The sequence below is a fragment of the Amycolatopsis sp. NPDC026612 genome, from assembly GCF_040638285.1.
Lineage (GTDB): Bacteria > Actinomycetota > Actinomycetes > Mycobacteriales > Pseudonocardiaceae > Amycolatopsis.
Genome location: NZ_JBEZYB010000016.1, coordinates 1 through 54606, shown reverse-complemented (window position 1 = coordinate 54606; position 54606 = coordinate 1). Strand labels below are relative to the sequence as shown.

General features: G+C 71.3%; 60 protein-coding genes. 28 read left to right on the top strand and 32 right to left on the bottom strand.

The annotated features are described in order from the left end of the window. Window positions 1-16 precede the first annotated feature (16 nt). Complete coding sequence (locus tag AB0F15_RS17380; protein ID WP_003095467.1) at window positions 17-577, bottom strand: PH domain-containing protein; 561 nt, start codon at window positions 575-577, stop codon at window positions 17-19. A 20-nt stretch (window positions 578-597) separates the two neighbouring features. Next, the gene (locus tag AB0F15_RS17375) at window positions 598-762 is read right to left on the bottom strand and encodes a hypothetical protein (protein ID WP_162472554.1); all 165 of its coding nucleotides are present in this window, start codon (window positions 760-762) and stop codon (window positions 598-600) included. A gap of 196 nt (window positions 763-958) precedes the next feature. On the opposite strand from AB0F15_RS17375, the gene AB0F15_RS17370 reads away from it, so the two are divergent. Next, the gene (locus tag AB0F15_RS17370) at window positions 959-1372 is read left to right on the top strand and encodes an NUDIX domain-containing protein (protein WP_360270997.1); all 414 of its coding nucleotides are present in this window, start codon (window positions 959-961) and stop codon (window positions 1370-1372) included. 368 nt (window positions 1373-1740) lie between these two features. On the opposite strand, the gene AB0F15_RS17365 is transcribed toward AB0F15_RS17370, so the two are convergent. Together AB0F15_RS17365 and AB0F15_RS17360 are read right to left on the bottom strand one after the other, a co-directional pair. After that, window positions 1741-2835, bottom strand: coding sequence for a DUF2332 domain-containing protein (locus tag AB0F15_RS17365; RefSeq protein ID WP_360270995.1), 1095 nt, complete (start codon window positions 2833-2835; stop codon window positions 1741-1743). Window positions 2836-2842: 7 nt separating this feature from the next. Then, complete coding sequence (locus AB0F15_RS17360; protein ID WP_360270994.1) at window positions 2843-3421, bottom strand: MaoC family dehydratase; 579 nt, start codon at window positions 3419-3421, stop codon at window positions 2843-2845. Between the two features lie 243 nt (window positions 3422-3664). Between AB0F15_RS17360 and corA the strand changes: the two genes are divergently transcribed. From corA to AB0F15_RS17345, 3 genes are all read left to right on the top strand, one after another. Next, window positions 3665-4747 (top strand): magnesium/cobalt transporter CorA, encoded by a 1083-nt coding sequence (gene corA, locus AB0F15_RS17355; RefSeq protein WP_360270992.1) that lies wholly within the window; start codon window positions 3665-3667, stop codon window positions 4745-4747. 180 nt (window positions 4748-4927) lie between these two features. Continuing rightward, window positions 4928-5578, top strand: coding sequence for a metallophosphoesterase (locus AB0F15_RS17350; RefSeq protein WP_360270990.1), 651 nt, complete (start codon window positions 4928-4930; stop codon window positions 5576-5578). Next, window positions 5575-6414: a chromosome partitioning protein ParB gene (locus tag AB0F15_RS17345; protein ID WP_360270988.1), complete on the top strand. Its 840-nt coding sequence runs from the start codon at window positions 5575-5577 to the stop codon at window positions 6412-6414. Before AB0F15_RS17350 ends, AB0F15_RS17345 begins: the two co-directional genes overlap by 4 nt. Here AB0F15_RS17345 and AB0F15_RS17340 read toward each other — a convergent pair. Both AB0F15_RS17340 and AB0F15_RS17335 read right to left on the bottom strand, forming a co-directional pair. Then, complete coding sequence (locus AB0F15_RS17340) at window positions 6411-7154, bottom strand: hypothetical protein (RefSeq protein ID WP_360270987.1); 744 nt, start codon at window positions 7152-7154, stop codon at window positions 6411-6413. The genes AB0F15_RS17345 and AB0F15_RS17340 overlap by 4 nt on opposite strands. Further along, window positions 7154-7642, bottom strand: a complete 489-nt coding sequence (locus AB0F15_RS17335; protein WP_360270985.1) for a SigE family RNA polymerase sigma factor — start codon at window positions 7640-7642, stop codon at window positions 7154-7156. The genes AB0F15_RS17340 and AB0F15_RS17335 overlap by 1 nt, the downstream gene beginning before the upstream one ends. 170 nt (window positions 7643-7812) lie before the next feature. Here AB0F15_RS17335 and AB0F15_RS17330 point away from each other — a divergent pair, with 170 nt between their 5' ends. The 3 genes from AB0F15_RS17330 to AB0F15_RS17320 are packed head-to-tail and all read left to right on the top strand — an operon-like array spanning window position 7813 to window position 10444. Further along, entirely contained in the window at window positions 7813-8646 is an 834-nt protein-coding gene (locus AB0F15_RS17330) for a type II CAAX endopeptidase family protein (RefSeq protein WP_360270983.1), read from the top strand. Beyond that, window positions 8643-9788, top strand: a complete 1146-nt coding sequence (locus tag AB0F15_RS17325) for a histidine kinase (RefSeq protein ID WP_360270981.1) — start codon at window positions 8643-8645, stop codon at window positions 9786-9788. The genes AB0F15_RS17330 and AB0F15_RS17325 overlap by 4 nt, the downstream gene beginning before the upstream one ends. Further along, on the top strand, window positions 9785-10444 hold the full coding sequence (locus AB0F15_RS17320) for a response regulator transcription factor (RefSeq protein WP_360270979.1): 660 nt from the start codon (window positions 9785-9787) through the stop codon (window positions 10442-10444). Before AB0F15_RS17325 ends, AB0F15_RS17320 begins: the two co-directional genes overlap by 4 nt. Window positions 10445-10484: 40 nt before the next feature. Here AB0F15_RS17320 and AB0F15_RS17315 read toward each other — a convergent pair whose 3' ends face one another. Beyond that, the gene (locus tag AB0F15_RS17315; RefSeq protein ID WP_360270978.1) at window positions 10485-11984 is read right to left on the bottom strand and encodes an MFS transporter; all 1500 of its coding nucleotides are present in this window, start codon (window positions 11982-11984) and stop codon (window positions 10485-10487) included. A gap of 118 nt (window positions 11985-12102) precedes the next feature. On the opposite strand from AB0F15_RS17315, the gene AB0F15_RS17310 reads away from it, so the two are divergent. Next, complete coding sequence (locus AB0F15_RS17310) at window positions 12103-12768, top strand: TetR/AcrR family transcriptional regulator (RefSeq protein WP_360270976.1); 666 nt, start codon at window positions 12103-12105, stop codon at window positions 12766-12768. Between the two features lie 74 nt (window positions 12769-12842). Here the strand turns inward: AB0F15_RS17310 and AB0F15_RS17305 are convergent, their stop codons facing one another. Continuing rightward, window positions 12843-13037 (bottom strand): PspC domain-containing protein, encoded by a 195-nt coding sequence (locus AB0F15_RS17305; protein WP_360270975.1) that lies wholly within the window; start codon window positions 13035-13037, stop codon window positions 12843-12845. Between the two features lie 252 nt (window positions 13038-13289). Between AB0F15_RS17305 and AB0F15_RS17300 the strand changes: the two genes are divergently transcribed. Then, complete coding sequence (locus AB0F15_RS17300) at window positions 13290-14189, top strand: hypothetical protein (protein ID WP_360270973.1); 900 nt, start codon at window positions 13290-13292, stop codon at window positions 14187-14189. Between the two features lie 51 nt (window positions 14190-14240). On the opposite strand, the gene ugpC is transcribed toward AB0F15_RS17300, so the two are convergent. The 6 genes from ugpC to AB0F15_RS17270 form a co-directional block, all read right to left on the bottom strand. Next, window positions 14241-15422, bottom strand: a complete 1182-nt coding sequence (gene ugpC, locus AB0F15_RS17295) for a sn-glycerol-3-phosphate ABC transporter ATP-binding protein UgpC (protein ID WP_360270972.1) — start codon at window positions 15420-15422, stop codon at window positions 14241-14243. Between the two features lie 4 nt (window positions 15423-15426). Then, the gene (locus tag AB0F15_RS17290; protein WP_360270970.1) at window positions 15427-16266 is read right to left on the bottom strand and encodes a carbohydrate ABC transporter permease; all 840 of its coding nucleotides are present in this window, start codon (window positions 16264-16266) and stop codon (window positions 15427-15429) included. Next, window positions 16266-17237 (bottom strand): sugar ABC transporter permease, encoded by a 972-nt coding sequence (locus tag AB0F15_RS17285; protein ID WP_360270968.1) that lies wholly within the window; start codon window positions 17235-17237, stop codon window positions 16266-16268. The genes AB0F15_RS17290 and AB0F15_RS17285 overlap by 1 nt, the downstream gene beginning before the upstream one ends. Beyond that, entirely contained in the window at window positions 17234-18556 is a 1323-nt protein-coding gene (locus AB0F15_RS17280; RefSeq protein ID WP_360270967.1) for an ABC transporter substrate-binding protein, read from the bottom strand. Before AB0F15_RS17280 ends, AB0F15_RS17285 begins: the two co-directional genes overlap by 4 nt. Window positions 18557-18800: 244 nt before the next feature. Beyond that, window positions 18801-19325, bottom strand: a complete 525-nt coding sequence (locus AB0F15_RS17275; RefSeq protein WP_360271125.1) for a general stress protein — start codon at window positions 19323-19325, stop codon at window positions 18801-18803. A gap of 137 nt (window positions 19326-19462) precedes the next feature. Further along, window positions 19463-20665: an acyl-CoA dehydrogenase family protein gene (locus AB0F15_RS17270; RefSeq protein ID WP_360270966.1), complete on the bottom strand. Its 1203-nt coding sequence runs from the start codon at window positions 20663-20665 to the stop codon at window positions 19463-19465. Between the two features lie 141 nt (window positions 20666-20806). On the opposite strand from AB0F15_RS17270, the gene AB0F15_RS17265 reads away from it, so the two are divergent. Both AB0F15_RS17265 and AB0F15_RS17260 read left to right on the top strand, forming a co-directional pair. Beyond that, on the top strand, window positions 20807-21259 hold the full coding sequence (locus tag AB0F15_RS17265) for a DUF4190 domain-containing protein (RefSeq protein ID WP_360270964.1): 453 nt from the start codon (window positions 20807-20809) through the stop codon (window positions 21257-21259). A gap of 46 nt (window positions 21260-21305) precedes the next feature. After that, window positions 21306-22031 (top strand): DUF4190 domain-containing protein, encoded by a 726-nt coding sequence (locus AB0F15_RS17260; RefSeq protein ID WP_360270962.1) that lies wholly within the window; start codon window positions 21306-21308, stop codon window positions 22029-22031. Here AB0F15_RS17260 and AB0F15_RS17255 read toward each other — a convergent pair. Then, window positions 22028-22912: an SPFH domain-containing protein gene (locus tag AB0F15_RS17255; protein WP_360270960.1), complete on the bottom strand. Its 885-nt coding sequence runs from the start codon at window positions 22910-22912 to the stop codon at window positions 22028-22030. The two genes, AB0F15_RS17260 and AB0F15_RS17255, sit on opposite strands and share 4 nt — an antisense overlap. Before the next feature lie 96 nt (window positions 22913-23008). On the opposite strand from AB0F15_RS17255, the gene AB0F15_RS17250 reads away from it, so the two are divergent. The 5 genes from AB0F15_RS17250 (at window position 23009) to AB0F15_RS17230 (ending at window position 27599) form a co-directional block, all read left to right on the top strand. Next, complete coding sequence (locus tag AB0F15_RS17250) at window positions 23009-23980, top strand: aminoglycoside phosphotransferase family protein (RefSeq protein ID WP_360270959.1); 972 nt, start codon at window positions 23009-23011, stop codon at window positions 23978-23980. Between the two features lie 10 nt (window positions 23981-23990). Beyond that, entirely contained in the window at window positions 23991-25268 is a 1278-nt protein-coding gene (locus AB0F15_RS17245) for a CBS domain-containing protein (RefSeq protein WP_360270957.1), read from the top strand. Then, window positions 25261-25770 (top strand): DUF1003 domain-containing protein, encoded by a 510-nt coding sequence (locus AB0F15_RS17240; RefSeq protein ID WP_360270956.1) that lies wholly within the window; start codon window positions 25261-25263, stop codon window positions 25768-25770. Before AB0F15_RS17245 ends, AB0F15_RS17240 begins: the two co-directional genes overlap by 8 nt. Before the next feature lie 10 nt (window positions 25771-25780). Continuing rightward, on the top strand, window positions 25781-26926 hold the full coding sequence (locus AB0F15_RS17235) for an Mrp/NBP35 family ATP-binding protein (protein ID WP_360270954.1): 1146 nt from the start codon (window positions 25781-25783) through the stop codon (window positions 26924-26926). An 85-nt stretch (window positions 26927-27011) separates the two neighbouring features. Beyond that, the gene (locus AB0F15_RS17230) at window positions 27012-27599 is read left to right on the top strand and encodes a dihydrofolate reductase family protein (RefSeq protein ID WP_360270952.1); all 588 of its coding nucleotides are present in this window, start codon (window positions 27012-27014) and stop codon (window positions 27597-27599) included. A gap of 97 nt (window positions 27600-27696) precedes the next feature. On the opposite strand, the gene tatB is transcribed toward AB0F15_RS17230, so the two are convergent. From tatB to sigE, 4 genes are all read right to left on the bottom strand, one after another. Then, window positions 27697-28119, bottom strand: coding sequence for a Sec-independent protein translocase protein TatB (tatB, locus tag AB0F15_RS17225; protein ID WP_360270950.1), 423 nt, complete (start codon window positions 28117-28119; stop codon window positions 27697-27699). Window positions 28120-28196: 77 nt separating this feature from the next. Then, window positions 28197-29714 (bottom strand): trypsin-like peptidase domain-containing protein, encoded by a 1518-nt coding sequence (locus AB0F15_RS17220; RefSeq protein ID WP_360270948.1) that lies wholly within the window; start codon window positions 29712-29714, stop codon window positions 28197-28199. A 176-nt stretch (window positions 29715-29890) separates the two neighbouring features. Then, window positions 29891-30541: a hypothetical protein gene (locus AB0F15_RS17215; RefSeq protein ID WP_360270946.1), complete on the bottom strand. Its 651-nt coding sequence runs from the start codon at window positions 30539-30541 to the stop codon at window positions 29891-29893. Then, a complete protein-coding gene (sigE, locus tag AB0F15_RS17210; RefSeq protein WP_360271123.1) occupies window positions 30538-31128 on the bottom strand; it encodes an RNA polymerase sigma factor SigE in 591 nt (196 codons plus the stop codon). The genes AB0F15_RS17215 and sigE overlap by 4 nt, the downstream gene beginning before the upstream one ends. Window positions 31129-31339: 211 nt before the next feature. Between sigE and AB0F15_RS17205 the strand changes: the two genes are divergently transcribed. Then, window positions 31340-31984 (top strand): O-methyltransferase, encoded by a 645-nt coding sequence (locus AB0F15_RS17205; RefSeq protein WP_360270944.1) that lies wholly within the window; start codon window positions 31340-31342, stop codon window positions 31982-31984. 16 nt (window positions 31985-32000) lie between these two features. Here the strand turns inward: AB0F15_RS17205 and AB0F15_RS17200 are convergent, their stop codons facing one another. Further along, window positions 32001-33257 (bottom strand): MFS transporter, encoded by a 1257-nt coding sequence (locus AB0F15_RS17200; protein WP_360270942.1) that lies wholly within the window; start codon window positions 33255-33257, stop codon window positions 32001-32003. A 62-nt stretch (window positions 33258-33319) separates the two neighbouring features. On the opposite strand from AB0F15_RS17200, the gene AB0F15_RS17195 reads away from it, so the two are divergent. Further along, entirely contained in the window at window positions 33320-34231 is a 912-nt protein-coding gene (locus AB0F15_RS17195) for a LysR family transcriptional regulator (protein WP_360270940.1), read from the top strand. 11 nt (window positions 34232-34242) lie between these two features. On the opposite strand, the gene AB0F15_RS17190 is transcribed toward AB0F15_RS17195, so the two are convergent. Then, window positions 34243-34584, bottom strand: coding sequence for a helix-turn-helix domain-containing protein (locus tag AB0F15_RS17190; RefSeq protein WP_360270938.1), 342 nt, complete (start codon window positions 34582-34584; stop codon window positions 34243-34245). 119 nt (window positions 34585-34703) lie between these two features. On the opposite strand from AB0F15_RS17190, the gene AB0F15_RS17185 reads away from it, so the two are divergent. Next, on the top strand, window positions 34704-35510 hold the full coding sequence (locus AB0F15_RS17185) for an alpha/beta hydrolase family protein (protein WP_360270936.1): 807 nt from the start codon (window positions 34704-34706) through the stop codon (window positions 35508-35510). On the opposite strand, the gene AB0F15_RS17180 is transcribed toward AB0F15_RS17185, so the two are convergent. After that, entirely contained in the window at window positions 35435-36886 is a 1452-nt protein-coding gene (locus AB0F15_RS17180) for a M17 family metallopeptidase (protein ID WP_360270934.1), read from the bottom strand. The two genes, AB0F15_RS17185 and AB0F15_RS17180, sit on opposite strands and share 76 nt — an antisense overlap. A gap of 90 nt (window positions 36887-36976) precedes the next feature. Continuing rightward, window positions 36977-37144 (bottom strand): DUF3117 domain-containing protein, encoded by a 168-nt coding sequence (locus AB0F15_RS17175; protein ID WP_013222969.1) that lies wholly within the window; start codon window positions 37142-37144, stop codon window positions 36977-36979. Between the two features lie 198 nt (window positions 37145-37342). On the opposite strand from AB0F15_RS17175, the gene AB0F15_RS17170 reads away from it, so the two are divergent. Then, window positions 37343-38137, top strand: coding sequence for an enoyl-CoA hydratase-related protein (locus AB0F15_RS17170; RefSeq protein WP_360270932.1), 795 nt, complete (start codon window positions 37343-37345; stop codon window positions 38135-38137). A 21-nt stretch (window positions 38138-38158) separates the two neighbouring features. Here the strand turns inward: AB0F15_RS17170 and AB0F15_RS17165 are convergent, their stop codons facing one another. The 5 genes from AB0F15_RS17165 to AB0F15_RS17145 are packed head-to-tail and all read right to left on the bottom strand — an operon-like array spanning window position 38159 to window position 40472. Then, window positions 38159-38722 carry a DNA-3-methyladenine glycosylase I gene (locus AB0F15_RS17165; RefSeq protein WP_360270930.1) on the bottom strand — a complete coding sequence of 188 codons (564 nt, stop codon included), beginning with the start codon at window positions 38720-38722 and terminating at the stop codon, window positions 38159-38161. Beyond that, window positions 38715-39173 (bottom strand): SRPBCC family protein, encoded by a 459-nt coding sequence (locus AB0F15_RS17160; RefSeq protein WP_360270928.1) that lies wholly within the window; start codon window positions 39171-39173, stop codon window positions 38715-38717. Before AB0F15_RS17160 ends, AB0F15_RS17165 begins: the two co-directional genes overlap by 8 nt. After that, window positions 39170-39493 (bottom strand): DivIVA domain-containing protein, encoded by a 324-nt coding sequence (locus AB0F15_RS17155; RefSeq protein WP_360270926.1) that lies wholly within the window; start codon window positions 39491-39493, stop codon window positions 39170-39172. The genes AB0F15_RS17160 and AB0F15_RS17155 overlap by 4 nt, the downstream gene beginning before the upstream one ends. After that, entirely contained in the window at window positions 39490-40158 is a 669-nt protein-coding gene (locus AB0F15_RS17150) for a permease prefix domain 1-containing protein (protein WP_360270924.1), read from the bottom strand. The genes AB0F15_RS17155 and AB0F15_RS17150 overlap by 4 nt, the downstream gene beginning before the upstream one ends. Continuing rightward, window positions 40155-40472, bottom strand: a complete 318-nt coding sequence (locus tag AB0F15_RS17145; protein ID WP_360270922.1) for a helix-turn-helix transcriptional regulator — start codon at window positions 40470-40472, stop codon at window positions 40155-40157. Before AB0F15_RS17145 ends, AB0F15_RS17150 begins: the two co-directional genes overlap by 4 nt. Before the next feature lie 60 nt (window positions 40473-40532). On the opposite strand from AB0F15_RS17145, the gene AB0F15_RS17140 reads away from it, so the two are divergent. The 4 genes from AB0F15_RS17140 (at window position 40533) to cydC (ending at window position 46149) form a co-directional block, all read left to right on the top strand. Beyond that, on the top strand, window positions 40533-41693 hold the full coding sequence (locus AB0F15_RS17140; RefSeq protein WP_360270921.1) for a cytochrome ubiquinol oxidase subunit I: 1161 nt from the start codon (window positions 40533-40535) through the stop codon (window positions 41691-41693). A gap of 3 nt (window positions 41694-41696) precedes the next feature. Further along, on the top strand, window positions 41697-42677 hold the full coding sequence (locus AB0F15_RS17135) for a cytochrome d ubiquinol oxidase subunit II (protein ID WP_360270919.1): 981 nt from the start codon (window positions 41697-41699) through the stop codon (window positions 42675-42677). Window positions 42678-42686: 9 nt separating this feature from the next. After that, a complete protein-coding gene (gene cydD, locus AB0F15_RS17130) occupies window positions 42687-44243 on the top strand; it encodes a thiol reductant ABC exporter subunit CydD (protein WP_360270917.1) in 1557 nt (518 codons plus the stop codon). A 283-nt stretch (window positions 44244-44526) separates the two neighbouring features. After that, on the top strand, window positions 44527-46149 hold the full coding sequence (cydC, locus tag AB0F15_RS17125) for a thiol reductant ABC exporter subunit CydC (RefSeq protein WP_360270915.1): 1623 nt from the start codon (window positions 44527-44529) through the stop codon (window positions 46147-46149). On the opposite strand, the gene AB0F15_RS17120 is transcribed toward cydC, so the two are convergent. Next, window positions 46085-46990: a glucosyl-3-phosphoglycerate synthase gene (locus tag AB0F15_RS17120; protein ID WP_360270913.1), complete on the bottom strand. Its 906-nt coding sequence runs from the start codon at window positions 46988-46990 to the stop codon at window positions 46085-46087. The genes cydC and AB0F15_RS17120 overlap by 65 nt on opposite strands. Before the next feature lie 51 nt (window positions 46991-47041). On the opposite strand from AB0F15_RS17120, the gene AB0F15_RS17115 reads away from it, so the two are divergent. Further along, window positions 47042-47716, top strand: a complete 675-nt coding sequence (locus AB0F15_RS17115; protein ID WP_360270911.1) for a lysophospholipid acyltransferase family protein — start codon at window positions 47042-47044, stop codon at window positions 47714-47716. Window position 47717: 1 nt separating this feature from the next. Here AB0F15_RS17115 and AB0F15_RS17110 read toward each other — a convergent pair whose 3' ends face one another. After that, on the bottom strand, window positions 47718-48440 hold the full coding sequence (locus AB0F15_RS17110) for an SDR family oxidoreductase (RefSeq protein ID WP_360270909.1): 723 nt from the start codon (window positions 48438-48440) through the stop codon (window positions 47718-47720). 70 nt (window positions 48441-48510) lie between these two features. Here AB0F15_RS17110 and AB0F15_RS17105 point away from each other — a divergent pair, with 70 nt between their 5' ends. After that, a complete protein-coding gene (locus AB0F15_RS17105; RefSeq protein ID WP_360270908.1) occupies window positions 48511-49344 on the top strand; it encodes a LysR family transcriptional regulator in 834 nt (277 codons plus the stop codon). Here AB0F15_RS17105 and AB0F15_RS17100 read toward each other — a convergent pair. Then, window positions 49322-49906: a TIGR00730 family Rossman fold protein gene (locus AB0F15_RS17100; RefSeq protein ID WP_360270906.1), complete on the bottom strand. Its 585-nt coding sequence runs from the start codon at window positions 49904-49906 to the stop codon at window positions 49322-49324. The genes AB0F15_RS17105 and AB0F15_RS17100 overlap by 23 nt on opposite strands. Then, entirely contained in the window at window positions 49906-50691 is a 786-nt protein-coding gene (locus tag AB0F15_RS17095; protein ID WP_285482659.1) for a TIGR00730 family Rossman fold protein, read from the bottom strand. Before AB0F15_RS17095 ends, AB0F15_RS17100 begins: the two co-directional genes overlap by 1 nt. A 233-nt stretch (window positions 50692-50924) precedes the next feature. Here AB0F15_RS17095 and AB0F15_RS17090 point away from each other — a divergent pair, with 233 nt between their 5' ends. Beyond that, window positions 50925-52199 (top strand): helix-turn-helix domain-containing protein, encoded by a 1275-nt coding sequence (locus AB0F15_RS17090; protein WP_360270904.1) that lies wholly within the window; start codon window positions 50925-50927, stop codon window positions 52197-52199. 273 nt (window positions 52200-52472) lie between these two features. Continuing rightward, a complete protein-coding gene (locus tag AB0F15_RS17085; protein WP_360270903.1) occupies window positions 52473-54491 on the top strand; it encodes a M4 family metallopeptidase in 2019 nt (672 codons plus the stop codon). Window positions 54492-54606: the final 115 nt, after the last annotated feature.

Below are 54606 nucleotides of genomic sequence, written 5' to 3'. Positions count from 1 at the left end.
GACACCCCGGCGCGCGTCACCCGACCGGCTTCTTGCCCCGGGCGGCCCGCTGGGCCTTGATCATCGAGAAGCGTTCGGCCTGCTTCTGCTTGTCGCCGAAGACCAGCTCCGAGATCGTGTCGTAGAACTCTTCGGGCCGCGGCAGGAAGTCGATCTTGTTGAGCGCCTGGATCTGACCGGCCGACTCGACCACCATCGTGCCGTAGCCCATCATGCGGCCGGTCGCCGTGCGGACGTAGCTGAGGTCGGTGACCTTGCTGATGGGCATCATCAGCACCTTGGTGGTGAACACCCCGGTGGTCATGACGAACCGCTTGTCGGTGACCACCAGGCGCTCGACCCACCACTCCATCACCACGTAGGCGAACCGCAGGACGACCAGCAGCGCTACGTACCAGAGGATGTTCTGGCCGATGTACAGCGCCGGCGGCAGCAGGTAGGACACCAGGACGCAGACGGCCAGCAGTGCGGCCGCCTCGAAGGTGTCCCAGAGGAGCACCGCCCAGTGGCGGCGGATCCTGATGACCCGCCGCTCGGTGTCGAGGAGGTACTCGTCGGGGTCGCGTGGCGCGAACATGGTTCGAGGGTAACCCCCGATCAGCCCTTGAACACGCTGCTGACGAAGGTGATCACCGATTCGGCCGAGCTGCGGAGGAAGTCGATGATGTTGCCGACGAGGCCGGCAGCCTGCCCAGGCTGGGCGATGACGAAGAACAGCACCAACGCGATACCGGCGAGGCCCGCAATCTTCTTCACGTTCACCGCGATCAAATCCCGTCTCTTACGGTGACACCGGACAACAGCAGAGAACTTGACTTTTTACGTTGTACCGCACTGGACAGGCGCAGGGGAGGAAAGTCCCGCGCTTGGGTCAGCACGCCGTCCGAAGTGTACCGTATGGCTACTCTCCGTGTACAGGACATCGGTTTTCAGGTCGGTCACGTCTACCCTTCGGGACATGGAGGGCCTCACCAGCACCACAATCCGCTGCGTCGGCGGGATCGCGTTCGACGACCGCGGCCGCCTGCTCCTCATCCGGCGCGTCAACGACCCCGGTTCGGGGCAGTGGTCGCTGCCGGGCGGTCGAGTCGAACCGGGCGAATCAGACGAAACGGCCGTAGCACGGGAGCTTTCCGAGGAAACCGGCCTCGAGGTGATTCCGGGCACGCTCATCGGGACGGTGACGCGCGGACCGTACGAGATCCACGACTACGCCTGCGCGGTCGTGGGCGGGATTCTGACGGCCGGTGACGACGCGTCGGAGGCCCGTTGGTCCGATGCGGCAGACCTTGCCGCCTTGGAGCAGGCCGGAGAGCTGGTGGATCTCCTTTACGTGACCCTGCGTGAGTGGGACGCCTTGCCGCGCGCCTGAGGCTGCCGAAGAACACCCCCACCCTCTCCGGGGGGTATCGGAGAGCCGTGCCCCGCTGTGGCACTGGTCGCGTCGGGTGCTCGATTCGATTCCCGCTTGGCCCGGCATGCCCCACGGCGTGGCTGGCGACTTCACACCGTCGCGTCCGGCCAACTCACCGCCCGGACCGGCCAACTCACCGACGTTCCCGGTGAGTTGGCGGTTGCGGGCAGTGAGTTGGCGGTTGCGGGCGCCGAGTTGGCGGTTGCGGGCGCCGAGTTGGTGCCATCGGGCGACCGGCAAGTGGCGCGGACTCGTCGGCTTGCGACGATCCCGGCCCCGCGCGGCAGGTTGTCCACAGCTGAGCCGGGCTGTGGACAACCACCCGGCTACAGCGGCAGCCAGGTCATCCGCTGCCCGTGCGGCGCCGTCCGGGCCAAGGCGTGCGCCGCCGGCTTCCCGTCCTCCCAGCGGACCACGCCCAGAGTCGCCAAGCCGTCGGAACCGGCCAGGTCCGAACGGCCCGGCAGCGCCGTCTCGAGCCCGGCGCCGTAGAACTCCTCCGACACCCACCACAGCGGCCGTGCCTCCGCCAGCTCGGCCAGCGCCGAGACGAACGCGGAGCGCCGGGCCGGCGTGAAGTACCCCAGCACGTGGCTCGTCACCACCACGAGCGGCCCGTCCAGGGACGCCGCCGCCGACGCGAGGTCGTCGACCCCGTCCCCGGTGATCAGCCGCGGGCGGTGCTTGGCCTGTTCGGCCGCCGCCGTCCGCAGCAACCGGATGCGGTCCGGCTGGTCGGCCCAGACGCAGGCCTCGAGCCAGGCCAGCTCGTCCTCGTCCGACAGGTCGACCGGGGCCCGGTCCAGCCCCGCCCGCGCCGTCACCACGAGCTTCTTGGGCAGCTTGGGCACCACCGCACCGGGCGCCAGGTCCAGCGCGCAGTGCAGCCCGACGGCGGCCTTCGCCGGGCCCGCCGTCAGCTGCTCGCCGCCGTCGCACTGGTAGCGGTAGCCGAAGCGGTCGAGCCCCAGCAACAGGCCCGCGCTGCAGCCGACCTCCAGCAAGGCGACCTTCCCGCCCGCTTCCTTCGCCGCCCGCGCCACGCCGGGGTACAGCAGCGCCGCCCGCCGGACCTCGTTCGTCTGCGTATAACGCGACGAAACGAGCGCCCGTGCCTTGTCGGCCCGCTCCAGCAGGAACGACCGGAACAGCGGCCAGGTCTCGGAGTCGACGCCGTCGAACCCGCCCAGCGAGGGGTAGTAACGCGAAAGGGGGTGGATCGGATCGGCCTGCACCAGCCGGTGCGCGACCGCCATCAGCAGGGTTCCCCGCACCTCGCCGTCGCGGGCCGGCGCGAGCAGCCCGGCGACGTCGTCGTCCGCGGCGGCCTGCAGCGCCAGGTGTTCGTACAGCGGCGAGACCCCGCGCGCCTCGACTTCCGCGAACGTGCGGAGTATTTCCTTGATCCCGTCCAGGTCCATCAGAGCCTCATTCGTGCGGCACCGGCCGGCCCGGCTGCTCCCCGCCCCGAGTCTCCCCGTAGGAGCGCTTCGGCACCATCACCTTCCGCCGGAAGGTGCACACGATCAGGCCGTCCTGCTTGTACCCGCGCGTCTCGACGTACACGACGCCGCGGTCGTCCTTGGACTTCGACGGCGTCTTGTCGAGCACCTCGGTCTCGCCGTAGATCGTGTCGCCGTGAAAAGTCGGCTTGACGTGCTTGAGGGACTCGACCTCGAGGTTCGCGATGGCCTTGCCGGAGACGTCGGGCACGGACATCCCGAGCAGCAGCGAATAGACGTAGTTGCCGACGACGACGTTCTTGCCGAAGTCGGTCGTCTCCTCCGCGTAGTGCGCGTCCAGGTGCAACGGGTGGTGGTTCATGGTGATCAGGCAGAACAGGTGGTCGTCGTATTCGGTGACCGTTTTGCCCGGCCAGTGCTTGTAGACCGCACCGACCTCGAACTCCTCGTAGTACCGACCGAACTGCACTCGTCTTCTCCTGTCGCGTAACACCGCGTGAGCCTGGTACGACACGCATCCGTAGTGAGGAGTACCCTCAACCATCGGTGTTCGTGCGTCAACGCGAGCCCCACCACTGTTGCACCCGGCCCGAAGGAGGTGAGGAACCCGATGAGTAGTGGCGATAGTCCGCTCCCTAGTAGTCCCAGCGTTCCCACCTCACTCGCCGGCCGGCTCATCTCCTGGTAGGCCTTCTCCCCCCGGGAACGCTGGTGTGTCGCCGGGCGGACGCATTTCCGCCCCTGGTCAGTCGTCTCGCACGACCACGCACGACGCCCAGGAGATCCCATGCCTGCCATTCCCTCGCTCGGCGGCCTTCGGGGCCGCGGCAACAAGGGCGCCGTCCCCGTCCGCCCCATCCCGGTACCGCTGTCCGCGTACGTCGTCGACTGCGCGGTGTACGTCGCCGGTGAACGCCTGCCCGGCCGCTGGACGCACTCCGAGGCGATCAAAGAAGTCCGGAAGCGGCACGAAGGGTTCGTCTGGATCGGGCTGCACGAGCCGGACGCCCAGCAGATCCAGGGCGTCGCGGACACGTTCGGGTTGCACGAGCTGGCGGTGGAAGACGCGCTCGAAGCACACCAGCGGCCCAAGCTGGAGCGCTACGACGACACGCTGTTCCTGGTGGTCAAGACCGTCCGGTACGTCGAACACGAGTCGCCGACGACGGCGAACGAGATCGTCGAAACCGGCGAGCTGATGGTGTTCCTCGGCCGCGACTTCGTGATCACGGTGCGGCACGGGAACCACTCGGGGCTGGCGCGGCTGCGCCGTGAGCTCGACGAGGACCCGGAGCGGCTGCAGCTGGGCCCGTCCGCGGTCGTGCACGCGATCACCGACCACGTCGTCGACCACTACCTCGACGTCACGGGCCGGATCGAGAACGACATCGACGTGATGGAGGCGCAGGTCTTCGCGCCCCGCTCCCAGGTCAGCGCCGAGCAGATCTACCTCATGAAGCGGGAGGTCCTCGAGCTGCGCCGGGCGGTGATGCCGCTGGCGACGCCGATCCAGCGCCTGGCCGAGGGCTACACGCGGCTGGTCCCGGACGACGTCCGCTCCTACTTCCGCGACGTCGCCGACCACCTCACCACCGTGTCGGAACGGGTCGCGGCGTTCGACGAACTGCTGTCCACCCTGGTCGACGCGACCGTCGCGAAGATTTCCCTGCAGCAGAACACCGATATGCGCAAAATCACGTCGTGGGCGGCGATCATCACCGTGCCGACGATGATCGCGGGCATCTACGGGATGAACTTCGACTACCTGCCCGAGCTGCACTGGAAGTTCGGGTACCCGCTGGTGATCACGGTGATCCTGGCGATCTGCCTGTTGCTGTACCGAATATTCCGGAAGAACGGCTGGCTCTAGGTCCCCTTTCTTTTTCCCACCGGATTCGGAGAATTCGTGATGCCTCGCCTGCTGTCCAACTTGAAGTTCTGGGCCCTCGCGCTCAGCCTCGTGTGGATCTTCGTCATCACTTTCGTCATCGTCGCCGACCCGGGGTTCGCGCACGGGATGAAGTAACGCCCGGCGTCGTACCCTGGGTCCATGCCGAAAGCGCTGGTGGTCTCCGACGAGGTCGACGAGCGGTTGTGGACCGAGGCGGTCCGCAGCCACTCCGTCGACCTCGTCATCGGCGCCGGCGACCTCCCCTACGACTACCTCGCGTTCCTGGCCAGTGCGCTCGACGTGCCGTGCGTGTTCGTGCCCGGGAACCACGACCCGGACCTGAGCGGCTACACCCGCTACGGCGGACTGTCCATGAAGGACGGTTTCCCCACGGCCTGGCCCGGCCCGGCCGGCGGCATCAACGCCGACGGCCGGGTCGTCGACGTCGCCGGGCTCCGGTTCGCCGGGCTCGGCGGCTCGATCCGCTACAACGACGGGCCGAACCAGTGGACGCAGCGCCAGCAGGCGCGGCGGGCCCGCGCCCTGGTGCGGCGGGCGAAGTGGCGGCGGTGGCGCGACGGCCGCGGCGTCGACGTCGTGCTGACGCACTCGCCGCCGCTGGACCTGGGCGACCGGGCGGACCCGCCGCACCGCGGGTTCGCGTGCCTGCACTCCACGATCGCGGCGCTGCGCCCGAAGTGGCTGCTGCACGGGCACATCCACCCGCACGGCGAGCCGGTGCCGGACCGGGTCGTCGGCGAAACCCGCATCCGCAACGTGGTCGGTCACCGGATCATGGAGTTCTCATGAAAGAGACGGGATTCCCCCGCGCCGACGCGGAGAACGACTTCCTCCGCGCCCGCCGGGGCCAGGTGCTCTCGCGGCTTTCGACGTGGCTGCGGCGCGAGCCCGACGACGTCAACATCATGCTGCCGTTCCACGAGGTCGTGGAGGCGCTCGGCTACCTCGGCGAGCACCGGATCGGGCTGCGGGTGATCAAACTGGATTCGATCGCCGGCACGGTGGACCGCAGCCGCGACTTCGACCGCCGCTTCCGCCCGACGTCCGCCCGCGTCCGCGAGCGCTGGGAACGCCTGGCGCTGGCCGCCCGCCGCGGCGAGGAGATCCCGCCGATCGAGGTCTACCGCGTCGGCGAACTGCACTTCATCATCGACGGCCACCACCGCGTCTCGGTGGCGATCGCCCAGGGACTGTCCACAATAGAGGCTTCGGTGACGGTCGTCCGGACCAAGCTGGACCCGAGCGGCATCCGCCACCGCGGCGACCTGATCGTCAAGGACTACCGGCGGCTGTTCCTGGAGCGCGTCCCGCTGACCGGCCACGCGCGGGCGTCGGTGCTCGTGCCGGACCCGTGGGACTACGCGAGGCTGGGCGAGCACGTGGAGGCGTGGGGCTTCCGCCTGATGCAGGACGAAGGCAAGTTCTGCGACCGGGCGAGCGTGGCGCAGCGCTGGTTCGACGAGGAGTTCGTCCCGGTGGTGGCGATGCTGCGGCAGGCGGGCCTGATCGGCGACCGGACGGACGCCGAGGCGTACATGTGGGTGGCGGCGGAGCGGTACCGGCTGATCCGGACCCACCGCTGGGACGACGACGTGATCGAGAAGCTGCGGTCGCGACAGCACTAGAAGCCCAGCCCCGGCGTCAGCGCCAGCTGCCGCACCTGGGCGAGCGTCAACGTCGGCTCCGGGCGCTGCTTCGGCAACCCGACGCCCGCGCGCTCCAGCACTCCGCTGTTGTTCGACGAGAACTGCAGGACCGCGTCCGGGGTGGCCAGTGCCACGCGGTGGGTCAAGAGCTCACCGGAGCGCAACGTCGACAGCCACAGCACGCCCCGCGGTGTCGGTTCCGTGCGGCAGAGGATCTCCCCGGCTTCGTTGCACGGCGGGCCACCCGAGTTGGCGCTGGGCACGATCAGGACGTACACCGACCCGGAACCCCGGGCGTCGGTCACCCGCACCCCCAGGTGGAACAACGCGTCGCGGGGCGCGTCCCCGGCCGGGTCGGCGATCAGGTGGAACGGGTCCGCGGGCGGGGTCTCCCCCGGGATCGTCAACCGCGTGACCTGCGCGTCCGACAGCAGCAGCGAGCGCACCGCGCGGCCCACCAAGCAGCTCAGCCGATCGACCAGGGCCGCGCGCGTGTCCGAAGCCGTCGGGCAGGACGCGTTCGCGACCTCGCTCCGGTGCGGCAGCACCACCACCGCCAACCCCAGCGCCAGCGCGACCACCACCACCGCGACCACACCGGTGAGCAGGTGACGGCGGCGCGACAGGCGGGCCGCCGAAAGCACCGCCTCCCCGGACAGGCCGATCGGCGGCTCGTCCTCGGTCACGTAAGCCGTCAGCAACGACCGGACCTCTTCCATCACCACTCCTCGCCGGTCCGCGACGGCAGGGCCGCACGCAACGCTTCGACCCCGCGGGCCGTCTGGGACTTGACCGTGCCCTCGGCGACGCCGAGCAGCGAAGCGACCTCGCTCACCGGGAGGTCTTCGAGGAACCGCAGCACCACCATCGCGCGCTGCCGGGGCGTCAACCCGGCCAGCGCCCGCTCCACGTCGAGCCGCAAGGGCGTGTCCCGGCCCGGTGGCGACTCCCCCTCCGGCACCGAAGACGTCACGTACTCCCGCCCGAAAGCCCGCCGCCCGGCCAGGAACAGGTTCAGCAGGATGCGGCGCGCGTAGGCGTCCACGGTGTCCGGCCGCACCCGCCGCCAGCGCCGGTACAACTGGACGAACATGGCCTGGACCAGGTCTTCGGCCGCGTGCCAGTCGCCGCAGAGCGCGAACGCCACCCGGCGGAACCGCTGCACGCGTGCGGCGAAGTACTCGCTGAAATCGAGGTCTCTCGACACACGCACTCCCTTCCTCCCCGTATTAGTGCGCGGAGGGCCGGAAAGGTTCAAGCGTCCCCCGTGCGAGCTACGCGCAGGTGCCCGCTCCGTGGTGACGATTCCCCGCCGCCGGCTCCCTAACGTTCGTCGCAGCCGCGGGACACGCCGCGGAACCGGCGAAGGGGAATTCCATGAGGGTCGTCTGGCAACTGCTGGCCGTGGCCGCGGTCGCGTTCATCGGGCAACAGGCCGTCGCCGTGGGGGCGGGGAATCCGTGGCTCACCTTCGTCTTCGGTACCCTGACCGCCGTGCTGGCGGTCGTCGCCTACCGGTGGGTCGTGCGGCGGACCGAGCACCGCCCGGTCACCGAGCTGGCCGGGCCGGGGGCCGGGTGGGCGCTCGGCCGGGGCACGCTGATCGGGGTCGCGCTGTTCGCGCTCGTCATCGCGAACATCGCCCTGCTCGGGGACTACGAGGTCCACGGCTGGGGCACGCTCAGCGGAGCGATCGGGCTCGTCGGCTTCATGGCCGCCGCCGCGGTGACGGAGGAGCTGCTGTTCCGCGGCGTCCTGTTCCGGATCGTCGAAGAACGCACCGGCACGGCGATCTCCCTGGTGCTGACCGGGGTGCTGTTCGGCCTTTCGCACCTGTTCAACCCGCACGCGAGCCTGTGGGGCGCCCTCGCCATCGCCATCGAAGCCGGCGGCATGCTGACCGCCGCGTACGCCGCCACCCGCAAGCTGTGGGTGCCGATCGGCCTGCACTTCGGCTGGAACTTCGCCGCCGCCGGGATCTTCGGCACCGAGGTCTCGGGCAACGGCACCCCGCAGGGCCTGCTGGACGCCGCGACGTCGGGGCCGTCGATCGTCACCGGCGGCGACTTCGGCCCGGAGGGCAGCCTCTACTCCGTGCTGTTCTGCGTGCTGGCGACGAGCGCGTTCCTGTGGCTGGCCCACCGGCGCGGGAATCTGGTGCCTCGCCGCCGCGCCGAACGGGCCGACCGCGTCACTACACTTTCCCGGTGATCGAGTACCGGCCGGCCATGGCGCGGTGGCGGCGGCTCGACGTCGTCGTCCGGGACCTGCCGATCGGGCTGCTGTTCCTGGCGGCGTCGTTCCTGCCCGTGGTGCAGAGCCACGGGACACAGCTCGGCGGCGCGCCGTCGCGGCCGTTCGACGCGCTGGCCGTCGTGGTGATCGCCGTCGAAAGCCTCCCGCTCGCCGTGCGGCGGCGGTGGCCGGCCCTGTGCCTGACGCTGGTGGCGATCGGCTTCGCCGCCGACCAGCTCCGCGGCTACCACTCGGTGGCGGGCGCCGCGCTGGCCGTCGCGCTGGTGAGCGCGGGCGCCCACCTGGACCGGCACCGGCGCACCACCGCGCTCCTGTTTTCCGCGGCGTACGTGCTGCTGGCGATCGCGCTCTTCCCGTTCGGCTCGGAGCCGCCGTCGGAGTTCGTGACGTTCTTCCTGCTGCTGGTGTTCGCGTGGGGCATCGGGACGTGGCTGCGCACCACCCGGGCCGCGGAGGCCGCCCTCCGGCGGCGCGTCGCCGACGACACCCGGGCCGCCGAACGCGCCGTCATCGCCCGCGAGCTCCACGATGTCGTCACCCACCACGTGACGGCGATGGTCGTGCAGGCCGAAGCCGCCCGGTACCTGACCGCCGCACCGGACCGGCTCGACGGGACCCTGACCGCGATCACCGACACCGGCCGGCGGGCCATCACCGACCTGCGGCACCTGCTCGACCTGCTCAACCCCGATCACGGCACCGCGGTCAGGACGCCCTCCCCCGGCGGGCTGCTCGCGCTCGTGGAGCACGCCCGCCAGGCCGGGCAGCCGGTGGAGTTCACCGAGGAGGGCACCCCGGCGGAGTCCGGCGGCAGCGCCGATCTCGTGGCTTACCGGGTCGTGCAGGAGGCCTTGACGAACGCCCTCAAGCACGCCCGCGGCAGCCGCACCTCGGTGCGGGTGCACCACGGGGACCAGGAGATCGCCGTGGAGGTCGGCACGGCCGGCTCCGGGAGCGCGTCCCCCGGTGGGAGCGGCCGCGGGCTCGCCGGGCTCCGGGAGCGGGTCGGCGTGCTGGGCGGCGACTTCAGCGCGGACGCCCGCGACGGCGCCGGCTTCGTCGTCCGGGCCCGCATCCCGACGGGGAACCCGTCGTGACCGCGCCGATCCGCGTCCTCGTCTGCGACGACCAGATGCTGATCCGCACCGGGCTGGTGACGATCATCGGCGCCCAGCCCGGCTTCGAGGTGGTCGGCGAGTGCGGGGACGGGCGGGCCGCGGTCGACCTCGCCGGGCGGCTGCACCCGGACGTCGTGGTGATGGACGTGCGCATGCCGGTGCTCGACGGCATCGAGGCCACCCGGCTGCTGGCCGGGGCGGGGGTTCCGCACCCGGTCAAGGTGCTCGTGCTGACGACGTTCAACCTGGACGAGTACGTCTACGAGGCGCTGCGCGCGGGAGCGAGCGGGTTCCTGCTCAAGGACGCGCCGCCGGACCGGCTGCTGCACGGGATCCGGACCGTCGCCACCGGCGCGGCGCTGCTGGACCCGGACGTGACGCGCCGGCTCGTGGGTCGGCACGCCGCCCGGATCCGGCCCGCCGGCGACACCGCACGCGACCTGCCGCTGACCCCGCGCGAGCTGGAGGTCCTGCGCCTGCTCGCGGAAGGGCTCTCCAACAGCGAAATCGCGGCGCGGCTGGTGATCAGCCAGGAAACCGTCAAGACCTTCGTGTCGCGCATCCTCACCAAGCTGGACCTGCGCGACCGCGTCCAGGCCGTCGTCTACGCCTATCGCAACGGCCTGGTGACGTGAACGGGCCTCCCGGCGATCCGGGAGGCCCGTTTCCCACGCGCTAGATGTGCACGGCGCCCGGTGCCGCTTCACCCTTCGGAACGCCCGGGCGCAGCAGCACGGCGCTGAGCACCGCGCCCGCCACGTAGATCACCGCGGCCCAGGTGAACGCCGTCGTGTAGCTCTCGATCGCCGCCTCGGCCGCCAGCTGCGGCGTCGGGGTCTTGCCCGCGATGTAGGCCGTGGCCGCGTTGCCGGCCAGCGTGCTCAGCAGCGCCGTGCCGATCGACCCGCCGACCTGCTGCATCGTGTTCACCGCCGCCGACGCGACACCTGCGTCGTGCGCCTCGACACCGAACGTCGCGACGCTCATCGCCGGCGCCATCGCCAGCCCGATCCCGAAACCCATCACCAGGAGCGGGCCCAGAACGCCGGACGCGTACGTGCTGTCGAGGCCGATCCCGCTCAGCCAGAAGAGGCCGCCGGCGGCGATCGCCATGCCGGTCGGCACCAGCGGCCGCGGGCCGAACCGCGGCAGGAGCACGGCCGTCGCGCTGGTGGCGGACAGCATCAGCGTCCCCACCATGGGCAGGAACCCGAGGCCGCTCTGGATCGGCGTGAACCGCAGGTTCTGCTGGACGTAGAACGTCAGGAACAGGAAGATCGCGAACATCCCGATGGCGAGCAGGAACATCGCCAGGTAGGAGCCGCCGCGGTCCCGGTCGAGCAGCACGCGCAGCGGTAGCAGCGGGTGTTCGACGCGCTGCTGCAGCCACACGAACACCCCGAGCAGCACCACACCGGCGGCCAGGAAGCCCCAGACCGACACCGCGGACCACGAGTCCGACTCGGCGTTCGCGAAGCCGTAGACCAGCGCGAACAGGCCGGCCGACGCCGTCACCGTGCCCGGCAGGTCGAGCTTCGGCCGCGGTCCCTCGGACTTCTGCGTACGCAGCAGGATCGAGGCGCCGACGAACGCGATGACGGCGAAGATGATGTTCACGAACATGCACCAGCGCCAGTCGAGGTACTCGGTGAGCACGCCGCCGAGCAGCAGTCCGACCGCCGCGCCGCCACCGCCGATGGCACCGAAGACGCCGAACGCGCGGCCGCGTTCCTTCGGGTCGGTGAACGTCGTGGTCAGCAGCGAAAGCGTGGCGGGCGCGAGCAGCGCGCCGAACACGCCCTGGGCCGCGCGGGCGACCAGCAGCATCTCGATGCTGCCCGCCGCACCCCCGAGCGCGGACACCGCGGCGAAGCCGGCCAGGCCGACGAGGAGCGTGTTCTTGCGGCCGAAGAGGTCCGCGAGCCGCCCGCCGAGCAGCAGCAGGCTGCCGAACGCGAGCGCGTAGGCCGTGACGACCCACTGCCGGGCGTCGTTGGAGAAGCCCAGGTCGACCTGGGCCGACGGCAACGCGATGTTCACGACGGTCGCGTCGAGCACGACCATCAGCTGCGCGATGCCGATCACCACCAGGATCAGCCAGCGTCTGGCGTGGTGGGGGTTTTCACCGGCGCGCGCGGCCCCCGGCGGCGCGACGGCGAGTGTGGACTCGGGCATGGATGTCCTCACAGAACGTGATCAAAAGATTATGTGGAGTAGGTATCTCCCCTTACTCGGCCCAAGGTACACAAGAACCGGAGATGACGCCTCTACTTCACGAGCTAGACTGGACGGCATGGCACGGGACGCTGGTCCCGCCGCACCGGCGCGGCCGCTGCGGCGTGACGCTGAACTGAACCGCCGTCGCATCCTGGCGTCGGCCCGCGAGGTGTTCGGCCAGCGCGGGCTCGAGGCCACGCTGGACGACATCGCCCACCACGCCGGTCTCGGCGTCGGCACGGTCTATCGCCGCTTCCCCAGCAAGGAACACCTGGTCGAAGCCATGTTCGCCGAGCGCATGGAGGAAGTCGGCGATCTGGCCGAGCAGGCGCTCAAGGCCGAAGACGCGTGGCAGGCGTTCGTCGACTTCACGTGGAAAGCGGCCGAGCTGCACTCGAGCGACCGCGGGCTGCGCGAGATCATGCTGTCCAACAAGTTCGGCCACAACCACGTCGCCGAAGAGAAAGCCCGCATGGTGCCGTTGGTCACACGGCTCGTCGAGCGGGCCCAGGCGGCCGGTGGGCTGCGGCCGGACTTCGCCCCTTCGGACATGGCGCTGCTGCACATGATGGTCGGTTCGGTGGTGGAGTTCACCTGCGCGGTGGACCCGGACCTCTGGCGGCGCTCCCTCGCCATGCTGCTCGACGGGCTTCGCGCCGAGCCCGGCAAGCCGTCGAAGCTGCCCCACCCGCCGCTCGACGAGGACGAGATCGAGGCAGCGATGTCCTGCTGGCGCCCCTGACCCGCGGGTTCCTCAGCCGACGCCCTGCCACCTCACGTGAGTCGTCCGCCTGAGACTTCGCTTGCCACCACGGTTCACTCGGCCGGGATGACCGCCCACATGATCAGGTAGGCCACGAACTGCGGCCCGGGCAGCAGGCAGGACAGCACGGCCAGCAGCCGCACGGTGCCGGGCTTCATGCCGTACCTCTGCGCCAGGCCCGCGCAGACGCCGCCGATCATGCGGCCGTGGCGGGGACGGGACAGTCGCCGGGTGACCGGTGCGCTCATCGTTTTTCCCTTTCCTCGAAGTTCCGATACCTCCACTTCACCACCGGAGTACCCACTTCCGCATCGCTCGCGGGAAGGACAGCCCCCTTAGGGGACGGCGAATCCGGAAACCGTTCGGATGTGCGGGGAACTCGACGGAAACCGGCCGGAAATCCGATGACCTGTGCGTTCTCCGGCCGACATCGGGAAAAGAGTGAGAGATGTCCCCGTCAGGGCTGCTTTTCCGGCCCGATGTGGTGATACTTGCACCCCGTGTACCCGCGTCTGAAGTTCTCGGTCGTCACGATGCTGTGCGCCCTGCTCGTCTCCGGGTGCGCGAAGACCCAGGCGGCGCCCGTGCCGGATTCCGGGCCCACGCCGCTGACCGCCGCCGACGCGCTCGGCGACTTCGCCACCATCGACTACTGCAGCCTGCTGGACGTCGCCGAGGTGGCGCCCGGCGCGGTCGCCGTCCCGACGTTCGAGGACTGCCGCGCCGAAGCCGGGGCGCGCACGATCCTCGTCGGGCCGCTCGCCTTCGACTCCGACCCCAACATCAGGCCCTACGCCTACCCCGGGCCGGTGCCCGACGGCGTCGCGATCCAGCAGTCGACGTTCAACGACCACAGCGCGTGCACCCGCGCGGTCACCTTCGCCGACGGCACCCGGCTCGGGCTGTCGGTCGCCGACAACGCCGACGACCCGGCCTCGCGCTGCGTCATCGCGGACGCCGCCGTCGGTTCGGCGCTGGCCGCGATCACCGCGCACAAGGTCGGGCGGCTGACGTTCCCGGACCGGTCGTGGGGCCGGGTGGCGCCGTGCGTCCTGCTCGACAACCACGACCTCGACACGGCCGCCGGCCCCACCAGCCGTCCGACGATCGGCCTGTCCGGGCACAGCTGCATCCGCGGCAAGGTCAGCTTCAAGGTGACGGTGGAGACGACCGAACCCGCCGGCCCCGCCGAGACGCTCGGCGGCCGCGAAGCGCGCGTCCGGATCGCGGGCGCGTTCTGCCTGATCGACACCACCCAGCCCGGCCAGGGAGGCCACCGCGAACTGGCGGAGATCAGCGTCGTCGAGACGGCCGGCACGGCGGGGGACGGCACGTGCGCGCTGGCCCGCTCCGCCGCGACGTCGATCTTCCCGCGGCTCCCGGCCCCAGGAAAGCCGTGAAGGCCACCTCGGGGAAGGTGAACGTCCCCGAGGTGGCCTTCACGAACCTGTCTAGTCCTCGTAGGTGAGGTTCTTGCCGTTCGACGGGTCGAACAGCTTGATCTTGTCCGCGTCGTACCAGAGCTCGAGGTCGGCGTTCTCCGCCGCCGACGACTCCGCCGAGAGGCGGGCCACGATCTGGGACTCCGCGCCCGGCACGTCCGCGGACCCGCTGTCCGCGGCGAGCTCGGCCAGCTCCGCAGCGGTGGCGGCTTCGCCCTCCACCGTGAAGTGGGCGAACTTCTCCGAGCCCATCGACTCGAGCACGTCGATGTGCGCGGTGAACGTGCCGCCGCCCGTCTTCTGCCCGGCCTCGACCAGCGCCGCGTCCTCGAAGTGCTCCGGCCGGATGCCGACGATCACGTCGCGGGGCGCGTTCGCCCGCTCCACCAGCTGCCGGACGCGGTCCGTCAGCTGCGTCGCGCCCAGCGCACTCCGCACCTCGTTGTTCTCCAGCGTCGCCGGGACGAAGTTCATCGACGGCGAGCCGATGAACCCGGCCACGAACAGGTTCGCCGGGTTGTCGTAGAGGAACTGCGGCGCGCCGATCTGCTGCACGTACCCGCCGCGCAGCACCACGACCCGGTCGCCCAGGGTCATGGCCTCGGTCTGGTCGTGCGTGACGTACAGCGTCGTCGTGCCGAGCTGCTTCTGGATCTTCGCCACCGACGTCCGCATCTGGCCACGGAGCTTGGCGTCCAGGTTGGACAGTGGCTCGTCCATCAGGAACGCCTTCGGGTTGCGGACGATCGCCCGGCCCATCGCCACGCGCTGCCGCTGGCCACCGGAGAGGTTGGCCGGCTTGCGGTCCAGGTGCGCGGTCAGGTCGAGGATCTTCGCGGCTTCCTCCACCTTCGCCCGCACGGTCTTGTCGTCGACCTTGGCCAGCCGCAGCGGGAAGGCCATGTTCTCCCGCACGCTCATGTGCGGGTAGAGCGCGTAGGACTGGAACACCATCGCGATGTCCCGGTCCTTCGGGGCCTTCTCGTTGACGCGCTTCCCGTCGATCCGCAGCTCGCCGGAGGAGATGTCCTCCAGGCCGGCCACCATGTTCAGCGTCGTCGACTTCCCGCAGCCGGACGGGCCGACCAGGATGATGAACTCGCCGTCGCCGATGGTGATGTCCACTTCGGACACTGCGAGGGCGCCGTCGGGGTACTTCTTCGACACCTTGTCGAGCACGATCTCTGCCATAGCGCTACCCCTTCACCGCACCGGAGGTCAGCCCCGCCACGATGCGACGCTGGAAGAACAACACGAACACAATGATCGGGACGGTGATCACGACCGCGGCCGCACACACCTGTCCGGTCGGGTCCTCGAACTGCGAGGACCCGGTGAAGAACGACAGCGCCGCCGGCACCGTGCGCGACGCCGTGGTCGACGTCAGCGAGATGGCGAACAGGAAGTCGTTCCAGCAGAAGATGAACACCAGGATCGCCGTGGTGAACACGCCCGGCGCGGCCAGCGGCGCGATCACCCTCCGGAACGCCTGCGCCGGCGTCGCGCCGTCCATCTTCGCCGCCTTTTCCAGCTCCCACGGGATTTCCCGGAAGAACGCCGACAGCGTGTAGATCGACAGCGGCAGCGCGAACGTGATGTAGGGCAGGATCAGCCCCGGCCACGTGTCGAACAGCCCGAGGTTCCGCTCGATGTTGAACAGCGGCGTCACCAGCGACACCTGCGGGAACATCGCGATCAGCAGCGACAGCCCGACGAGCACCTGCTTGCCGGGGAAGTCCAGCCGCGCGATCGCGTACGCGGCCATCGTGCCCAGCACCACCGCGATCAGCGTCGAGATGATCGCGATGCCGATCGAGTTCACCAGCGCCCGGATGAACTCCGAGGTCTGGAAGATGTCCGCGTAGTTCTGCCAGGTCCACGACTGCGGGATGAAGCTGCCGTCGGTCAGCGTGTCCTTGGTCTTGAACGACAGCGAAACGACCCAGAGCACCGGCACCAGCGCGAACACCAGCACCAGGATGTCGACCAGGCCCCACCTGGCCCTGCGGCCCGTCGTGACGGTTCCCATCACCATCAGCGCTTACCCCCGTCGTCCGAACCCGGTGCGGCCGTGCCGAACACCTTGATGAAGATGAAGGCGATGATCGCCACGGTGATGAAGATCAGCACCGCCATCGTCGACCCGATGCCCAGGTTGAGCCCCTTGACCAGGTTGTCGTAGGTCTGCATGGACACCGACCCGGTGTCCTGCGCGCCGTTCGTGAGCACGTAGATGTTGTCGAAGATGCGGAACGCGTCGAGCGTGCGGAACAGCAGCGCCACCAGGATGGCCGGCTTCATCACCGGCAGCATCACCTTCGTGAACCGCTGCCACGCGCTCGCGCCGTCCATCGCCGCCGCCTTGAGCAGGTCCTCCGGCACCAGCGCCAGGCCGGCCATCAGCAGCAGCGCCATGAACGGCGTGGTCTTCCACACCTCGGCGCCGATGATGATGAACAGCGAAGGCCACTGTTCGGTCAGCGGCGCCGCGTCGGACGCCAGCATGTTCGCCAGGTACCCGGTCTTCGGCGTCCACGCGTAATACCACGAGAACGCCGCGACGACCGTGACGATGCCGTACGGGATCAGGGCGACGGTGCGGACCACGCCGCGGCCGACGAGCGTCCGGTGCATGATCAGCGCCAGCGCCATGCCGAGCACGAACTCGATCGCCACCGACACCACGGTGAGGAACATCGTGGTGCCGAACGCCGTCCACCAGTACGAACTGGACAGCACGGCGCCGTAGTTGTCGAAGCCGACGAACTGCTGCTGCGACGGGAACCGCAGGTCGTACCGCTGCAGCGACAGCCAGATCGAGTAGAGGATCGGGTAGCCGGTGACCGCGATCATCACGATGAACGCGGGCGCGCACAGCCACAACCCGAGCCGCCGCTCGGCCTTCTTCCCTTCGGAGAGGACGGGCTTGCCCGGCTTTCGGGTCGTCGCCTCCCCGGCGACCGTGGCCCCGGCGGTGCCGGCCGGGGTCGAGTCCTGGACGGTCACGGGATCACTCCCTTCGACTGGAGCGCGTCACCGAGCTGCTCGCGCAGCTTGGCCGCGGTGGCCTGCGGGTCGATGTCCGACGGCGGCGAAAGGATCTTCGACATGACCGTCGAGGCGTTCTGGTACGCCGGGGTCAGCGGGCGCACCGCGGCGGTCTTGAGCGCGGCGAGGATCGCCTCGCGCATCGGGTACTGGCTCGCCATGTTCGGGTTGTCGGCCGAAGCCGGCTTGCCCGGGTCGAGCGGAACGTCGTTGTGGTACACCGATTCGATGCTCGGCGGCACGCCGTCGTTGATCGCGGAGATCTTCTGGCTTTCCGGGCTGCGCAAGCACAACGCCGCCTCGAAGGCCTCCGGCTTGTGCTGCGAATAGGTGCTCACCGCCAGGTCGAAGCCGCCGATCGTGGTCCGGGCGGGCATCCCGGCCTGGGCCGCGGGGTAGACCGCCCACTTGAAGTGCGGCAGATCCGCCTTCTTGTCCTTGGCGTAGGCGGCGTAGACGTACGGCCAGTTGAGCTGGAACGCGGCCTGGCCGCGCTGGAACGCCTGCCGGATGTCGTCTTCCTTCATGTTGCTCAGCGACGGGTCGGTGAGCCCCGACGTCGACACCTTCTTGAGCAGTTCCAACGCCTTCACGGCACCGTCGTCCATCACCACGGACTTGCCGTCGTCGGAGAGGATGTGCCCGCCCATCGACGCGACCAGCGTGTTGTAGAAGACCACCAGGCCTTCGTACTGCGCGCCGGTGAACACGATCTCGTAGGGCTTGCCCTGTCCCTTGAGCTCCTGGGACTTCTGCATCATCTCGTCCCACGTCGCCGGCGGCGTCGGCGTCACCCGGTCGTCGTACCAGAGCAGCTGGACGTTGGTGTTCTTCGTGGCCGCGTACAGCTTCCCGTTGTGGGTCGCGGTGTCCAGCGGACCCTGCAGGACACCCTGCGACGCCTCGGCCTTGTTCTGGCCGGTCCATTCCTCGGCCCAGCCGGCTTCGGCGAACTCCGAGACCCACGTGACGTCGAGGCCGAGGATGTCCATCGCGGGGTCGCCGGCGGCGAGCCGGCGCGCCATCTGCAGCCGCTGGTCGTCGGCCCCGCGGGGCAGTTTGTTGTAGATGATTTCGTACTTGCCGGCCGCCTTGACGTTGCAGCCGTCGACCACTTTCTGGAAGTTGTCCTCGGGCGACATGTAGACGTTGATCTTGAGCCCGGAACTCGTCGCACAACCGGCCAGCATGCCGGTCACCAATGCCCCTGCCCCCAGCAGGACGGCGGTGCGGCCGGGCGAACGTCCTCGTTTACCCGCGCCGATCCTCTTCCCCATCAGGCCTCCTCACCCGCGTGCACGCCGGTTACCGCGGCACCCGGTGGGCACCGCGACGCGATGAGGCGAAACCGCGCCAGCACCCCGACGTGCTAGTGCTCGGGCGGCCGCGCTGGTGGGGCGAGGCCGCCCGACTGGTGTCGGCCAACTTATGCCGGGCGATCACACCCCGCAAGCAGTATCGGTAACGATTCAGCGCACCGCGCGTCGAATCGTGATTTTTCCCTGGTAGGGGTAGGGGTTTTCAGGGGTTCGCGGACGGCCGTTTCAGTGCCAGTTCGGCGAGCAGTTCCCGGCCGCGTTCGGCCGAGCGCGGCTGGCACAGGACGTCGTACCGGCCGGCGACGAGCTGGCTCGCCGAGGAGAAGTCCCGGCGGCCCCGCGACATGCTGTACCCGATCGCGGCGAACATCAGACCGGACAGGACACCGAGCACCAGCCCGGTGAGCACTTGCAACGCGAACCCCTGGTTGACGAACAACCCGAGCAGCAGTCCCGCGAACAGGCCGAACCAGGCACCGGACACCGCCCCGGTGCCGAGCACGCGGCCCCAGCTCAGCTTCCCGATCACGCGCTCGACGAGCATCAGGTCGACACCGACGATCGTGACGTCGCCGACGGAGAACTCGCTGTCCGCGAGGAAGTCGACCGCCTTCTGCGCCTCGCCGTAGGTCGCGTACGACCCGATCGGCCAGCCGGTCGGCGGGGTCGGCAGCCGCGGCAGGCCACCGGGCGCCCGCTCCCCGCCAAAGGGACTACTCACCATCATCACCTGCGCACTCGTGGGTCTGGGAGTACATCTTGTCAAGAACACCCGGACGGTGCGAGCCGCTTACCCCGAAAGGCCTGAGCAATTTGTCGCCCTATCGACATTCCCTGAGCGTAGCTTTCCCGTGAAAGCTACGCTCAGGAGCGGGACTTGTATTCCTTGAGCAGACCCCGGCTGATGATGGTCTTCTGGATCTCGCTGGTGCCCTCGCCGATCAGCAGGAACGGCGCTTCGCGCATCAGCCGCTCGATCTCGTACTCCTTGGAATACCCGTAACCGCCGTGGATGCGGAACGCGTCCTGGGTGACCTCGGCGCAGTACTCGGACGCGATGAGCTTCGCCATCCCGGCCTCGACGTCGTTGCGCGCGCCGGAGTCCTTGAGGCGAGCCGCGTTCACCATCATCAGGTGCGCCGCCTCGACCTTCGTCGCCATCTCGGCCAGCTTGAACGCCACGGCCTGGTGCTCGGCGATCGCCTTGCCGAACGTCTTGCGCTGCTGGGCGTACTCCACCGCCAGCTCGAACGCCCGGATCGCGATGCCGCACGCCCGCGCCGCGACGTTGACCCGGCCGACCTCGACACCGTCCATCATGTACGTGAATCCCTTGCCGGGCGCCTCGCCCAGCACCATGTCCGCGCCGATGCGGTAGCCGTCGAAGACCGCTTCCGTGGTGTCGACGCCCTTGTAGCCCATCTTGTCGATCTTGCCGGGGATGGTCAGGCCGGGCGCCACCTCGCCGAAGCCCTCCGGCTTCTCGACCAGGAACGTCGTCAGGTTCCGGTGTGGCTTGTCGGCGCCTTCGTCGGTCTTCACCAGCAACGCGATCAGGGTGGACGACCCGCCGTTCGTCAGCCACATCTTCGAGCCGTCGATGACGTAGTGAGCACCGTCGCCTTCGCGGCGGGCGCGGGTCTTGATCGCGGCGACGTCCGAACCGAGGTCGGGCTCCGACATCGAGAACGAGCCGCGGACCTCGCCGGTGGCCATCCGCGGCAGGAAGTGCTGCTTCTGCGCTTCGGTGCCGTGGCGGGAGATCATGTGCGCCACGATGAAGTGGGTGTTGATGACGCCGGACACGCTCATCCAGCCCCGCGCGATCTCCTCGACGACCAGCGCGTAGGTCAGCAGCGACTCGCCGAGTCCCCCGTACTCCTCCGGGATGGTGAGCCCGAACAGCCCCATCTCCTTCATGCCCTCGACGATGTCGGCGGGGTAGGCGTCGGCGTGCTCGAGCTCCTGCGCGTGCGGGATGACCTCCTTGTCCACGAACTGGCGGACGGTCGCGAGGATCTCCGACTGCACGTCGGTCAGGCCGGCGGTCTGGGCGAGACGGGCCATCACGGCTCCCTTTCCGGAGGTACGACGCCGCTCCCGGCGCTGGGTTACCGGTGAGTATGACCCGAAAGCCGCAACCCTGCTATGAGGGCGCTCACGCTCAGCGGGATCAGCCCCGTAAAGTGCCGCGGGAGGGGAGAGATCATGAGCTATCCGCAGGACCCGAACAATCCGTACGGCCAGCAGCCGCCACCTTCGGGCGGCTACCAGCAGCCCGGTTACGGCGGGCAGTACCCGAGCGGCGGCTACCAGCAGCCGGGCTACCCGCAGTACCCCGGCCAGCCGCAGTACCCGGGTCAGCCCGGCTACCCGGGCTATCCAGGCTACCCCGGCGGGATGCCGGGGCCGCCCCGGGAAGGTTCGGGGCTCGCGGTCGGCGCGCTCGTCTGCTCGATCGCCGGGACGCTCCTGTGCTTCCTGGGGGTCATCGCCGGCATCATCATGGGCCACATCGCCTTCGGCAAGGCCAAGCGCGGCGAAGCGGAGGGCCGGGGCATCGCGCTGGCGGCGATCATCGTGGGGTACGCCGGGATCGTGCTCACCATCGGTTTCCTCGTCCTCGGCTTCACCCTGGGCTACCTCGGCCAGTTGCGCTGACCGGGGCACCACCGTTGGCTTCCCACCCGTACCGAGGGGACCCGTCATGACCGACCCGTCCGGGGACAAGGACCGCCCGGCCGCCGATCCGGCCACGGCGTACGACGCGCCGCCGTCGGCGGACTCCGCGCCGTACCAGCCGGAGAACTACGACCCGCCGTTGCCCGACGCGACGATCAGCGACGCGACGACCACCGACGCGACAGCCACCGACGCGACCACCACCGACACGGCGCCGTCCGGGACCACGGACGACACGGACGACACCCCGGCCACCGGGTTCCCGGCCCAGGCCGCGGCGGAGCCTGCCGTCGCCGCGGACCAGCCCGGCCCGCTCCCGCCCGGGGCGTACGAAACCGCGGCCGCGTACATCCCCGGCACGCCCTACGCGGCCCCGGGCCGGCCGATCCCGCAGGCCTACCAGCAGCAGCCGTACCCGCCGGCGTACGGGCAGCCGCCGTACGGGCAGCCCGGGCCCTACGGGCAGCCCGCGGCGTACGGGCAGCCGTACCCCGCGCCGCCACGCGGGCAGGACAACGCGCTGGCGATCGGCGCACTGGTCTGCTCGATCCTCGGCTTCTGCTCCGGGGTCACCGCGCTCGCCGGGCTCGTCATGGGCCACATCGCGCTGAGCAAGACGAACCGCGGCGAAGCGGGCGGCCGGGGGCTGGCCACGGCCGCCGTGATCGTCGGCTACGTCGTGGTGGCGCTGTGGATCGGGTTCTTCACCACCCTGATCATCCTGACCGCGAACGGCTACCTCGGCAGCTAGTCCGCCGCCGGCAGCACCGCGTCGCCGGGACTGCGCGGCGACGGCGTCGCGTGCCCGTTCACCTCGGGTTTCGGCTCGGCCGCCTCGGGTTCCGGCGCGGCCGCCGCCGGGGCCGCGGCCGGGGCGGCCTTCGGCGTCTGCGCGTCGAGGAACCGCAGCAGCTCGACCGGGAACGGCAGCACCAGCGTCGAGTTCTTCTCCGACGACACCTGCACGACGGTCTCGAGGAGCCGCAGCTGCAGCGCCGCCGGGGTGTCGGCCATCTGCGCGGCCGCCTGCGAGAGCTTGTACGACGCCTGCAACTCACCGTCGGCGGAGATGACGCGCGCGCGTCGTTCCCGCTCCGCCTCGGCCTGCCGCGACATCGAGCGCTTCATCGCCTCCGGCAGTGCGACGTCCTTGATCTCGACGCGGTCGATGTGGATGCCCCAGTCCAGCGCCGGGCTGTCGATCATCAGCTCCAGGCCCTCGTTGAGGCGCTCGCGGTTGGAGAGCAGGTCGTCGAGCTCGCTCTTGCCGATGATCGAGCGCAGCGACGTCTGCGCGACCTGGCCGACCGCCGACCGGTAGTCCTGCACGTTGACCGCCGCGACCACCGGGTCGATGACCTTGAAGTAGACGACCGCGTCGACCCGGACCGTGACGTTGTCCCTGGTGATGCCGTCCTGGGCGGGGATCGGCATGGTCACGATCTGCATGTTGACCTTCTGGATCCGGTCGGCGAACGGCACGAGCACCGCCAGCCCCGGTTCCCGCACCTTCGACCGCACCCGGCCGAACCGGAAGACGAGTCCGCGTTCGTACTGCTTCACGACGCGCACGCTCGACGCGAGCCAGGCCCCGCCCGCGAGGACGACGGCGCTGAGAATCTCCACCACCATGACTGCTCCCGGGGTTGCGTTTTCCCCTTGAAAGCCCAGCGTACGCCCGCTGGGAAGCCGACGAAACGCACTGGACGGTGCTGTCAGGCTGACGGGGTGACCGAGCTTCGCATCCCCCCGCTGTTCGCCGCCCGGGCGCCTCGGGTGCTCGGCGACGGCGCCGTCGCGTGGCTGGCGGGCCTGCCGGAACTCGCCGCCCGGTACGCCCGGAAGTGGGGCCTGACGTTCGAGGGCGAGGCGATGCACGGCTACGTCGGCGTGGTGCAGCCCGCGCGGCTCGCCGACGGCACGCCGGTGGTGCTGAAGCTGGGCTGGCGGCACGCGGAGTCCGCCGACGAGCCGCTCGCACTGTCCACATGGGCCGGCCGGGGTGCGGTGCTGCTGCTGGATTCCGCGCCGGACGACGGCGTTCTGCTGCTCGAACGGCTCGACGCCGGGCGCACCCTCGACGATCTCCCGCTGCGCGAGGCGATCCCGCTGATCGGTTCGCTGGCGCGGCGGCTGGCCGTCCCGGCGCCCGCGTCCCTGCGCCGGAACCTGCGCTCCGAGGCGGCCCGGTCGACCGAGGAACTCCCCCGCCGCTGGGCCGCACTCGGCGAACCGTTCGACCGGCGGCTGATCGGCGACGCCGTCGCGATCTGCGGCGAACTCGGGCCGTCGGCGGGTGACCGGCTGGTGAACGAGGACCTGCACTTCCAGAACGTGCTGGCCGGCGCGCGCGAGCCGTGGCTGGTGATCGACCCCAAGCCACTGGCCGGCGACCTCGAGTGGGGCGTCATCCCGCTGTTCTGGAACCGCTTCACCGAGTCCACACTGGACGATCGGTGCGCGCTGGTCGTCGCTTCGCAGGAACTGGACGCCGCGAAGGTGCGGGCCTGGACGCTCGTGCGGGCCGTGCAGAACTGGCTCTGGATGCTGGAAGAGTACGAGCAGTCCGGCGAAGACAGCGACGACCCGGCCTTCATCACAGTGACATGCGGGGCTTCGCCCCGGGCCGGGGGCTCCGCCACCCGGACCCCCGCAAGAAGTCCGGTGCCGGAAATCGCTACCTGGGCAGCCAGCCGATAGTGTCACCGGCATGGCCGGGGTCAACAGGGTTTTCGCAGCTCAGCTGTCCGGGTTGCCGGTGTTCGGCCCGGACGGCGAGTCGATCGGCCGCGTCCGCGACCTGGTCGCCGGGCTGCGCCTCGACGCGCAGCCGCCCCGGATCCTCGGCCTGGTCGTCGAACTGACGACGCGGCGGCGCGTCTTCGTCCCGATGCTGCGGGTCACCTCGATCGAGCCGACCGCCGTGACGCTCGCCACCGGCTCGGTCAACATGCGCCAGTTCAACCAGCGCCCCAACGAAGTCCTGGTGCTCGGCCAGCTGCTCGACGCGCACGCCACGCTGGCCGGGTCGGACACGCGGATCACCGTCGTCGACGCCGGGATGGAGCCGACCCGCACCCGCGACTGGGTCCTGGCCAAGCTCGCCATCCGGGAGCGGCGGATCGGGCTGGGCCGCCGCCGTTCGGCGATGCAGGTGCTGCCCTGGTCGGACGTGGCCGGGCTCGGCCTGACCGACCTCACCGGCCAGCCACAGGGCGCCGGCCAGCTGCTCATGCTGTTCGACACCATGCGTCCGGCCGACATCGCCGCGACCGTGCGCGACCTGCCGCTCAAGCGGCGGCACGAGGTCGCCGACGCGATGGACGACGAGCGCCTCGCCGACGTCATCGAGGAGCTGCCGGACGACGACCAGAAGGAGCTGCTGGCCTACCTGGCCGAGGAGCGCGCCGCCGACGTCCTGGAGGCGATGAACCCCGACGACGCGGCCGACCTGCTGGCCGAGCTCGCGCCGGCCGACCAGAGCCGGCTGCTGGAGCTGATGGAGCCGGAGGAGTCCGCGCCGGTCCGGCGGCTGCTGGCGTACTCGTCCGACACCGCGGGCGGCCTGATGACGCCGGAACCGGTGGTGCTGACCCCGGACACGACGATCGCCGAAGCGCTGGCGCACATCCGCAACGCCGAGCTGCCGCCCGCCCTGGCCAGCATGGTCTTCGTCTGCCGCCCGCCCACCGCGACGCCGACCGGGCGCTACGTCGGCGTCGTCCACTTCCAGCGGCTGCTGCGGGAGCCGCCGGCGGAACTGGTCGCCAGCGCCGTCGACACCGGGCTGCCGCCGCTGCAGTCGAACACCTCACTTGCCCAGGTCACCCGGTACTTCGCGGCCTACAACCTGACCTGCGGGCCGGTCGTCGACGCCGAGGACCACCTGATCGGCGCGGTCACCGTCGACGACGTCCTCGACCACCTGCTGCCCGAGGACTGGCGCGAGACCGGCCTGCACGACACCTTGGAGGAAGACCGTGCCTGAGCTGACTTCGGGACGGCGGCTCGACCAGCCCCGCGGCCAGAACCGGTTCAGGCTGAACATCGACCCGGACACGTTCGGCCGGCTGTCCGAACGGCTGGCGCGGTTCCTCGGCACCGGGAAGTACCTGTTCTGGCAGACCATGCTGGTGGTCGTCTGGGTCGTGCTGAACATCACGGCGCTGTCGCTGCAGTGGGACCCGTACCCGTTCATCCTGCTCAACCTGGCGTTTTCGACCCAGGCGGCGTACGCGGCGCCGCTGATCCTGCTCGCGCAGAACCGGCAGGACGACCGCGACCGCGTCTCCCTGGAGGAGGACCGGAACCGGGCCCTGCAGACGAAGGCCGACACGGAGTACCTGGCCCGGGAGCTGGCGGCGCTGCGGCTCGCGGTCGGCGAGGTGGCGACGCGGGACTACCTGCGCGGCGAGCTGGACCGGCTCCGGGAAGACCTCGACCTGGAGCCCAGGAAGGCCAAACCCAACCGCACTCATACTGGCTCGTAACATGGACGGGGTGACCAGCACCCAGCAGCTCCCCAGCGTCGACGACGTCCGCAGCGCGCTGAAGAGCGTGCAAGACCCCGAGATCCGGAAACCCATCACGGACCTGGGGATGGTCAAGGACGTGGCCGTCGGCGCCGACGGCGTCGTCACGGTCGGGATCTACCTGACGGTGGCCGGCTGTCCCCTGAAGGCGACCCTGACCAACGACACGCAGGCCGCCGTCTCGAAGCTCCCCGGCGTGGTCGACGTGCGCGTCGAGCTGGACGTGATGAGCGACGAGCAGCGCACGGAGCTGCGGAAGTCCTTGCGCGGCGACGCGGCGGAGCCGGTGATCCCGTTCGCGCAGCCGGGCTCGATGACGCGGGTGTACTGCGTGGCGTCGGGCAAGGGCGGCGTCGGCAAGTCGTCGGTCACGGTGAACCTGGCGGCGGCGATGGCGGCCCGCGGGCTGTCGGTGGGTGTGGTGGACGCGGACATCTACGGCCACTCGATCCCCCGGATGCTGGGTGCCCGCGAGAAGCCGACCAAGGTCGACACGATGATCATGCCGCCGCAGTCCCACGGCGTGAAGGTGATCTCGATCGGCATGTTCACCCCGGGCAACACCCCGGTGATCTGGCGCGGCCCGATGCTCCACCGGGCACTGCAGCAGTTCCTGGCGGACGTGTTCTGGGGCGACTTGGACATCCTCCTGCTGGACCTCCCGCCGGGCACGGGCGACATCGCGATCTCGGTGGCCCAGCTGATCCCGAACGCGGAGATCCTGGTCGTGACCACCCCCCAGCAGGCGGCGGCCGAGGTGGCCGAGCGCGCGGGCGCGATCGCGTTGCAGACGCGTCAGCGCGTGGCGGGGGTCATCGAGAACATGTCGTGGCTGGAGCAGGCCGACGGTTCCCGCCTGGAGCTCTTCGGTGCCGGTGGCGGCCAGTCGGTGGCTTCGTCGTTGTCGAAGTCGATCGGGTCGGAGGTGCCGCTGCTCGGGCAGGTGCCGATGGACCCCCGGATGGTTGCGCAGGGCGACGCGGGAACGCCGTTGGTGCTGACCGACCCGGAGGCGCCGGCGTCGCTGGTGCTGAAGGAAGCGGCGAAGAAGCTGACGGTCCGGGCCCGCGGGCTGGCCGGGATGATGCTGAACGTGACCCCGGCGGGCCGCTGAAAGTAGTTCCGCGGCCCTGTCGGATCGGGGCGAGGGTGTTCGTAGCAGGGGTAAGGCCACCACGAGCTTCCCTCAAGGAGACACCATGCCCGCCACGTACACCTTCGACGTCTTCGCCACGCTCGACGGCTTCGCCAACCACAAGGGCGACTGGGGCGGCTACTGGGGCAAGCAGGGCCCCGAATTCCTGGCGCAGCGGGCCGCGGCCTACCGCGACCCGCTGCGCATGGTGCTCGGAGCCGGCACCTACTCGTCGAACGCGCCGTTCCTCGACGCGGGCTTCGACCGCAGCCGGTTCGACGGGTGGATCACGCGGATGTTCGGCTCCCCGGTGACGGTGCTGTCCAGCCGGCTGACCGAGCCCCTCGACTGGCCGGGCACGACCATCGAAGCAGGCGACCCCGTCGAGGTCGTCACGCGCCTCAAGGCCGAATCGGCCGTGCCGCTGCGCTCCCACGGAAGCCTGACGCTCAACCGGGCGCTGCTGAACGCCGGCCTGGTCGACACCATCGAGATGACGGTCTTCCCGGTGCTCTCCGGAGCGACGGGCGTGGATCGGGTCTTCGACGGCGTGGACGACTTCGACCTCGAGCTGCTCGACGCCCGGACCTTCGACGGCGACACGCAGGTGCTGACCTACCGGCCGACCCGGCACGGCGGGGCTGTGGGCTAGCGGCTCGCGTCGCGATGCGGCGCCGGCGAGCCTTCGCGGCCACGAACAAGTCCGCCGGCGCGGTCGGCTTCGGTCAGGAAGCCGACCGACAGCAAAGCTACGTGGCGTCCGGGTCGATCGGCGGGCGCTCGCCCGGCTTGAGCGGCTCCGGCGCGGACGGGGTCTGGCCGGCCAGGTAGCTGTTCGAGCCGTTGGTCCCGTTCGCCGGGGTGCTGCTCCCGTTCGTGATGCCCTTCAGGCCGAGCGGGTCGGAGTCGCCGTCGAAGAGGTGCTGCGTCACGACCCGTTTCGGGTCGAAGTTCCGCAGTCCGCGCAGGTCTTCCAGCGGCTTGCGCAGCTGGTCGAACTCCGGACCCATCTCCTCGCGGAGCTGCTCACGCGCCCCGGTCGCGAAGTCGCGGACCTTCTTCACACTCTTCGCGAGCCAGGACGCCGCCTCCGGCAGCCGTTCCGGGCCGAGGATGAAGAGACCGGCGATGATGAGGACGAGGATTTCCCCCCATCCGACACTGTCGAACACCCGTCTACCTCCGCTCGGAACCTACCCGCCCAGGGTACCCGCCGCCCGCCGCGCTCCGGCAGGCCGAACGCGGGAACTCAGTCGGAAGCCAGGGTTACGTCCACGACGAAGCTCGCGCCGTCACGCGCCAGCGACACCGGGACCACTTCGCCGACGTCGTGCGCGCGGACCGCGACCGTCAGTTCCGCGGAGTCGCGGACCAGCCGGGTGCCGATCTTCGTGATCACGTCGCCCTCCTTGATGCCCGCGTTCGCGGCCGGGCCGCCCGGCGCGACGTTCTTCACCTGGGCGCCCATCGTGGACGAGCCGGCGACCGTCGACGACGCGTTGATGCCGATGTCGGCGTGCTGGACCTTGCCGTCCTTGATCAGCGCCTTCGCGATCTTGATCGCGTAGTCGCTCGGGATGGCGAAGCCGATGCCGATGCTGCCGCCGTCCGCGCCCGCGGAGCGGATCGACGAGTTGATCCCGACCAGCGCGCCGGTGGAGTCGACGAGCGCACCGCCCGAGTTGCCGTGGTTGATCGCGGCGTCGGTCTGGATGGCCTCGTAGGTGACCGGCGGCGCGCCGTTGTCGCCCCCCGCGGTGATCGGCCGGTTCAGCGCGCTGACGATGCCCGCGGTCACCGAGTTCTGCAGCGCCAGCGGCGAGCCGATCGCCATCACGGTGTCGCCGACCTGCAGGTCCGCGGACTTCCCGATCTGCAGCACGGTCGGGTTGGTGACGTTGACCTTCACGACGGCGAGGTCGGTCTTCTGGTCGGCGCCGACGAGCTTGGCCTCGGTGCGGGTGCCGTCGATGAAGACGGCCGTGACCTTGACACCCGGGTCCGCGGCGGCGGAGGCGATGACGTGTTCGTTGGTGAGGATGTAGCCCTGGGGGTCGATCATGACGCCGGAGCCCTGCTCACCGGACTCGGCGCCGGGCTTGAAGACCTCGAGGGAGACGACGGCGGGGGCGACGCGCTTGGCGATTTCGGCGACCGAGCCGGCCGGGCGTTCCTTGGCGGCTTCGGCTTCGGAGATGGTGGCGGAGCCGGTGAGCGCGGTGCCGGTGTCGCCGACCCACCAGCCGACGAGGCCGCCCGCGGCCCCGACGAGCAACGCGACGACGCCGAGCAGGACGAGCGCTTTCGGCTGCACGCGCCGGCCGAAGAGCACCTCGGGCAGGCTGAGCAGCGCGCCGGGCGGCCGGTTGACGGGCTTTTCCTCGTCTTCGGCGGGCATGGCGGGCCCGGCGAGCACCGCGGCGGCCCCCGGATCGCGCCACGGATCCCGGGTGCCGGTCCACAGGGGCGGTTCGGCTTCCCGCGCGTCCCCGGTGGCTTCCCGCGGCCGTTCGAGCAGCACGCCTTCGGCCCCGGGCGGCCGCCGGAAGGCCTCGGCGAGCGACTCGGGCGCGGGCGGGGCGAGGTTGACGCCGTTGGTCTTCTGCGGGGAGTAGAGCTTGTCGAACGCGCCGTCGACGCCCTGCGGCCTGCCGAACACGGCGGCCTGCGCCGGGTCGACAGCCGGTCGCGCGAGCGGCCGCGGGCCCAGCCGGTCGGCTTCGCTCGCGCCGGGCTGCTCGGGATTCACGTTCGGCTCGGTCATCATTCCCCGGTGCAGAAGATCAGGTGGCTGGGCGTGACGATACCCAAGCCCAGTGCTCGGAGTCTGCCGGTCCACGGGTGAAGTGGCTGTTTCTTGAGCCGGCCGTCCACCGGCACGGCCTGGGCCGGGCACACCGAAGGCCGCCGCGAAAGGGATTCGCAGCGGCCTTCAAAGTTCGCTCAGCGGATACCGGCCGGCACTGCCACCGGTGTGGTGCTCGCCGGGGTCGACATCGCCGCCGGTTGCTGCGGCACCGCCATCTGCGCCGGCAGCAGGTTCGCCGGCTGGGGCGCTCCGCCACCCGTCTCGGGAGAGCCGTCTCCGTCCGCCGACGTCCCCACCAGGGCCAGCGCGCTCAGCACCAGACCCGAAACGACCACGCCCGCCCCCTGCGCGGCGCGGCGCTTGAAGCGGCCGCCGCCGAGGACGTTCGGGGACTGGCCCAGCGGGGCCGACGACCCCAACGGGGACACCCCGCCCAGGACGCCCGCGGTGCGCAGACCCGCGACCCGGTCGGGGCGCTGGACCGCGACCAGCTGGCCGTCCGCCGTGATCGCCAGGTTGTCCGGGGTGCTCGGCAGCTCGGTGTGCTGCGGGATCGACTGGAGGCTCGCGAGGAACCCGGCCGACATCGAGGGCGCCCCCGCGCCGCGGATCGCCTCGACTGTCTGCCGCTGCGCCCGCACCTCCGCCGCGCAGGCCGCGCAGCGGGTGATGTGCGACGCCGCGCGGTCGCGCGCGCCGTGGGAAAGCTCGCCGTCGACGAACGCCACCACGACGTCCGGCAGCAGGTGCGACTCGGGGAGTCCCCAGCCTCGCGGTGCGGTCATACCGACACCTTCGCAGACTGCGGTGCGTAAGCGCGACGACGCTCGAGCGACGCGCGCAGCGCCTGACGCCCACGGTGGATACGGCTGCGGACGGTGCCCAGCTTGACACCCAGCGTCGCGCCGATCTCCTCGTACGACAGCCCTTCGACGTCACACAGGACGACGGCGGCGCGGAACTCCGGGGGCAGCTCGTCGAGCGCCGCCTGCAGGTCCGGGTCCAGGTGGGTGTCCGAGTAGACCTGCTCGGGGCTCGGGTCGTCGCCCACGATGCGGTCGGTGTCCTCCGGCAGGCCTTCCATCCGCACGCGCGAGCGGCGGCGGGCCATGTCGAGGAACAGGTTGGTGGTGATCCGGTGCAGCCAGCCCTCGAACGTGCCGGGCTTGTAGGACGCCAGCGACCGGAAGACGCGGATGAACGTCTCCTGCGTCAGGTCCTCGGCGTCGTGGGCGTTGCCGGTCAGGCGGTAGGCGAGCCGGTAGACCCGGTCACCGTGTTCGCGCACGACCTCGTCCCAGGACGGCGGCGTCCAAGCCACCTCGTCCAGGGTCACGGGCTGAGCCCCGGCCTCGGCGTCGGCGTTCTGCATCGCGGGAGCAGGCACCTCCATCTGCGTTTCTCCTGTCTGCTCCACCCAACGCGGGCTGTGGCCACGGTGTTCCCCGTGTCGTCGGATTTCAGTCTCTCCGGGTTCCTTATGGTTCTAGTGAGACTGGACTGAGAGCTGGCTGAGAACTTCTCCGTGGGTGCTTCCAGGGAGCCTGCGCGGATTTATCGACAACCAACGCTAACCTCCGTGCGTGAACACGCCCACCCCTGCGGCCGCGCCGGCCGATTCCGGGTTCGTCGACGGGTACCTGCCCGACGACGAGGTGCTGTCTTCGGCCCGCGCCAGGGCCGAGGACCTGGGCTGCACCCCGCTCAGCGCGGGTGCGGGCGCAACGCTGCGTTTCCTGGCCGCGACCCTGCGAGCGAAAGCCGTCGTCGAGGTCGGCACCGGCGCGGGGGTCAGCGGGCTGAGCCTGCTGCGCGGAATGGCGCCCGACGGCGTGCTGACGTCGATCGACGTCGAGCCGGAGTACCAGCGGGCCGCGCGCGCGACGTTCCGCGAGGCGGGCTTCGCGCCCGGCCGGACCCGCCTGATCATCGGCCGCGCCCTCGACGTGCTGCAACGGCTCACCCCCGGCGGCTACGACCTGGTGTTCGTCGATTCCGCGCACATCGAGTACCCCGGCTGCTACGAGCTGGGCGTGTCACTGCTGCGGCGCGGCGGGATCATCGCGTTCCACAACGTGCTGGTCGGCGGCCGGGTGATCGACCCGTCCCACCGCGACCCGGAGACGCTGGCCCTGCGCGAGGTGGCGCGCGCGTTCCGCGAGGACGAACGCCTGGTCCCGGCCCTGCTCCCGGTGGGCGGCGGGCTGCTGGTCGCCGCCGCGACCTGATCACCTGCCCACAGGATCACCTGCCCACAGGGTCGTCGAGTTGGGGACAACTCGCTGCTCGCGGCCGGTTTCGTCGGTGTGCGCCGGTAGACTGGACGTGGGGACGCCCCCCAGGGAGGGCGGGGGCGTTTCCGGTTCCTGCACCGACCGCCGCCACGGCCAGGAGCAGCCACACCGCCACCACCGCGATCAGCCACGGCCAGCCCGCGTGGCCGTACACCCACGCCCCGGCGGCGCCGCCGATGCTGCTGCCCAGGTAGTACGTCGCCGTGTACAGGCCGCCCACCTGACCGCGGGCGTCCTCGGGCGCGTCGGCCGCCGCCCAGCCGTTCGCGACCGCGTGCGCGGCGAAGAACGCGCAGGTCAGCACCAGGAATCCGGCGATGACCAGCGGTAGCGAGTCCGGCAGGGTCAGCGCCGCGCCGGCGGCCGTCAGCAGCAGCGCGCCGATCAGCGCGCGGCGGCGGCCCACCTTCGCCACCAGCCGTCCGGCCGCTGCCGAGGAGACCGAGCCGGTGGCGTACGCCAGGAAGACCAGGGACGCGATCGCCGGTGACAGGTCCAGCGGGTGGCCGGTCAGCCGGAAACCGGCGGCGTTGTAGAGGGCGACGAACGAGCCCATCGCCAGCAGCGCGACGGCGTACTGGGCCAGCAGCACCGGCTTGCTCAGCGCCGTGACGAGCCCGTGGCCGACACCGCCGAGGTGACCGTGGGGCCGGGTGCCCGGCGGCAGCGTCACGACGGTGATCGCCGAGCACACCGCCCCCACGCCCGCGACGACGAACAGCGCGCCGCGCCAGCCGAGTGGCCCGGCGGTGAAACCGCTGGCCAGCCTGCCGAGCATGCCGCCGACGGTGTTGCCGGCGATCATCGCGCCGACCGCGGCGGCGACGCCCGCGCGGCCGAGCCGTTCGGCCAGGTAGGCGGCCGCCACCCCGGGGAACCCGGCGATCGCGACGCCCTGCAGCGCGCGCAGGACGAGCAGCGCCGGGTACGTCGGCATCAGCGGCAGCAGCAGGCCGAACACGACCGACGCGACGACGGACGTGACGATCACCGGCCGCCGGCCGACCACCTCGGACAACGCCGCGATGGGCAGGACGGCGATGGCGAGCGCGCCGGTCGCGACGCTGATCGCGAGCGCCGCGCCGCCGGGGTCGAGGTGGAACTGCGCGGCGAGCTGCGGCAGCACCGGCTGCGGGGCGTAGAGCAGCGCGAAGGAGGAAATCCCGGCCGCGGCGACGGCCGCTTTGACTCGGCGGGTGGAAGTCACCTCCTGAAAGTAAGCACCCCTAACCAATACGTCCAATGCGCTTCCGTGGCAACATTGATGCAGTGACGTATGACTCGCTGTCCACGCAGGTCGCACCCCACCTGCCACTGCTCGCGGCTCTTCGGGAGACGAGGAACGTCACACGGGCGGCCGAGCTGCTGGGCGTGCCGCAGCCGACGGTGAGCCGCCGGCTCGCGGCGCTGGCGGACGCGCTGGGCGCGCCGCTGACGGTCCCGGACGGCCGCGGCATCCGGCTGACGCGGGCAGCCGAACTACTGGCCGAGGCGGCGGCCCGCGGGCTCGCGGCGGTCGACACCGGGGTGCGGCTGGCGCGCGAGGAGGTGGCGCCGGAGTCGGGGCACGTGGTGCTGGGCTTCCTGCACCTGCTCGGGCGGTCGCTGGTGCCTTCGCTGCTGCGCGGCCACCGGGCGCGGTACCCCGGGGTGCGGTTCACGCTGGTCCAGGGCTCGCGGCAGGACATGGTCGACCGGCTGGCGGGCGGCGAGCTGGATCTGGCACTGGTGGCGCCGTTGCCCGACGTTCCGGCCTTGGCCTGCGCGGGCTTGGTGGACGAGGAGATCCTGCTGTCGGTGCCGGCGGGCCACCGGCTGGCGGGGCGCCGCGAGGTGCGCGTGGCGGAGCTGGCGGACGAGGAGTTCGTGCTGCTCGAGCCGGGGTACGGAGTGCGGACGCTGACCGACGAGCTCTGCGCGGCGGCGGGCTTCACGCCGCGGATCGCCTTCGAGGGCCAGGAGTCGGACACCGTGCGCGGGCTGGTGGCGGCGGGCTTGGGGGTCGCGTTGCTGCCGCGGTTCGGGCCGGGCAGCCCGGCGGGGGTCGCCGAGGTGCCGCTCTCCCCCCGCCCGTACCGGACGATCGGGCTCGCGTGGCGGGCCGGCGAGCCGATGACGCCGGCGGTCACCGGCTTCCGCGACCACGTCCTGGCGACGCGGGCTCAGCCGCGCTCCCCATAGGCGGCCCGGGATCAGCCGCGCTCGTCGTAGGCGGCGCGGGCCGCGCCGATGTGCGGCAGGTGCGTGATGCTCCACTCGACCAGCGGCGCCGTGGCTTCGCGCAGCGTCCGGCCCATCGGCGTCAGCTCGTACTCGACGTGCGGTGGCATCACGGCGCGGACCGTGCGCGTCAAGAGGCCGTCGCGCTCGAGGTCGCGCAGGGTCACCGTGAGCATGCGCTGGCTGATGCCCTCGACGGCACGCTTGAGTTCGGTGAAGCGCAGCGGGCCGTCCTTGAGCATGCGGACCACCAGCAACGCCCACTTGTCCCCGACGATCCCGAGGACTTCCCGGGCCTGGCACGGGTCCTGCACGGTTACCTCCAGAGAACCGGGGCACCGGAAAGTGCCTTATTGCCCGGTTCGCGTCCAGTGGATCACGATGGTTCCGGTTACCGAATGGTACCGAGGCACGGATAGGAACCGGAATGGGTATGACGACGTTTCTGCTGGTACACGGGGCTTGGCACAACGGACAGGCCTGGGAGCGGGTGATCCCGTTCCTGGAAGCGGCCGGCCACCGGGTGTTCGCGCCGTCGCTGACCGGCTACGGCGACAAGGCACACCTGCTGAGCCCGGAAGTGGGCCTCGACACCCACGTCGACGACGTCGCCGGGCTGATCGAGGACGAGCGGCTCACCGACGTGGTGCTCGTCGGTCACAGCTACGCCGGGCTGGTCATCTCGTCGGTGGCGAACCGGCTCCCCGAGCGGATCGCGCACCTCGTGTACCTCGACGCGATGGTCCCCGAAGACGGCGAAACCGCGGTCGACGTCATGCCCTTCACCAAGGCGCTCATCGATGCGGCCGTCGACGGCTGGCGGGTTCCGCCGTTGCCGGAGCAGCCGGCGCCGCTGGGTCTGTTCGGGGTCACCGATCCCGCCGACGTCGCCTGGCTGCGCTCGATGCTGTCGGACCAGCCGGTGGAGTGCCTCCGGCAGCCCGTGCGGCTGGACGACCCGGCCGTGCACGCGATCCCGCGCACGTACATCCACTGCGTCGGCGGGCGGCCGGAGGGCATCACCCGGCGTCCCGTCCCGGCGGGCGCGCGCGTGCGGGAACTGCCGACCGGTCACGACTGCATGATCACCATGCCCGCCGAGCTCGCCGCGCTGCTCGCCGAGACGACCCAACCCAGCGAGATAGGCCAACCCGGCGAGACGGCTCAGTCCAGCGAAGCCGCCAGCTCCACCAGGGTCCGCGCCGCGAACCCCGTCGCCCCGGGGACCACCTCGTCGTAGTTCTTCTCCGACCGCGCCGGGCCCGCGATGTCCAGGTGCGCCCACGGCAGGCCCGAAGTGAACTCGCGCAGGAACAACGCCGCCGTGATGCCGCCCGGCCCGCTCGGTGTCTGCCGGACGTCACCGAACTCGCCGCGGACGTTCTCCGCGTAGTCCTCCACCAGCGGCATCCGCCACCACGCCTCGCCCACCCGGGCACCCGCGGCGGAAACCCGCGCGGCCAGGTCGTCGTCGGACGCGAACAACCCGCCCGTGCGCAGCCCGAGCGAAACCTTCATCGCGCCCGTCAACGTCGCCGCGTCGACCACGTAGTCGGGGGTGAAGCGCCGGATCCCGTAGACGAGCGCGTCGGCCAGGACCATCCGGCCCTCGGCGTCCGTGTTCCCCACCTCGGTGGTCTTGCCGCCGTAGTGCCGGACGATGTCGCCCGGCCGGTACGACGAACCCGAGACGTGGTTTTCCGCGCAGGGGACCAGTGCCGTCACCCGGACCGGCAGCCCGAGGGCCGCGATGGCGCGGGTCGCCGCGATCACCGCCGCGCCGCCCGCCATGTCCGTGCGCATCAGGTGCATGCCGTCGGCCGGCTTGATCGACAGGCCGCCGGTGTCGAACGTGATGCCCTTGCCCACCAGCAGGAGGTGCTTCACCGCGCCCGACGGCCGGTACGCCATCTCGATCAGCCGCGGAGGCTGCGCCGAACCGCCGCCGACGGCCAGCACACCGCCGAAACCCTCCGCCGCGAGCCACTTCTCGTCCCGCACCGTCACCTCGACGGCCGGGCCGGCCACCCGGGAAGCGGTGTCCGCCAGCCAGGCCGGGGTCTTGACGTTGGACGGCGTGTTCGCGAGGTCGCGCGTCAGCGCCGTCGCCGCGGACAACACCGCGGCGCGCTCGACCAGCGCAGGCAGCGCGGGGTCCGCCGCCACGAGCCGCACCGTCCGCACCACCGGCTTCGGGTCGTCGCCGGACACCTTGTACCGGTAGCCGCCGAGCAGCAGCCCCAGCACCAGCTCGGTGACGTGCTCGCCGGAGGCCTCTTCGGGCAGCTCGAGCTGCACCGCGCGGAACGCCTTGCTCCCGCGCTCGACGTCCTCGGCCAGTGCCGCGTTCACCGCCCGCACCAGCGCAGCGCCGGTTTTGCGGTACTCCTTCGGCTCACCACCGCCGAGGCCCGCGATCCAGCGGGGACCGTCGCCGGGGACCGTCTGCACGTCGCCCGCTTTGCCGGTGATCCGGACGCCCTCGATCTCCAAGGGCTCGACGTCATCGTTGTCGGGCGCGGCCACGAGCCGGGCCGTCGGGACGCCGCGGCGGAGCTCCCCCGCGACCTCGATGTCGAGCAGGGTAACCGGAACGGGCGGTAGCGGATTACGCACAGTGAGCAACCTTCGGGCGCTGAGGAACCGCGACCCCGGCCTCCGAAGGGAGACCGGGGTGCGACGGAAGGACGGATCGAGGGGGCCTGCTCAGCCGGTGACCTCCGCCAGTGCGGCGCCGAGGTCCTTCGCTTCTTCCGCGGAGAGTTCGACGACGAGTCGCCCACCACCCTCGAGCGGTACGCGCATCACGAGGCCCCGTCCCTCCTTAGTCACTTCGAGGGGACCATCTCCGGTCCGGGGCTTCATGGCCGCCATAGCGTGCTCCCTCCGTCTCAACCGGCGCGCCCGGGTCGCGCTCGCGTGAAAGCCAGCCGGGTCTGCTGTCCATTGTCCCTCATCAGCGGCCGGGCGCATCAGCGGACCGATCTTTTGCCACGGTATCGGTGCTGGTATGCGGCCCGCACGAAGTGAAAGACTCTCGGCCGACCGAAGTTTTCCGCGCAAGGAGAAGACGTGACCACATCCGACGTCCTGTTGACCGCCGACGCCGACGGGGTGCGCACCCTCACCCTCAACCGGCCCCAGGCGTACAACTCGCTGACCGTCGAGCTGAAGGAAGCACTGCTCGCGGCGCTGCGCGAGGCGGCGGACGACGAGGGAGTCCGCGCGGTCGTGCTGACCGGTTCGGGCAAGGCGTTCTGCGCCGGGCAGGACCTGAAGGAACACGTGGGGCTGCTGCAAGCGGGTGACCCGGCCCCGCTACACACCGTGAAGCAGCACTACAACCCGATCGTCCGGACGATCGTGGCCATGCCGAAGCCGGTCATCGCCGCGGTCAACGGCACCGCCGCCGGCGCCGGAGCCGCCTTCGCCTACGCCAGCGACCTGCGGATCGCGGCCGAGTCGTCGTCGTTCCTGATGGCGTTCGCCAACGTCGGGCTGGGCCCGGACTCGGGCGCGTCCTGGACGCTGCAGCGGCTGGTCGGCTACGGCCGCGCGGCCGAGCTGATGCTGCTGGCGCGGACCGTCGACGCGGCCGAAGCGCTGCGGCTCGGCCTGGTCGGCGAGGTCGTGCCGGACGAGGAACTCGCGGCCCGCGCCCAGAAGGTGGCGGCCAAGCTCGCGGCCGGCCCGACCGTCGCCTACGCGAAGATCAAGGGCGTGCTCACCTTGGCCGCGCAGTCGACGTTCGACGAAGCGCTGGAAGCCGAGGACGCCGCCCAGGCCGCGCTCGGCGAGACCGCCGACCACGCCGAAGCCGTCGAAGCCTTCGTCGGCAAGCGCAAGCCGGACTTCCAGGGCAAGTAGCCGTCGGGGCTGCTTCCGGGCTCAGGCCGCCCGGAAGCAGCCTTTGACGTGGTCGTCGACCATGCCCGTGGCCTGCATCAGCGCGTAGCACGTCGTCGGACCGAGGAAGACGAAGCCGCGCTTCTTCAGCTCCTTCGCCATCGCCTTCGACTCGTCCGTGATGGCCGGGACGTCGGCCATCGTCCGCGGACGCCGCTGCGACGCCGGCGCGAACGACCACAGCAGGTCGTCCAGCGGGGTATCGAGCGAAGCGATCGCCTGCGCGTTCTTGATCGCGGCCAGGATCTTCGCCCGGTTCCGCACGATGGACGCGTCCTGCATGAGCCGCTCGACGTCGGCGTCGCCGAACTTCGCGACCTTCGCCGGCTTGAACTGCTCGAACGCCTTCCGGAAGCCTTCGCGCTTGCGCAGGATCGTGATCCACGACAGCCCCGACTGGAACGACTCGAGGCACAGCCGCTCGTACAGCTCGTCCTGGCCGTGGAGCGGGACGCCCCACTCCTTGTCGTGGTACTCGGCGTAGTCCGGGGTCGAGTTGCCCCAGCTGCACCGCGAGACGCCGTCGGCGCCGATCAGCTCACTCATTCCCGCCCACCGAATAGTTCTCCGCGAACCGCGCGAACCGCCGCAGTGACTGGCGCACCCCCAGCGCGAACGCCGGCCGGACCAGGGGCCAGCCGAGCCGCCCCAGCGGCCCGAACGGCAGCCGCAGGTGCTCGGCCCAGACGAACGTCGAGAGTGTCGCGCCCTTCGCCACCACCTGGAACGTGCCGGTTCCCTGGACCAGGCTGCCGAGGTGCCGGACCCCGCACCGCACCGGCGGCTCCCAGCTGGTGATCTCCATGGTGTCGGTGAAGCCGATCCCGGCCACGCCGGTGAACGCCGCCAGCCGCGACCCGACGCTGCGGCCGTTGCCCTCGACGACCTCGACCTCGGTGCCGAGCATCCACTCGCCCTGGCGCGTCCAGTCCGTCAGCGCGAGCCAGGTCGTCCCGGCCGGGGCGCGGACCTCGACCGAGAGGATCAGATCCGTCACGGCGCGGCCTCGGGCGAGGTCTCCCGCTCGCGTTCGCGCTGCTCCAGCTCGGCGACGCGGGCGCGCAGCTCGTCCAGCTCGACGCCGAGCCGCCGCAGCACCCAGTCCACTTCGGACATCTTGTAGCCACGCAGGACCAGCTGGAAGCGGACGTCGGCCAGGTCCTCGCCGGTGATGTCCTCGGCGGGCAGCCGCGTCGGCGAACTGCCCGGCGGCAGCGGCGCGAGCTCCTCACCCCGGCCGAAGATCACCGAGGCGAGCAGGAACACCACGGCCGCCACCAGCAGCATGACTACGAGGTAGATCAGCGCGGTCGTCACGCGACGATCGTGGCATACCCACCCCAGGATCGTCTCGCGAGCACGACGAGCCGGAGCGAAAGCAGGACCCAGGCGATCATCAACACCGCACACGGAACGCTCAGGAACAGCCGGGAGACGTCGACGAAACCGGTCGAGCCGATCAGCAGGCCGACCGAGGCCAGGTTGATGCCGACCGCCAGCGCGATCAGCAAGCCGCTGAACCGGGCCAGCCGCACGGCGTCGAGGCGGCGGCTGAGCCGGCGGGTGGCGATCAGCGCGAGCACGCCGATGACCGGCACGACGAACACCGCGCCGTGGGTGGTGTGCGCGACGACGCGATACCACTCCGGGGTCGTGGTCGGCAGCTGCGTCCAGGCGCCGTAGGTGAGGATCCGGGCGTAGTCCCAGGACGCCTGCATCAGCGGCACGCCGATGACGAGCTTCCACAGCGTCCGGACGCCGCTGAGCATGCCCAGTTCGGCCTGGTAGCCGCGGGCGACGACGGCCGCCGGGCCGAAGTCGGCGACGGCGCGGCGTTCGGCCTCTTCGTCGTCCCACCCGCCGGCGCGGTAGGCGTCGGCGGCGTCGGTCAGGCCGTCGCGAGCCTCTTCGAGGAGGTCGGCCTTGAAGCGGCCGCAGCCGTGCAGCCGCTGGTCGAGGTCGGCCAGGTACCCGTCGATCATGCTTCCAGCACTCCCCCGATGACGGCGGTGAACTCCCGCCACTCGGTGCGTTCGGCGGCCAGCGCCTGCTCGCCGGAGCGGGTGAGCCGGTAGGTGCGCCGCTTGCGGCCGGACACGACGTCCCATTCGCTGGCCAGCCAGCCGGCCCGCTCGAGCCGGCGCAGCGCCGGGTACACGGTGCCGGTCGGCAGGTCGAGCGCCCCGTCGGTGCGCAGCTGGAGTGCCTCGATGATCGCGTAACCGTGGAGTTTCCGGCCGTCGAGCACGGCCAGCAGCAGCGCGTCGAGGTGCCCGCGCAGGGTGTCCGCCTTCATGAGTACACAGACTACACCTCGGCTGGCTACATGTAGACAGGCTACGTGTAGCCTGCCTACATGAACGCTCTTCCGATCGCGAGACTCCAGTTCGCGACGACGACTTCGTTCCACTTCCTGTTCGTGCTGCTCACCCTGGGCCTGGTCACCTTGGTGGCGGTGATGCAGACGCGCTGGACGCTCGGCGGCAAGGCCGAGCTGCTGCGCATGACGCGCTTCTGGGGGCGCCTCTACGTGATCAACTACGCGCTGGGGATCGTCACCGGCATCGTGATGGAGTTCCAGTTCGGACTGACCTGGACCGGCCTCTCCGCCTTCGCCGGCGACGTCTTCGGAGCGCCGCTGGCCATCGAGACGCTGGTCGCGTTCTTCCTGGAGTCGACCTTCCTCGGCCTGTGGATCTTCGGCTTCGGGCGGTTGCCCAAGGCGCTGCACTTGACGCTGATCTGGCTGGTCACGCTGACCGCGTACGCCTCGGCGCTGTTCATCATGGTGGCGAACTCGTTCCTGCAGAACCCGGTCGGCAGCCATGTGGAGGGCGGCACGCTGCGCCTCGACGACTTCGGCGCGCTGTTCACCAACCCGGCACTGGTCGCGTCCCTGCCGCACGTGCTCGGCGCCGCGCTGGTGACCGGCGGGTTCTTCGTCGTCGGCGTCAGCGCGTGGCACTTCCTCAAGCGCACCACCGAGGTGGAGTTCTTCCGCCGGTCGATGCGGCTCGGCGTGGTGACCGCGCTCGCCGGCTCGATCTTCGTGGTCAACCAGGGCTTCGCGCAGTTCGGCGAGCTGAAGAAGTACCAGCCGGACAAGCTCGGCATGGGCGCCGTCGGGATGCCGCTGGGCGCCATGATCGGGCTCGGGTTCCTGATGTTCGCCTGCGCGATCCTCGGCACGCTGCTGCTGATCCGGGACCGGCTCACGAAGGCCCGGTTCCTGCACTACCTGATGGTCGCGGCGATCCCGCTGCCGTTCGCGGCCGCGATCCTCGGCTGGCTGGTCCGCGAGCTCGGCCGCCAGCCGTGGCTGGTCTGGGGGAAGCTGCGCACCGCCGACGCGATCGCGGGCGTCCCCGCCGGCCAGATCCTGTTCTCCTTCATCGCTTTCTCACTGCTGTTCGCCGCGCTCGCGGTGGCCGACTGGGTGCTCATGGCGCGGGTCGCCAAGCGCGGCCCGGACCCGGTCGGCGAGCCCGCCGAGCTGCCCGTCCTGAGCGGAGTCTGACCGATGGCGACCTTCTGGTGGTGCGTGCTGGGCCTGCTGACCTGCGGGTACTTCGCGCTCGCGGGCTACGACTACGGCGTCGGCATGCTGCTTCCCGGGTTCGAAGCCGGCGAACGGAGGCGACGGCAGACGCTCGGCGCGCTCGGGCCGTTCTTCCTGGCCAACGAGGTGTGGCTGGTGGCGGCCGTCGGCCTGCTGTTCGGCGCGTTCCCGCACCTGGAGGACAAGGTGTTCGCCGGGGCGTACGTCCTGGTCGTGACGCTGCTGCTCGGCCTGGTGACGTTCACGGCGTCGATGCAGCTGCGCAGCCGGCGCCCGGACGCGCGGCGCGGTGCCTGGACGGCGGGCATCGTCGGCGGTGCACTGGTGACGGCGCTGTCGTGGGGCCTGTTCCTCGGCAACCTGGTGCTCGGGCTGCCGCTGTCCCCCGACGGCGCGCCGACGGTGCTCGCGCTCTTCGGCCCGTACGCGGTGCTGTGGGGGCTCGGGTTCGTCGCGCTGTTCTGCCTCCAGGGTGCGGCGTTCCTGGCCGTGCGGGCGCCGGCCGAGCTGACCGGCCGGGCGGTGCGGCTGGCTCGCGCTTTCTCCGCACCGGTGTTCGGGTTCCTCGTGATCGCCGCGGGGTGGGGCTTCTGGGCGCTCGACGACGTTTCCGGGCTCGGGGTGGTGGTGGCCGCGGTGGCCTTCGCGGCTTTCGCCGTCACCCGCATCGGGCTGGCGGTGCGGCGGTACCGGGTCGCGCTGGCCGGGTCGATGGTGCTCTCGGCCTGTCCGGCGCTGCTCGCCGGCACGGTGCGCTTCCCGGCCGTGCTGGTGTCGTCGCATTACACGCTGACCGTGGACCAGGCCGCGACGGCGCCGGAGACGTTCGCGGTGCTGGCCTGGTTCGCGCCGCCCGCGGTGCTGGTGCTGCTGGTGGTGCAGTGGCTGACCTGGCGCGGGCACCGCCACCCCGTCGACCAGCGCTCGCTGCTGCACTTCTAGGGGGACGCCGTGCCTGCTCTGCCCGGACTCCGGCGGTACCTCTCCGCCTTGGGCTTGCTCGGGGTGCTGACCGCGTTGTCGGTCCTCCTGCAGGCCGAAGGCTTCGCCACCCTGCTCACCGGCGGCGGCGTTTCGCTGTTCCTGATCGTGGCCATCGCCGCGCGGGTGCTGCTTTCGGGCAGCCACGGTGTCCTCGGTGGACGGTTCGCGGCGTCGGTGCGCGCCGGGCTGCGCCGTCGGCTGCTCGGCTCGTCAGCGGACCGGGCGGGTGTCGTCGCGACGCAGGTGACACGCGGGGTCGACGCGACGGACAGCTACCTGACCGGCTACCTGCCGTCGCTGGTCGTGTCGGTGGTCGTGCCGGCCGCGGTGGTCGTACGGCTGTGCACGACGGACCTGGTGTCGGCGCTCGTCGTGGTGGCCACCCTGCCGCTGATCCCGGTGTTCGCGATCCTGGCCGGGAAGCACACCCGGGCTTCCGTCCAGTGGCAGCTGCTGACGAAGCTGGGCGGCCACTTCCTCGACGTCGTGCGCGGGCTCGGGACGCTGAAGGTGTTCGGACGGGCGGAGGCGCAGGCCGCCACGGTCCGTTCGATGGCTTCCGCCCACGCCGACGCGACGATGAAGACGCTGCGCGTGGCGTTCCTGTCGGCGCTGGTGCTGGAACTGGTGGCGGCTCTGTCGGTAGCGCTGGTGGCGGTGCCGATCGGCTTCCGGCTGCTTTCGGGGAGCCTGGACGCCCGGACGGCGCTGCTGATCCTGCTCCTGGCCCCGGAGGCGTACTTGCCGCTGCGGGCGGCGGGGACGAAGTTCCACGCGGCGGCGGAAGGGCTGGCCGCGTTGCGGGAGGCCCTCGCCGTGCCGGTGGTGTCCGCTCGTCCGGCGGTGGTCACCCGGCGGCGGGGGGCGCCTTCCCTGGTCCTGGAGCGGGTTTCGGTTTCCCACGACGGCGTTCCCGCTTTGTCCGAAGTGGACCTGTCGGTGCCCGCCGGTGCGCGGATCGCCTTGGTGGGGCCGAGCGGGTCGGGGAAGAGCACGCTGCTGGCGGTGCTGCTGGGGTTCGTGACGCCCGGTTCGGGGCGGGTGCTGGTGGACGGGGTGGACCTGCGGTCGCTGTCGCCCGCCGAGTGGCTGGCCGACGTGGCGTGGGTACCCCAGCGGCCGACGTTGTTCCGGGGATCGCTGGCCTCGAACATCTCCCTCGGCGTTCCGTCGGCGGACGTTCCCGCGGCGGCCCGGGCGGCGGCGCTGGACTCCGTGGCGGCGAGCCTGCCGGACGGGTTCGCCACACCGGTGGGCGAGCTGGGCGAGGTCCTGTCGGCGGGCCAGCGCCAGCGGGTCGGCTTGGCGCGGGCACTGGCCCGGACGTCGGCGGGACTGGTGCTGCTGGACGAGCCGACGGCCCGGCTGGACTCCCGGACGGAATCGGCGGTGCTGTCGGCAACCCGCCGGCTGCTCCCCGGGCGGACGGCGGTGCTGGTGGCCCACCGCCCGGCGATGGTTTCCCTGGCCGAGCACGTGGTGGAACTGCGCGGCGGCCGGGTCTTCACCGAGGCGGTGGCGTGATGTCGAGTTCGCCATCCACAGGGCTGTGGCGGGCCTCCGCCGGAAGGTCGCGAACGCCCCACTCGGCGCATGAGGACGCAAGCTGGCGAATCCGCGTGACTCACCGCTCGCCGGTGCAGCCAACTCACCACCCGCAGCAGCCAACTCACCGCCAGGAACGCGGGCGTATCGGCGTCCAAGGCGGTGAGTTGGCCAGTCCGGGTGGTGAGTCGGCCGCTGCGGACGGTGGTTTGGCCGCACACGACGGCTCGAATTCCCGAACCACACCGTGCGACGTCCGCCCATGACCGATTCGCCACGCGCCAGGGCTGCGCTGGAAGTCTGGGGTGTGTCCACAAAGGACCTCCGTCGACTCCTCCGCGCCGCGCTCCTCGGTGCCGGGGCCGAGCTCGCCGCCCTCGCTCTGCCGGCCACCGCCGCCTGGCTGCTGCTGCGGGCCGCCGAACGGCCTCCGCTCGCGGCCCTCACCGTCGCCATCGTGGCCGTCCGGACCCTCGCCCTTCTCCGCGGTGGCCTGCGGTACGCCGAACGGCTCGCCGGGCACGAAGTCGTCCTGCGGTGGCTCGGCACCCTCCGCACCCGCGTCTACCGGGCCCTCGTGCCCGGCTCGCAGTACTCCGGCGGTGACCTCGTCACCCGGCTCGTGTCCGATGTGGACGCTCTGCAGGACGCCGTCCTGCGGTGGCTGCTGCCCGCCGGGGTGGCGGCACTCGTCGGGGGTGCCGCCGTCGCCGCCACGGCCGCCGCGTCGGCACGAGCCGCCGTCGCGCTCGCGGGCGGGCTGCTCGTCGCCGGCGTGGTGCTGCCCTGGCTGGTCGTCCGCGTCACCGGTGCCGCGGCCCGGGAAGCCGCGCCGAACCGGGCCGAGCTGGCCGAACGCGCCGTCGAACTCGTCACCGGGCACCGGGAGCTCGTCGCCGCCGGGGCACTGGCCGGGCACCACGCCCGGGCGGCCCACGTCATCGACGCGCTCGCCGACGGCGAGCGGCGCACCTCGGGCCGGTCCGCCCTGCTCACCGCCGCGGGGGTGCTCGTCCAGCTCGGCACCACCGTCGCCGTCGCCCTGCTGGCCGGCGCTTCCCGGCCGTGGACGGCCGCGCTCACCCTGGCCGCCCTGACGGCGTTCGAGGTCGTCCTTCCGCTGGCCGGCGCGGCCCGGCGGGTACCGGAGATCCGCGCGTCCGCCGCCCGGGTGCGGGCCGTCCTCGGCACCCCCGCACCCGCGCCCGGCCACCGGGAAGCCCGGACCGGGCACTTCCGGCTCGAGCGGGCAGGCGTCCGGCATCCGGGCCGGGCCCCGGCGCTCCGGGACATCGACCTCGACCTCCCGCCCGGCAAGCGCGTCGGCATCCTCGGCCCCAGCGGCGCCGGCAAGACCACCCTGCTCCGCCTCCTGCTCGGCAGCGAAAAGCCCACGGACGGCCGGGTGACCCTGGACGGCCACCCGGTCGGCGAGTACGCCGACCTGCCGAAGATCATTTCGGGCGCCGAAGCCGACGCCCACGTCTTCCACACGACCGTCCGGGAGAACCTGCTGCTCGCCAAGCCCGGGGCGAGCGACGCAGAGCTGCGAGAAGCCTGCGAGACCGCCGGGTTCGACCTGGAGCTCGACCGCGACACCGGCCCGGACGGCGAAGCGCTGTCCGGCGGTCAGCGGCAGCGGCTGGTCCTCGCCAGGGCGGTGCTGGCGGCACCGCGGGTCCTGGTGCTCGACGAGCCGGTCGAAGGCCTCGACCCGGCCCACGGCGACGCCGTCCTGGCCGAAGTCCTCGCGAAGGCGAAAGGCAGCGTCGTCCTCGTCACCCACCGTCCCGAACACCTCGACGGCTTCGACGAGGTGCTCACCCTCGAGGACGGGCGAGCACTTCCCGCATCGGCGGCCGGTCGGCGACCCGCACGTCCGTGACGTCCGGCAGCCACTCCCCGTCCACCTGCACGAACTGCGTGAACGGCGCGGCAGCGTCCATCGGGACGCCGCAGCGGTCCAGTGCCGTGCCGAGGATCTGGCGGGACATCACGCCCAGCTGGGCCAGCGACCGGTTCCGGTGCTTGCGGACGCCGAGGTTGACCTGCGCGAGCGCGTCGAGCCCGTAGCGCGCCTCGGCGTCGAGCAGCAGCCCGATCTCGACGCCGTACCCGGCGGCGAACGGCACCGATCCGAGGAACTCGCGCGTGCCCGCGTACTCGCCGCCGAGGGGCTGGATCAGCCCGCCGAGCGCGGGGCGCAGCGCCGAGAGCACCGGCCGCGCGAGCAGCTCGGTGACGCGCCCGCCGCCGCTGCTCTCCAGCCGCAGCGGACGGCGGTAGAAGCCCTTGACCAGGTGGACGCCGGTTTCGGACACCAGCGGCCCGAGCAGCGACGGCACGAACGCCGGGTCCGGGTCGATCAGGTCGGAATCGAGGAACACGACGAAGTCGCCGCTGGTCGCGGCCAGCGAGCGCCACAGCACCTCGCCCTTGCCCGGCACCGGCGGCAGGTCGGGCAGGACGTCCTCGCGGCGGACCACCCGCGCCCCGGCCGCCTCGGCGGTTTCGGCGGTCGCGTCCGTGGAACCCGAGTCCATGACGATCAGCTCGTCGACGACCGAGCCGACCAGCGGCCGCACCGACGCGACGACGTCACCGACGGTCCGCTCTTCGTCCAGGGCCGGTAGCACCACCGAAACCGTCCGGTCACCCTTCGCGGCCAGGATGTCCTCGGGCGTCCACCCGGGCTCCTGCCACGTACGCCGCTCGAACCAACTCACGAGTAACGATCGTGCCATGCTGGGAGCACCGTCACCGAGGAGGAGGACCACTTGATCGCGCTGCTTGTCCGGTTCGTGCTGGGACCGCTGGCCAGGGCGGTGTACCGGCCCGAGGTGCACGGCGTGGAGAACGTGCCGGCCACGGGCCCGGTGCTCCTGGCCGCCAACCACCGGGCGGCCCTCGACACCGGCGTGATCACGTTCGCGACCCCGCGGCAGGTCAAGTTCCTCGGCAAGGCGGAGTACTTCACCGGCAAGGGCGTCAAGGGCAAGCTGATGGCCGGGTTCGTCGGCGGCCTCGGCTACATCCCGGTCGAGCGCGGCAACGCCCAGGCCGGGCTCGCCGCACTGGAGGCGGCCCGCAAGGTGCTCGACGCGGGTGGCGTCTTCGCGATCTACCCGGAAGGCACCCGCTCGCTGGACGGCCGGCTGCACCGCGGCCACACCGGCGTCGCGGCGCTGGCCCTGGCGACCGGCGCGAAGGTGGTGCCGGTCGCACTGACCGGCACCGAAAACCTCCAGCCGAAGGGCGCCCGCATCCCCCGCCCGGCCAAGATCGGCATCACGTTCGGCAAGCCGCTGGACTTCTCGCGCTACGAAGGCCAGGACTACTCGCCGGCGATCCGCCGGTCGGTCACCGATGAGGTGATGTACACGATCCTGGAGCTCTCGGGCCAGGAGTACGTCGACACCTACCACAAGCGGCCGAGCGAAGGCGTCGCCTGAGTCACCAGGGCACCGGGCCTTCGTCGTCGACGAAGGTGCCCGTCGGGCCGTCCGCGGGAATGGTCGCCATCCGCACGGCCGCCACCGCGCCCTGTGCGGGTGTGCGGTGGCCGGAGTGGCCGTTCAGATCGGTGGCGCAGTACCCCGGGCAGACGGCGTTGACCAGGATGCCCTCGTCCCGCAGCTCCCGGGCGTACTGCAGGGTGAGGGAGGTCAACGCGGTCTTCGAGGGGGTGTAGCCCGCCGAAATGGGCAGCTGGGCGGCCAGCTCCGGATCGGCGTTCCTCGCGAGTGAAGCGGCGCTGCTGGAGACGTTGACGATGCGCGGCGCGGCCGAGCGGCGCAGCAGCGGCAGCAGGGTGTTCGTGACGGTGACGACGCCGAAGACGTTCGTCTCGAAGATCGCGCGCAGGACGCCGAGGTCGGCGGAGCCGGGGCGCTGGTGCGCCAGGTCGGAGCCCGGCGGGCGGCTGATGCCCGCGTTGTTGACGAGCACGTCGAGACGGCCGTAGCGGGCTTCGAGGGTGCCGGCGGCCGCGGCGGCCGACACCGGGTCGGTCACGTCGAGGACCACGGACTCGACACCGAGTTCCTCGGCCGCCTGCTTGCCGGCCCCGGCGCTGCGAGCGCCGATCACGACGGTGTGCCCGAGGGCGGCGAGCTGCGCGGCGATCTCCCGGCCGATGCCCTTGTTCGCGCCGGTGACCAGAGTGATTTCGTTCATGGCTCCAGCACACCAGCGGGGTGGCCGCGCGAGCCAACACCGGTGCCGCATCGGCCGATACCCTGGCGCTATGGAGACGCGGGAGCTCGCCTACTTCGTCGCCGTCGCCGAGGAGCTGCACTTCGGCCGCGCGGCGCAGCGGCTCGGCATGGCGCAGCCCCCGCTGTCCCGGGCCATCCAGCAGCTCGAACGGCGCATGGGCGTGCTGCTGCTGGAACGCACGAGCCGCGGGGTGAGCTTGACGCCCGCGGGTGCGGTTTTCCTTGCGGAGAGCCGCAAAGCGCTCGACGCGGTCGACGCCGCGGTCCGCCGGGCGCAGCGCGCGGGGCACGAGGTGCCGCGGCTGCTGGTGGCGATGAAACCGGACGGCGACGCGGGCCTGCTGGACCGGATCCTGCCCGGCTACCGGGCCGACCCGGACGCCGTCGACGTCGAAATCGTCGTGGGCGGCATCGGCGAGCAGGCCCGGATGCTGCGCGACGGCCGCGTCGACCTCGCGTTCCTGCACGGACCGCACGACGACCTCGCCGGGTTCGACACCGAGCTGCTGCTCGAACAGGACCAGGTGGCGATGCTGTCGCGCGGCCACCGGCTGGCCGGCCGGGCCGCGCTGGCGCTCGCCGACCTCGAGGGCGAGCCGCTCCCCCGCTGGCCCGGCAGCGACGTCGCCGGCCCCGAGATCCGCGACCCGGGGCAGCTGCTGCAGCTGGTCGCGCTGGGCCAGGTCGTCGCGGTGGTGCCGGAGTCGGCTCGGCGGCACGCGCGGCCGGACGTGGTCTGCGTGCCGGTGCTCGACGCGCCCCGGACCTCGGTCCTGCTGGCGTGGCCGGACCGGACGCGGTCGCGGGCGGTGGCCGCGTTCGTCCGGGCGAGCACCGACGCTAGCTCCCCGGCACTTCCTTAGCCCACTTCGGCGGGGCCGGCGGCTCGTACGACTCGAACTTGTCCAGCAACGCGGCCGGGTCGGCGTCGGTGAGCAGGAGCTGCCGGTAGCCGGCGTCGAGGAAGCCTTCGGTGACCATGTGGTCGGCGAAGGTCAGCAGCGGGCCGTAGTACCCGTCGACGTCGACCAGGCCGATCGGCTTGCCGTGCAGGCCGAGCTGCGCCCAGGTCCAGACCTCGAACAGCTCTTCCAGCGTGCCCGCACCGCCGGGCAGCGCGAGGAAGCCGTCGGACAGCGCCGCCATCTTGGCCTTGCGCTCGTGCATGTCCGCGACGACGTGCAGCTCGCTCAGCCCGGCGTGCGCGATCTCGACGCTGGAAAGCGCCTCCGGGATCACGCCGATCACCTCGCCGCCCGCAGCCAGTACGGCGTCGGCGACCACGCCCATCGTGCCGACGCTCGCACCGCCGTACACGAGCCCGATGCCGCGCTGGGCCAGCAGTTTCCCCAGCGCGGCCGCCTGCTCGGCGTAGCGCGGGGAGAAGCCCATCGACGATCCGCAGAAGACACAGATCCGCCGCATCAGTGCGTGTCCTCCCAGGCCTGGTAGGACTCCTGCACGACGCGGACGGCGTCGTCGATGTCGTCGGTGACGTGCAGCAGGTCCAGGTCGTGCGGGCTGACCTTGCCCTCGGCCTGCACGGTCTTGGCGATCCAGTCGTAGAGCCCGCCCCAGTACTCGCTGCCGAACAGCACCACCGGGAACTTCGTGACCTTCTTCGTCTGCACCAGGGTCAGCGCCTCGAACAGCTCGTCGAGCGTGCCGAAGCCGCCGGGCAGGCAGATGAAGGCCTGCGAATACTTGATGAACATCGTCTTGCGGGCGAAGAAGTACCGGAAGTTGACGCCCAGGTCGACCCACGGGTTCAGGCCCTGCTCGAACGGCAGCTCGATGCCCAGACCGACGGAGAAGCCGCCGGCCTCGGCCGCGCCGCGGTTGACCGCCTCCATCGCGCCCGGGCCGCCGCCGGTCATCACGGCGAAGCCGGCGTTGGCCAGCGCGGCGCCGATCTTGCGGCCGAGTTCGTACTCCGGGTGGTCGCGCTTGGTGCGTGCCGAGCCGAACACCGTGACCGCGCGCGGGACCTCGGCGAGCGCCCCGAAGCCCTCGACGAACTCGGCCTGGATCCGCAGTACCCGCCAGGGGTCGGTGTGCACCCAGTCGGTCGGCCCGCGCGAGTCGAGCAGCCGCTGGTCGGTCGTGCTGCCCTGGTCACGGCGGTCGCCGCGCAGCACGACCGGGCCCTTTTGGCGTTCGACCGGGCGCTCGGGGTACTGGCCGTCGGGGAATTCAGACTGTTCGCTCACCACGCCATGCTACGACCTGCCCACCGGCGAGAAGACCAAGAGCGCACGCACGGCGAAGTCGATGACGGGCTCGTTGCCGGGCCGTGAACCCGGGCCGTCGGCGCGGCGGCTTCCCCGGCCGTCGACGGATTCATCCGGACGGGTGCATCCCGGGGCGCTTTCCACAGTGGACAGATCCCACGCCATTGCGCACCACGTCCCCTTCCCCGGCACCGATGACCTACCGTGGGGAGATGACCGAACCGCTCGGCGCCCGGATCCGGCGGTTGCGCGCCGATCGCGGGTGGACGCAGCGCGAGCTGGCCGAGCCCGGCTACGACCGGGGCTTCCTGGCGAAGGTCGAGACCGGCAGCCGGCCGCCGTCGGCGGAGATGCTGGCCTACCTGGCCGAGCGCTTCGGGCTGACCGTCGACGAGCTGCGGTTCGGCCGTCCCCCCGGCGTCGCGGACGAGTTGCGCGCTGCGCTGGACGAGGGCTACCGCGATCTCGAACAGAGCCGGGTCGCCGACGCGGAGGCGCGGTTCGCCGCCGTGGCGAAGCAGGCCGCCGGCTACCACCTCGACGACGTCGAGTGCTACGCGCGGTTCTGCCAGGCCGAGGTGAAGTGGCAGCTCTTCGACGTCGCGGGCGCGCAGGAGGAACTGGAGCACGCGGAGGAGCTGGCGGCCACGGCGCCGCCGTGGCTGCGGGCGATGATCGTGCACCGGTGGTCCGGCTGCCGGTACCTGAGTGGCGACGCGGGCACGGCGATCGCGCGCGTCGAGGCGGAGCTGGCCACGCGGCCGGCCGACCCCGACGCCGAGTTGTGCCTGCTCAGCGCGTTGATCCACCCGTTGATGGAGATGGGCGGCCTGCACCGGGCCCGTCGCGCGGCCGAAGACGGCCGCCGGCTGGCCCGCGCGGCCACCAGGCCGGACTTCGTGGCGCGCTTCCACCGGCAGGCGTCGCAGGTGTGGCAGGCGATCGGGCGCGCGGACCGGGCGGAGCAGGACCTGACGGAGGCCGGCCGTCTGTTCGCCTCGGTGGGGTTCGACCGGGACGCGGCCCGCTGCCGCTGGGCGAAGGGCTACCTGCTGCGCCGGCTCGGCCGCCTCGAGGAGGCGCGGTCGGAGCTCACGGCCGCCCGGGACCAGCTGGCGGCGTTGGGGGCCGGGGAAGGTGTGGCGGGGGCCACGCTCGAGCTGGCCGAGGTCCGGCTCCGGCAGGGCGCACCGGACGAGGCCGCGGCGCTCGTTTCGGAGGTCTGGCCGCTGCTGTCCCGCGACGTCGAGGCCCGGGGCGAAGCGACGGGGCTGCGCGGCCAGATCGCCGAAGCCCGAGGGGACCTGGAGACGGCGACCCGGCTGTTGCGCGAGGCGGCCGGGATCCAGACGGGAGCCTCGCTGCACGGTGCCGCGGTTTCGACGGCCCGGCGGCTCGGCGACGTCCTCCGCCGGCGCGGTCGGCTCGACGAGGCCATCGAGGCCTACCGCCACGGCCTCGACTCGGCCTCGACCACCGGCCCCTGACGGGCGACCCGCGTACCCGGTGCGGACCGGCGGGACCGGTGGTCCGCACCGGGCGAAGTTTCCTACGAAAGTCTGTGAATTGGTTCAGACCAGTCGGCAAAACCGTGGTGAGCTGCGAATTTACCGATAACCGGGAGATCTTCGGGCCGCCGCGCTGGTCCGTTCGGCCCATTGACCGGAACGGGGGGCGGAACCTTTACTCGGACGCGTCCGGGGCAATAACAACAGTTATTCCGCCGGGCACATCTCGTACGGTCCCCGGAAAGGTTTCCCATGAGATCCCCACGAGGGCTGGCGGCGATCGCCGGCCTGGCCCTGACCTTCGCGGTGCCGGCGATCCCGGCCGCCGCCGCTCCCGCACCTCCCGCCGCCACCCCGCCCGAGGCGCTCGCCGCCCGCGCCGCCGATCAGGCCGCCCTCAGCGGCGCCGACCGGCTCGCGAAGGGCGCCGGGGAGGCCTTCGACCGCACCGGGGTCACCCCGGGTGGCGGCGGGCTCTACTACGCGTCCTACCAGCGCACTTACCACGGCCTGCCGGTCGTCGGCGGCGACGCGGTGGTCGTCGCCGACGGCGCCGGGCGCGTCCGCGGCACCGAAGCCGCGCGCACCGCTCCGATCACCGTCGGCACGCGGGCCGGCCTGAAGGCCGAGCAAGCGACGAAGGTCGCCGCCGCGAGGGTGTCCACTGTGGACAGGGTGGACACCCCGAAGCTGGTCGTGCTGGCCGGGGACGCCCCGAAACTCGCCTACGAGGTCGTCGTCAGCGGCCGCGACCACGGCAAACCCACCCACCTGCACGTCTTCGTCGACAGCACCACGGGAAAGATCCTCGACACGCGCGACGACGTCCGCGAGGCCGGCACCGGCAACTCCTACTACGCCGGGACCGTCCCGATCGACACCTCCGGCTCCGGCGGCTCCTACTCGATGACCGACCCCGCCCGCCGCGGCATCGCCTGCGGCCGCGAAGGCGGCTCGATCTTCACCAAGAGCACCAACACCTGGGGCAACGGCTCCGGCACCGATCTCGAAACCGCCTGCGTCGACGCGCTCTACAGCGTCCAGACCGAGTGGAAGATGCTCGCCGCCTGGCTCGGGCGCAACGGCATCGACGGCGCCGGCGGTGGGTTCCGCGCGAGTGTCGGCCTCAACGACGTCAACGCGTACTGGGACGGCTCCTCGACGCACTTCGGACACTCGCAGGACAACCGCCGTCAGGCGACCCCGATGGACGTCGTCGGCCACGAGTTCGGCCACGCCATCTTCCAGACCACGCCGGGCGGTGCGGGCTCGGGCAACGAGAACGGCGGCCTCAACGAGTCCACCGGCGACATCTTCGGCGCGCTGACCGAGTTCTACGCCGACAACCCGGTGGACCGGCCGGACTTCACCGTCGGCGAAGGCGTGAACCTGGTCGGCCAGGGCCCGATCCGCTACATGGACAACCCGTCGAAGGTGGGCGACCCGAACTGCTACTCGGCGTCGATCCCGAGCACCGAGGTGCACGCCGCCGCCGGCCCGCAGAACCACTGGTTCTACCTCCTTTCCCAGGGCAGCGGCGCCAGCCCGACGTGCAACAACTCGACCGTCGCCGGCGTCGGCATCCAGAAGGCCGGCAAGATCTTCTACAACGGTCTGCTGAAGAAGACCTCGTCGTGGAACCACCGGGCGGCCCGCAAGGCCACGCTGGAGGCCGCGGTCGCGCTCTTCCCGGGCAGCTGCACGGAGTTCGCCGCCACCAAGGCCGCCTGGGACGCGGTGAGCGTCGCCGCCGTCAGCGGTGAGCCGACGTGCAGCGGCCAGCCGCCCGCGGGCAACGACTACTCGCTGACGCTGTCGCCGACGTCGGCGTCCGTCCAACCGGGACAGACGGCGACCACCGCGGTGACCACCCGGATCACCTCCGGCACGGCCCAGACCGTGCAGCTGCTGGCGACCGGCCTGCCCGAGGGCACGAAGGCGACCTTCAGCCCGGCGAGCGTCTCCTCCGGCGGAACGGCGACGCTGACCATCACCACCTCGGCGACCACGCCGACCGGCACCAGCCAGGTGACGGTCACCGGTGACGGCACGGACGCCGACCACACCGCGCAGTTCTCGCTGACCGTCGGCACCGGCACCCCGCCGACCGGCTGCGACGGGCTCGCCGAGTGGGACTCCGCCAAGGCGTACGTGCCGAACGACGTCGTGGGCCACAACGGCCACAAGTGGACGTCGCTGTGGTACTCGACCGGGGCCGAGCCCGGCGCGCCCGGCTCGTGGGCCGTCTGGAGCGACGCCGGCGCCTGCTGATCGCGGCCGCGGGGGGGGGGGGGGGGGGGGCGCCCCCCCCCCCCCCCCCACCACCCCCCCCCCCCCCCCCACCACCGACGCGGGCGAGGCGGCGCCCAGCAGGGGCAGCGCGACG

Excerpts from the sequence above, each read along its gene's own strand:
- AB0F15_RS17380 (WP_003095467.1), bottom strand. The coding sequence starts at position 577 with ATGTTCGCGCCACGCGACCCCGACGAGTACCTCCTCGACACCGAGCGG.
- AB0F15_RS17370 (WP_360270997.1), top strand. The coding sequence starts at position 959 with ATGGAGGGCCTCACCAGCACCACAATCCGCTGCGTCGGCGGGATCGCG.
- AB0F15_RS17365 (WP_360270995.1), bottom strand. The coding sequence starts at position 2,835 with ATGGACCTGGACGGGATCAAGGAAATACTCCGCACGTTCGCGGAAGTC.
- AB0F15_RS17360 (WP_360270994.1), bottom strand. The coding sequence starts at position 3,421 with ATGGTTGAGGGTACTCCTCACTACGGATGCGTGTCGTACCAGGCTCAC.
- corA (WP_360270992.1), top strand. The coding sequence starts at position 3,665 with ATGCCTGCCATTCCCTCGCTCGGCGGCCTTCGGGGCCGCGGCAACAAG.
- AB0F15_RS17350 (WP_360270990.1), top strand. The coding sequence starts at position 4,928 with ATGCCGAAAGCGCTGGTGGTCTCCGACGAGGTCGACGAGCGGTTGTGG.
- AB0F15_RS17345 (WP_360270988.1), top strand. The coding sequence starts at position 5,575 with ATGAAAGAGACGGGATTCCCCCGCGCCGACGCGGAGAACGACTTCCTC.
- AB0F15_RS17340 (WP_360270987.1), bottom strand. The coding sequence starts at position 7,154 with ATGGAAGAGGTCCGGTCGTTGCTGACGGCTTACGTGACCGAGGACGAG.
- AB0F15_RS17330 (WP_360270983.1), top strand. The coding sequence starts at position 7,813 with ATGAGGGTCGTCTGGCAACTGCTGGCCGTGGCCGCGGTCGCGTTCATC.
- AB0F15_RS17315 (WP_360270978.1), bottom strand. The coding sequence starts at position 11,984 with ATGCCCGAGTCCACACTCGCCGTCGCGCCGCCGGGGGCCGCGCGCGCC.
- AB0F15_RS17310 (WP_360270976.1), top strand. The coding sequence starts at position 12,103 with ATGGCACGGGACGCTGGTCCCGCCGCACCGGCGCGGCCGCTGCGGCGT.
- AB0F15_RS17305 (WP_360270975.1), bottom strand. The coding sequence starts at position 13,037 with ATGAGCGCACCGGTCACCCGGCGACTGTCCCGTCCCCGCCACGGCCGC.
- ugpC (WP_360270972.1), bottom strand. The coding sequence starts at position 15,422 with ATGGCAGAGATCGTGCTCGACAAGGTGTCGAAGAAGTACCCCGACGGC.
- AB0F15_RS17290 (WP_360270970.1), bottom strand. The coding sequence starts at position 16,266 with ATGGTGATGGGAACCGTCACGACGGGCCGCAGGGCCAGGTGGGGCCTG.
- AB0F15_RS17280 (WP_360270967.1), bottom strand. The coding sequence starts at position 18,556 with ATGGGGAAGAGGATCGGCGCGGGTAAACGAGGACGTTCGCCCGGCCGC.
- AB0F15_RS17275 (WP_360271125.1), bottom strand. The coding sequence starts at position 19,325 with ATGATGGTGAGTAGTCCCTTTGGCGGGGAGCGGGCGCCCGGTGGCCTG.
- AB0F15_RS17270 (WP_360270966.1), bottom strand. The coding sequence starts at position 20,665 with ATGGCCCGTCTCGCCCAGACCGCCGGCCTGACCGACGTGCAGTCGGAG.
- AB0F15_RS17265 (WP_360270964.1), top strand. The coding sequence starts at position 20,807 with ATGAGCTATCCGCAGGACCCGAACAATCCGTACGGCCAGCAGCCGCCA.
- AB0F15_RS17260 (WP_360270962.1), top strand. The coding sequence starts at position 21,306 with ATGACCGACCCGTCCGGGGACAAGGACCGCCCGGCCGCCGATCCGGCC.
- AB0F15_RS17255 (WP_360270960.1), bottom strand. The coding sequence starts at position 22,912 with ATGGTGGTGGAGATTCTCAGCGCCGTCGTCCTCGCGGGCGGGGCCTGG.
- AB0F15_RS17245 (WP_360270957.1), top strand. The coding sequence starts at position 23,991 with ATGGCCGGGGTCAACAGGGTTTTCGCAGCTCAGCTGTCCGGGTTGCCG.
- AB0F15_RS17230 (WP_360270952.1), top strand. The coding sequence starts at position 27,012 with ATGCCCGCCACGTACACCTTCGACGTCTTCGCCACGCTCGACGGCTTC.
- AB0F15_RS17220 (WP_360270948.1), bottom strand. The coding sequence starts at position 29,714 with ATGATGACCGAGCCGAACGTGAATCCCGAGCAGCCCGGCGCGAGCGAA.
- AB0F15_RS17215 (WP_360270946.1), bottom strand. The coding sequence starts at position 30,541 with ATGACCGCACCGCGAGGCTGGGGACTCCCCGAGTCGCACCTGCTGCCG.
- sigE (WP_360271123.1), bottom strand. The coding sequence starts at position 31,128 with ATGCAGAACGCCGACGCCGAGGCCGGGGCTCAGCCCGTGACCCTGGAC.
- AB0F15_RS17185 (WP_360270936.1), top strand. The coding sequence starts at position 34,704 with ATGACGACGTTTCTGCTGGTACACGGGGCTTGGCACAACGGACAGGCC.
- AB0F15_RS17175 (WP_013222969.1), bottom strand. The coding sequence starts at position 37,144 with ATGGCGGCCATGAAGCCCCGGACCGGAGATGGTCCCCTCGAAGTGACT.
- AB0F15_RS17165 (WP_360270930.1), bottom strand. The coding sequence starts at position 38,722 with ATGAGTGAGCTGATCGGCGCCGACGGCGTCTCGCGGTGCAGCTGGGGC.
- AB0F15_RS17150 (WP_360270924.1), bottom strand. The coding sequence starts at position 40,158 with ATGATCGACGGGTACCTGGCCGACCTCGACCAGCGGCTGCACGGCTGC.
- AB0F15_RS17145 (WP_360270922.1), bottom strand. The coding sequence starts at position 40,472 with ATGAAGGCGGACACCCTGCGCGGGCACCTCGACGCGCTGCTGCTGGCC.
- AB0F15_RS17140 (WP_360270921.1), top strand. The coding sequence starts at position 40,533 with ATGAACGCTCTTCCGATCGCGAGACTCCAGTTCGCGACGACGACTTCG.
- AB0F15_RS17135 (WP_360270919.1), top strand. The coding sequence starts at position 41,697 with ATGGCGACCTTCTGGTGGTGCGTGCTGGGCCTGCTGACCTGCGGGTAC.
- cydC (WP_360270915.1), top strand. The coding sequence starts at position 44,527 with ATGACCGATTCGCCACGCGCCAGGGCTGCGCTGGAAGTCTGGGGTGTG.
- AB0F15_RS17110 (WP_360270909.1), bottom strand. The coding sequence starts at position 48,440 with ATGAACGAAATCACTCTGGTCACCGGCGCGAACAAGGGCATCGGCCGG.
- AB0F15_RS17105 (WP_360270908.1), top strand. The coding sequence starts at position 48,511 with ATGGAGACGCGGGAGCTCGCCTACTTCGTCGCCGTCGCCGAGGAGCTG.
- AB0F15_RS17100 (WP_360270906.1), bottom strand. The coding sequence starts at position 49,906 with ATGCGGCGGATCTGTGTCTTCTGCGGATCGTCGATGGGCTTCTCCCCG.
- AB0F15_RS17090 (WP_360270904.1), top strand. The coding sequence starts at position 50,925 with ATGACCGAACCGCTCGGCGCCCGGATCCGGCGGTTGCGCGCCGATCGC.
- AB0F15_RS17085 (WP_360270903.1), top strand. The coding sequence starts at position 52,473 with ATGAGATCCCCACGAGGGCTGGCGGCGATCGCCGGCCTGGCCCTGACC.